This window comes from Phragmitibacter flavus, assembly GCF_005780165.1.
In the GTDB taxonomy this organism is placed as follows: Bacteria; Verrucomicrobiota; Verrucomicrobiia; order Verrucomicrobiales; family Verrucomicrobiaceae; genus Phragmitibacter; species Phragmitibacter flavus.
Genome location: NZ_VAUV01000010.1, coordinates 115,343 through 173,013, shown reverse-complemented (window position 1 = coordinate 173,013; position 57,671 = coordinate 115,343). Strand labels below are relative to the sequence as shown.

Annotated in this window: 48 protein-coding genes, 1 tRNA gene and 1 pseudogene (2 of these 50 running past the window's edge); 29 read left to right on the top strand and 21 right to left on the bottom strand. The window is 56.5% G+C overall.

Annotated elements, in window-relative coordinates:
- On the bottom strand, positions 1–1,136 hold the 5' portion of the coding sequence (locus FEM03_RS14940; protein ID WP_138087083.1) for an RsmB/NOP family class I SAM-dependent RNA methyltransferase. The gene continues 109 nt to the left of window position 1, outside the view; only the first 1,136 of its 1,245 coding nucleotides appear in the window; its start codon is at positions 1,134–1,136; the stop codon falls past the left edge of the window.
- 118 nt (positions 1,137–1,254) lie between these two features.
- Between FEM03_RS14940 and serS the strand changes: the two genes are divergently transcribed.
- Complete coding sequence (gene serS / locus FEM03_RS14935; RefSeq protein WP_138087082.1) at positions 1,255–2,526, top strand: serine--tRNA ligase; 1,272 nt, start codon at positions 1,255–1,257, stop codon at positions 2,524–2,526.
- Between the two features lies 1 nt (position 2,527).
- Positions 2,528–3,535 carry a tRNA lysidine(34) synthetase TilS gene (tilS, locus tag FEM03_RS14930; RefSeq protein ID WP_166442884.1) on the top strand — a complete coding sequence of 336 codons (1,008 nt, stop codon included), beginning with the start codon at positions 2,528–2,530 and terminating at the stop codon, positions 3,533–3,535.
- On the opposite strand, the gene FEM03_RS14925 is transcribed toward tilS, so the two are convergent.
- On the bottom strand, positions 3,532–4,389 hold the full coding sequence (locus FEM03_RS14925) for a hypothetical protein (RefSeq protein WP_138087080.1): 858 nt from the start codon (positions 4,387–4,389) through the stop codon (positions 3,532–3,534). The two genes, tilS and FEM03_RS14925, sit on opposite strands and share 4 nt — an antisense overlap.
- A 215-nt stretch (positions 4,390–4,604) precedes the next feature.
- Here FEM03_RS14925 and FEM03_RS14920 point away from each other — a divergent pair, with 215 nt between their 5' ends.
- The 4 genes from FEM03_RS14920 to FEM03_RS14905 all read left to right on the top strand — a co-directional run bounded on the left by FEM03_RS14920 (position 4,605) and on the right by FEM03_RS14905 (position 9,981).
- Positions 4,605–6,125, top strand: coding sequence for a glycosyltransferase (locus FEM03_RS14920; protein ID WP_138087079.1), 1,521 nt, complete (start codon positions 4,605–4,607; stop codon positions 6,123–6,125).
- A gap of 199 nt (positions 6,126–6,324) precedes the next feature.
- On the top strand, positions 6,325–7,170 hold the full coding sequence (locus tag FEM03_RS14915; protein WP_166442883.1) for a L,D-transpeptidase: 846 nt from the start codon (positions 6,325–6,327) through the stop codon (positions 7,168–7,170).
- 369 nt (positions 7,171–7,539) lie between these two features.
- Complete coding sequence (locus FEM03_RS14910; RefSeq protein ID WP_138087077.1) at positions 7,540–8,706, top strand: pyridoxal phosphate-dependent aminotransferase; 1,167 nt, start codon at positions 7,540–7,542, stop codon at positions 8,704–8,706.
- A gap of 105 nt (positions 8,707–8,811) precedes the next feature.
- Entirely contained in the window at positions 8,812–9,981 is a 1,170-nt protein-coding gene (locus FEM03_RS14905) for a class I SAM-dependent rRNA methyltransferase (RefSeq protein ID WP_138087076.1), read from the top strand.
- A gap of 135 nt (positions 9,982–10,116) precedes the next feature.
- On the opposite strand, the gene FEM03_RS14900 is transcribed toward FEM03_RS14905, so the two are convergent.
- From FEM03_RS14900 to FEM03_RS14890, 3 genes are all read right to left on the bottom strand, one after another.
- On the bottom strand, positions 10,117–11,124 hold the full coding sequence (locus FEM03_RS14900; protein ID WP_138087075.1) for an AAA family ATPase: 1,008 nt from the start codon (positions 11,122–11,124) through the stop codon (positions 10,117–10,119).
- A gap of 189 nt (positions 11,125–11,313) precedes the next feature.
- Positions 11,314–11,397 (bottom strand) — tRNA-Leu (locus tag FEM03_RS14895).
- Between the two features lie 105 nt (positions 11,398–11,502).
- The gene (locus FEM03_RS14890) at positions 11,503–12,504 is read right to left on the bottom strand and encodes a sugar phosphate isomerase/epimerase family protein (RefSeq protein WP_138087074.1); all 1,002 of its coding nucleotides are present in this window, start codon (positions 12,502–12,504) and stop codon (positions 11,503–11,505) included.
- 213 nt (positions 12,505–12,717) lie between these two features.
- Here FEM03_RS14890 and FEM03_RS14885 point away from each other — a divergent pair, with 213 nt between their 5' ends.
- On the top strand, positions 12,718–13,530 hold the full coding sequence (locus FEM03_RS14885) for an alpha/beta hydrolase (RefSeq protein ID WP_206171021.1): 813 nt from the start codon (positions 12,718–12,720) through the stop codon (positions 13,528–13,530).
- Between the two features lie 90 nt (positions 13,531–13,620).
- Here the strand turns inward: FEM03_RS14885 and FEM03_RS14880 are convergent, their stop codons facing one another.
- From FEM03_RS14880 to FEM03_RS14865, 4 genes are all read right to left on the bottom strand, one after another.
- A complete protein-coding gene (locus FEM03_RS14880; protein ID WP_138087072.1) occupies positions 13,621–14,778 on the bottom strand; it encodes a Gfo/Idh/MocA family protein in 1,158 nt (385 codons plus the stop codon).
- A gap of 174 nt (positions 14,779–14,952) precedes the next feature.
- Positions 14,953–16,446, bottom strand: a complete 1,494-nt coding sequence (locus tag FEM03_RS14875) for an ammonium transporter (RefSeq protein WP_138087071.1) — start codon at positions 16,444–16,446, stop codon at positions 14,953–14,955.
- Between the two features lie 221 nt (positions 16,447–16,667).
- Positions 16,668–17,864 (bottom strand): ammonium transporter, encoded by a 1,197-nt coding sequence (locus tag FEM03_RS14870; RefSeq protein ID WP_206171028.1) that lies wholly within the window; start codon positions 17,862–17,864, stop codon positions 16,668–16,670.
- A 715-nt stretch (positions 17,865–18,579) separates the two neighbouring features.
- Positions 18,580–19,686: a site-2 protease family protein gene (locus FEM03_RS14865; protein WP_138087070.1), complete on the bottom strand. Its 1,107-nt coding sequence runs from the start codon at positions 19,684–19,686 to the stop codon at positions 18,580–18,582.
- A 75-nt stretch (positions 19,687–19,761) separates the two neighbouring features.
- Between FEM03_RS14865 and FEM03_RS14860 the strand changes: the two genes are divergently transcribed.
- The 4 genes from FEM03_RS14860 to FEM03_RS14845 all read left to right on the top strand — a co-directional run bounded on the left by FEM03_RS14860 (position 19,762) and on the right by FEM03_RS14845 (position 23,304).
- Positions 19,762–20,670 (top strand): hypothetical protein, encoded by a 909-nt coding sequence (locus FEM03_RS14860; protein ID WP_138087069.1) that lies wholly within the window; start codon positions 19,762–19,764, stop codon positions 20,668–20,670.
- 65 nt (positions 20,671–20,735) lie between these two features.
- Positions 20,736–21,233 carry a PTS sugar transporter subunit IIA gene (locus FEM03_RS14855; RefSeq protein WP_166442882.1) on the top strand — a complete coding sequence of 166 codons (498 nt, stop codon included), beginning with the start codon at positions 20,736–20,738 and terminating at the stop codon, positions 21,231–21,233.
- Positions 21,234–21,291: 58 nt separating this feature from the next.
- Positions 21,292–23,049, top strand: coding sequence for an arginine--tRNA ligase (argS, locus tag FEM03_RS14850; protein ID WP_138087067.1), 1,758 nt, complete (start codon positions 21,292–21,294; stop codon positions 23,047–23,049).
- Positions 23,050–23,106: 57 nt separating this feature from the next.
- Positions 23,107–23,304 (top strand): hypothetical protein, encoded by a 198-nt coding sequence (locus FEM03_RS14845; protein WP_138087066.1) that lies wholly within the window; start codon positions 23,107–23,109, stop codon positions 23,302–23,304.
- A gap of 19 nt (positions 23,305–23,323) precedes the next feature.
- Here FEM03_RS14845 and FEM03_RS14840 read toward each other — a convergent pair whose 3' ends face one another.
- Positions 23,324–23,638, bottom strand: a complete 315-nt coding sequence (locus FEM03_RS14840; protein ID WP_138087065.1) for a YbaB/EbfC family nucleoid-associated protein — start codon at positions 23,636–23,638, stop codon at positions 23,324–23,326.
- A gap of 39 nt (positions 23,639–23,677) precedes the next feature.
- The gene (gene dnaX, locus FEM03_RS14835; RefSeq protein ID WP_138087064.1) at positions 23,678–25,540 is read right to left on the bottom strand and encodes a DNA polymerase III subunit gamma/tau; all 1,863 of its coding nucleotides are present in this window, start codon (positions 25,538–25,540) and stop codon (positions 23,678–23,680) included.
- Positions 25,541–25,677: 137 nt separating this feature from the next.
- On the opposite strand from dnaX, the gene FEM03_RS24470 reads away from it, so the two are divergent.
- The 5 genes from FEM03_RS24470 (at position 25,678) to FEM03_RS14810 (ending at position 32,083) form a co-directional block, all read left to right on the top strand.
- Positions 25,678–26,220, top strand: a complete 543-nt coding sequence (locus tag FEM03_RS24470; RefSeq protein ID WP_166442881.1) for a hypothetical protein — start codon at positions 25,678–25,680, stop codon at positions 26,218–26,220.
- A gap of 19 nt (positions 26,221–26,239) precedes the next feature.
- Positions 26,240–27,427 (top strand): molybdopterin molybdotransferase MoeA, encoded by a 1,188-nt coding sequence (locus FEM03_RS14825; protein ID WP_166442880.1) that lies wholly within the window; start codon positions 26,240–26,242, stop codon positions 27,425–27,427.
- A 28-nt stretch (positions 27,428–27,455) separates the two neighbouring features.
- Entirely contained in the window at positions 27,456–29,909 is a 2,454-nt protein-coding gene (locus tag FEM03_RS14820) for a DEAD/DEAH box helicase (protein ID WP_138087061.1), read from the top strand.
- Between the two features lie 115 nt (positions 29,910–30,024).
- Positions 30,025–31,269: a beta-ketoacyl-ACP synthase II gene (fabF, locus tag FEM03_RS14815; RefSeq protein ID WP_138087060.1), complete on the top strand. Its 1,245-nt coding sequence runs from the start codon at positions 30,025–30,027 to the stop codon at positions 31,267–31,269.
- Positions 31,270–31,369: 100 nt separating this feature from the next.
- Entirely contained in the window at positions 31,370–32,083 is a 714-nt protein-coding gene (locus tag FEM03_RS14810; RefSeq protein WP_138087059.1) for a DUF1826 domain-containing protein, read from the top strand.
- 59 nt (positions 32,084–32,142) lie between these two features.
- Here FEM03_RS14810 and FEM03_RS14805 read toward each other — a convergent pair whose 3' ends face one another.
- The 5 genes from FEM03_RS14805 to FEM03_RS14785 form a co-directional block, all read right to left on the bottom strand.
- The gene (locus FEM03_RS14805) at positions 32,143–32,808 is read right to left on the bottom strand and encodes a 3-keto-disaccharide hydrolase (RefSeq protein ID WP_138087058.1); all 666 of its coding nucleotides are present in this window, start codon (positions 32,806–32,808) and stop codon (positions 32,143–32,145) included.
- A 103-nt stretch (positions 32,809–32,911) separates the two neighbouring features.
- Complete coding sequence (locus FEM03_RS14800) at positions 32,912–33,406, bottom strand: VOC family protein (RefSeq protein ID WP_138087057.1); 495 nt, start codon at positions 33,404–33,406, stop codon at positions 32,912–32,914.
- Positions 33,407–33,512: 106 nt separating this feature from the next.
- Positions 33,513–34,364 carry a hypothetical protein gene (locus FEM03_RS14795; RefSeq protein WP_138087056.1) on the bottom strand — a complete coding sequence of 284 codons (852 nt, stop codon included), beginning with the start codon at positions 34,362–34,364 and terminating at the stop codon, positions 33,513–33,515.
- 130 nt (positions 34,365–34,494) lie between these two features.
- Positions 34,495–34,965: a 50S ribosomal protein L17 gene (rplQ, locus tag FEM03_RS14790; protein WP_138087055.1), complete on the bottom strand. Its 471-nt coding sequence runs from the start codon at positions 34,963–34,965 to the stop codon at positions 34,495–34,497.
- A 55-nt stretch (positions 34,966–35,020) separates the two neighbouring features.
- The gene (locus tag FEM03_RS14785; protein ID WP_138087054.1) at positions 35,021–36,169 is read right to left on the bottom strand and encodes a DNA-directed RNA polymerase subunit alpha; all 1,149 of its coding nucleotides are present in this window, start codon (positions 36,167–36,169) and stop codon (positions 35,021–35,023) included.
- 270 nt (positions 36,170–36,439) lie between these two features.
- On the opposite strand from FEM03_RS14785, the gene FEM03_RS14780 reads away from it, so the two are divergent.
- Entirely contained in the window at positions 36,440–39,190 is a 2,751-nt protein-coding gene (locus FEM03_RS14780; protein ID WP_166442879.1) for a CHASE domain-containing protein, read from the top strand.
- Positions 39,191–39,251: 61 nt separating this feature from the next.
- Positions 39,252–40,772 carry a sigma-54-dependent transcriptional regulator gene (locus FEM03_RS14775; protein ID WP_138087052.1) on the top strand — a complete coding sequence of 507 codons (1,521 nt, stop codon included), beginning with the start codon at positions 39,252–39,254 and terminating at the stop codon, positions 40,770–40,772.
- A gap of 92 nt (positions 40,773–40,864) precedes the next feature.
- Here the strand turns inward: FEM03_RS14775 and FEM03_RS24775 are convergent, their stop codons facing one another.
- Positions 40,865–41,356 (bottom strand): hypothetical protein, encoded by a 492-nt coding sequence (locus FEM03_RS24775; protein ID WP_138087051.1) that lies wholly within the window; start codon positions 41,354–41,356, stop codon positions 40,865–40,867.
- A 135-nt stretch (positions 41,357–41,491) separates the two neighbouring features.
- Here FEM03_RS24775 and FEM03_RS14765 point away from each other — a divergent pair, with 135 nt between their 5' ends.
- The 6 genes from FEM03_RS14765 to FEM03_RS24460 all read left to right on the top strand — a co-directional run bounded on the left by FEM03_RS14765 (position 41,492) and on the right by FEM03_RS24460 (position 46,437).
- Positions 41,492–42,160 carry a cysteine hydrolase family protein gene (locus FEM03_RS14765; protein WP_138087050.1) on the top strand — a complete coding sequence of 223 codons (669 nt, stop codon included), beginning with the start codon at positions 41,492–41,494 and terminating at the stop codon, positions 42,158–42,160.
- Positions 42,161–42,207: 47 nt separating this feature from the next.
- Positions 42,208–43,800, top strand: a complete 1,593-nt coding sequence (locus FEM03_RS14760) for a regulator (protein WP_138087049.1) — start codon at positions 42,208–42,210, stop codon at positions 43,798–43,800.
- A gap of 97 nt (positions 43,801–43,897) precedes the next feature.
- Positions 43,898–44,992, top strand: a complete 1,095-nt coding sequence (locus FEM03_RS14755; RefSeq protein WP_138087048.1) for a hypothetical protein — start codon at positions 43,898–43,900, stop codon at positions 44,990–44,992.
- A 59-nt stretch (positions 44,993–45,051) separates the two neighbouring features.
- Positions 45,052–45,732, top strand: coding sequence for a biuret amidohydrolase (biuH, locus tag FEM03_RS14750; protein ID WP_138087047.1), 681 nt, complete (start codon positions 45,052–45,054; stop codon positions 45,730–45,732).
- A gap of 31 nt (positions 45,733–45,763) precedes the next feature.
- Positions 45,764–46,129: a cupin domain-containing protein gene (locus FEM03_RS14745; protein ID WP_138087046.1), complete on the top strand. Its 366-nt coding sequence runs from the start codon at positions 45,764–45,766 to the stop codon at positions 46,127–46,129.
- Between the two features lie 161 nt (positions 46,130–46,290).
- Entirely contained in the window at positions 46,291–46,437 is a 147-nt protein-coding gene (locus FEM03_RS24460; RefSeq protein ID WP_166442877.1) for a hypothetical protein, read from the top strand.
- Here FEM03_RS24460 and FEM03_RS14740 read toward each other — a convergent pair.
- Entirely contained in the window at positions 46,434–48,071 is a 1,638-nt protein-coding gene (locus tag FEM03_RS14740; RefSeq protein WP_138087045.1) for a hybrid sensor histidine kinase/response regulator, read from the bottom strand. The genes FEM03_RS24460 and FEM03_RS14740 overlap by 4 nt on opposite strands.
- 38 nt (positions 48,072–48,109) lie before the next feature.
- Between FEM03_RS14740 and FEM03_RS25930 the strand changes: the two are divergent.
- Positions 48,110–48,919 (top strand): annotated as a pseudogene (locus FEM03_RS25930) (chemotaxis protein CheB); the annotation flags it as partial.
- 19 nt (positions 48,920–48,938) lie between these two features.
- Positions 48,939–49,331, top strand: coding sequence for a hypothetical protein (locus FEM03_RS25235; RefSeq protein WP_240772790.1), 393 nt, complete (start codon positions 48,939–48,941; stop codon positions 49,329–49,331).
- 50 nt (positions 49,332–49,381) lie between these two features.
- On the opposite strand, the gene FEM03_RS14730 is transcribed toward FEM03_RS25235, so the two are convergent.
- The 3 genes from FEM03_RS14730 to hisC form a co-directional block, all read right to left on the bottom strand.
- Positions 49,382–50,626 carry a hypothetical protein gene (locus tag FEM03_RS14730; protein ID WP_206171019.1) on the bottom strand — a complete coding sequence of 415 codons (1,245 nt, stop codon included), beginning with the start codon at positions 50,624–50,626 and terminating at the stop codon, positions 49,382–49,384.
- A gap of 148 nt (positions 50,627–50,774) precedes the next feature.
- Complete coding sequence (locus tag FEM03_RS14725) at positions 50,775–52,109, bottom strand: hypothetical protein (RefSeq protein WP_138087042.1); 1,335 nt, start codon at positions 52,107–52,109, stop codon at positions 50,775–50,777.
- A gap of 77 nt (positions 52,110–52,186) precedes the next feature.
- On the bottom strand, positions 52,187–53,275 hold the full coding sequence (gene hisC, locus FEM03_RS14720) for a histidinol-phosphate transaminase (protein ID WP_138087041.1): 1,089 nt from the start codon (positions 53,273–53,275) through the stop codon (positions 52,187–52,189).
- A 246-nt stretch (positions 53,276–53,521) separates the two neighbouring features.
- On the opposite strand from hisC, the gene FEM03_RS14715 reads away from it, so the two are divergent.
- The 3 genes from FEM03_RS14715 to FEM03_RS14705 form a co-directional block, all read left to right on the top strand.
- Positions 53,522–55,762: a DUF1549 domain-containing protein gene (locus FEM03_RS14715; protein ID WP_138087040.1), complete on the top strand. Its 2,241-nt coding sequence runs from the start codon at positions 53,522–53,524 to the stop codon at positions 55,760–55,762.
- Between the two features lie 63 nt (positions 55,763–55,825).
- The gene (locus FEM03_RS14710; protein WP_138087039.1) at positions 55,826–57,103 is read left to right on the top strand and encodes a DUF1501 domain-containing protein; all 1,278 of its coding nucleotides are present in this window, start codon (positions 55,826–55,828) and stop codon (positions 57,101–57,103) included.
- A gap of 150 nt (positions 57,104–57,253) precedes the next feature.
- On the top strand, positions 57,254–57,671 hold the 5' portion of the coding sequence (locus FEM03_RS14705; RefSeq protein WP_138087038.1) for a hypothetical protein. 35 nt of this gene lie beyond the right edge of the window; the window shows 418 of its 453 coding nt (coding positions 1–418); the start codon lies at positions 57,254–57,256; the stop codon falls past the right edge of the window.

The window sequence follows — 57,671 nt, the reverse complement described above, 5'->3', positions numbered from 1 at the left end:
TCAGCGAGGAAGGACTTGATCTGCTTCTCGTTTTCGCTGGGGAGGATGCTGCAGGTGGCGTAGACGAGTTTTCCGCCGGGTTTGACCATGCGGCTGTGGCTGCGGAGGATTTCGGCCTGGAGAAGGATGAGTCGCTCGATTTCTTCATCGGAGAGTTTCCATTTCGCATCGGGGTTGCGACGCAAGACGCCGGTGCCGCTGCACGGGACGTCGAGCAGGACGCGGTCGGCACTGGCGATGAGACGCTTGATGGTCTGGGAGCCTTCGATGACGCGTTCTTCGATGTTGTCGACGCCATTGCGGGTGGCGCGTTTGCGCAGTTCCTTGAGTTTGTATTCGTGGACGTCGAGGGCGATGATGCGGCCCTTGTTTTTCATGAGGGTGCCGAGATGCAAGGTTTTGCCACCGGCTCCTGCGCAGGCGTCGATGACGCGCATGCCGGGCTCGACCTGAACGAACGGAGCGATAATTTGCGAGGCGGCGTCCTGGACTTCAAAATAACCGGCTTTGAAGAGAGGGGAGGTGAAGACGTTGCGACGTTCGATCAGTCGAATGGCATCAGGAACGTCGGGAACTGTCTGGGTGTCGCAGTCTTCAGCACCGAGTTTGATCTGAAGGTCGCGCAGTTTGTATTTGAGGGTGTTGACACGCAAAAAGACGTCGGCGGGTTTGTTGAGGGCTTCGAGGATCGAGGGCCAGTCTTTTTTGAGTTCGCGTTCGGCGCGTTCGTAGAGCCAGTCGGGCACGGAGGCTTCGATGGCAGGGGTGCTCTGGGGATTTTTGAGCATCCGAATGCCCCGGCAGACGTCCCAGTCAGGCAAGGCTTTGCCCCGGCTGAGCCAATAAACGCCCCAAACGCGCCAAAGCGCCGTGTCGGAGAGCGCGGTGGGTTTGAGATAATCTTTTTCGGGAAGGGCGGCAAGGTGCCAGAGCATGCGCCACCAGCGCACGATGTCGTAGGTGGATTCAGCGAACAGGCGGCGGTCACGTGAGCCCCATTTGGGGTGAAATTTGAAGGCTTGTTCGATGGCTTTGTCGGCATACACGCCTTCCCCCATGATGCGTCTGAGGGTGAACAGGATTTGCTCGATGAGGTGCTGATGGAGCCGGTTGGAGCCGGTTGGTGGAGTGGGCATGATGGAAGGTGACGAAACGAATGGAAACGGTGCGGGAGTAGATACACCGGGTTGAACCTTCTGCCACATGCAAGTTTGTGCTTTGCAGGATTGGCTTTGACGTTATTCTGCGCGTCCTATGTTAGACATTCGCCTCCTCCGAGATCAGCCTGATTTGGTAAAACAACGCCTCGCCACGCGCGGAGAGGGCTTGTCTGAGCTGGTGGACGAAGTGCTGTCGATTGATACGCAGCTTCGCACGGCGGAAACCGAGCGCCAGATCTTGCAAAGCGATCGCAATCGTCTGAGCAAGGAAATCGGCATGGGGCGCAAAAAGGGCGAGGACACCTCAGCGAAAGAGGCGGAGGTGCGCGCCATCGGCGAGCGCATTGACCAGATCGGAGCGGAGGCGGACGCCTGGGACATCAAGCGGAATGATTTGTTGATGGGGATTCCCAATCTACCCCATGAGGCATGTCCGGTGGGAACCAGCGCGGATCAGAATCCGGAAATCCGTGCCTGGGGCCTGAAACCTAATTTCGATTTTGAGCCGAAAGACCATGTGGCCCTTGGAACGGCATTGGGAATGCTGGATTTCGAAGCGGGGGTGAAGATCGCCGGCAGTGCGTTTGTGGTTTATCGTGGTAAAGGTGCCAAACTCGAGCGGGCATTGATCAACTTTTTGCTGGATCTGCACACGGTGGATCACGGGTATGAGGAGATCGCGCCGCCGTTGTTGGTGAAGGCAGAGGCGTTGGTCGGCACGGGTCAGTTGCCGAAGTTTGCGGACCAGGTTTACCACTGTGGGCATGATGATCTTTATCTGCTGCCAACGGCGGAGGTTCCGGTGACCAATTTGCATCGTGAGCAGATTTTGAAGCTGGAGCAGTTGCCGGTGAACTATGCGGCTTACACGCCATGTTTTCGTCGTGAAGCGGGTTCGGCCGGATTGGGCACAAGGGGACTGATTCGCATGCACCAGTTCGACAAGGTTGAATTGGTGAAGATCACCACGCCGGAGCAAAGCATGGCAGAGTTGGAAACGCTCACCGGGCATGCGGAGCGGGTGTTGCAATTGTTGGGTCTGCACTATCGGGTGATCGAGCTTTGCACGGGCGACATCGGATTTGGTTCGGCGAAGACCTATGACATTGAGGTGTGGGCACCGGGTCAGAACAGCTACCTTGAGGTGTCGAGCTGCAGCAACTTCGGCGACTATCAGGCGCGTCGCATGATGATGCGCTACAAGGATGAAGACGGGAAAAACAAATTTTGCCACACCTTGAATGGTTCGGGCACGGCGCTGGCGCGTCTGTTCGTGGCTTTGGTGGAGAGTGGTCAGCAAGCGGACGGGAGCATTCTGCTTCCTGAAGCCTTGCGCCCTTACTTTGGTGCGGAAAGGATTGGATGAAGTGTCACTGCTTACCGAGCTCCAATCCGCCCTGGAGAAGCTGCGTGCGCAGCATACGGATCTGACGCCAGAAGCTCCGGTGTTGATCGGCGTGTCGGGCGGGCGGGACTCGGTGGTTTTACTGTGCGCGATGGTTTCACTCGGATGGAAAGGTCTGGTGGTGGGGCATCTCAACCATGCTTTGCGCGGTCGTGAGTCGGGGCAGGATGCAGCATTTGTGAAGCGGCTGACGACGAGATTGGGAATGCGATGCGAGACGCGAAAGGTGGAGGTGCAGCGCGTAGCCGCACAGCGCAAGATCTCATTGGAACTCGCGGCGAGAGAAGTGAGGGAGAAATTTTTCGAGTCTTTGGCTTCGATGGTGGAGACGCGGTTTCTTTTCCTGGCGCATCATGCGGACGATCAGGCGGAGACGATCCTGGGCAATCTCTGTCGGGGAACCGCCTTACGAGGCATGCGAGGCATCAATTTGTCGGCGGAGACGGGTAGGGGACTGGTCAAACTGCGGCCGCTGCTGAACGTGACCCGTGTGGAGATTGATGCCTATGTGGAGGAGAACAAATTAATATATCGCGAGGATGGCAGCAATGCCTTGGGTTCGTTTAGGCGTAACCGCCTGAGGAATGAGGTGTTGCCGTTGTTGAATGAGGTGCTCGATCGTGATGTATCGACGATGCTGGTTCGTGCTGGGGCCGCGGCATCGCGGGATGATGAGTTTCTACATGGGCAGGCGATGGAGTTCGCTGAGGAGGAAGGCTTGTTGTTGGCGGATGGAGGGCTGAAAATCACGACCAGATTACAAAAATTGCACGGTGCCCTCCTGTCACGGGTGATTGATATTTGGCTCCGCCATATCGATCAAGCGAGAGGCATTGGAAACCATGAGTTGGAGTCAGCCATGTCCATGATCAAGCCGGATGGTCCGGCAAAAATCAATCTGCCGGGTGATCGCTGGCTGAGACGCAAGGCAAAGCGTCTGTTTGTGGAGCACTTGATCGACCAGCCTTAGCGGGGCAGTTGACCAGTGACCACTCGCGCCAGAAGCTGGGCTTTTTCGCGCAAGTCCTTCACTTCGGCCTCTGTGAAAGCTTTGCCTTCGGGAACATCCAGGAGCGGAAGCATGGCATGAAGGCCTTCGATGAGATCGACAATGTAGGGCAACTGACGCAGTTTGGGGTGCAATCCGTCCAGGGTGGCAATGAAATATTCGACGATGTCGGCCCGACCGAGATTACGGCTCTTTTCTTCGGAGTAGCTTTCCGCAACCGCTTCGGTGCTGATCTCGAACGCACGCAACCAGCCTCCGAGGGCGATCAGGTGGGCAACTTCGACGTCACGTAGGAGCACCATTTCCGCTTCGACATCCACCTGCGTGGCGGCAAGTTCATCGCGAAGTTTGTCCCAGTCGCCCAAAATGCTGTTCTCGAGCAAACTTTGGCTGTGTTTGCCAATCCGAACGCCAGCACCGAGGGCCTTGGCGTAACGAAGAAGCGCACGACCCAATCCTTCCATCTCTTCCACCTTCTCGCACTGGACGATGAGGAATCCGTCTCCGATCAGCATGCCCAAGCCGAGCGCAATGACCACACGATCAGCCGGGGCCTTTTCGCTGATAGGGCGCTTCAGCTTGTCGTAGGGCAACGTGCCCAAGGCATCGAGCTGATCAAACACCTTGCGGATGGATGGTGTGGTGAACTCGTTAACGCCGAATTCCTCCCGCAAATGTTCGTCGCCGATGAGCGACTCAGGAATCTTGGCCGTTTTCGTCTCCTGCTTCTCCTGAGCGCAGAGAATCCCTGGCAATGAAAGGGCGGCAATGACCATTGCTGCGCAAGGAAGACGGAAAAATGACGTGGAACACATGGTGAACAAGAGGTGAATTATAGCGGAGAACGAGTTGAGCGCCAGCAAGACTTGAAGCGGTTGTTGTGCGGAGAACATAAAATTGGAGATTCACAGAGCCAAAAATTCAGCGCCCATTGCGCAGGATCTGAGGGACGGCACATTTGCTGCTTGACGGTTCACCTTATGGGAAACATCGTTCGCGTCCGATTTCTTGTAACTGCTGACCATCTTTTATGACCTCCTGGACCTTGACGCTCTGGCTAATATGCTACGTGATCGTATTTGCCGGATTAAGCGCCTTTGGTGCCCATCGATTACGAATCCTGTGGCTGTATTGGAAACATCGGAAGGAGGAGCCCGAGCCAACATCAAAATTTGCAGAGTTGCCCGTAGTAACAGTGCAGTTGCCGGTTTTTAATGAAGTTCACGTGGTGAGGCGTCTTCTGGAGTCGGTGAGCCAGTTGGATTACCCGAGAGAGAAGCTGCAGATACAGATTTTGGATGACTCCACGGATGAAACCAAGGCGGTTTGTGAAGATGGGGCTGCTGAACTGAGGGCGCAGGGATTTGATGTCGAGCATCTCCATCGCACCAACCGGGTTGGTTTCAAAGCGGGTGCCTTGGACGAGGCGATGAATCGGGTGAAAGGGGAGTTCATCATGATTTTTGACGCGGACTTTCTTCCGGGACCGGATGTGCTGCGCAAGATGATCGATTTTTTCACGGATGAAAAAGTGGGATTGGTGCAGGCTCGTTGGGAACACGGCAATCGGAAGGACAGCCTTTTGACCCGCCTCCAGGCTATGATGCTGGATGGTCACCTAGCCTTGGAGCAGCCGGCCCGCAGTCGCGGTTCGCTTTTCTTCAACTTCAATGGCACTGCGGGCATCTGGAGGAAGAAGGCCATCATCGATGCCGGAGGCTGGGAACATGACACCCTCACCGAGGACATGGACCTCAGCTATCGCGCTCAGATGAAGGGATGGCGCTTTCATTATCTCAAGGATGTGTCGGTCCCGGCGGAACTTCCACCGGACATGGATGGCTTTAAATCGCAACAACATCGCTGGACCAAAGGCAGCGTGCAGGTGTGCAAGAAAATGCTGGGGCGTGTTTGGAAAAGCGACCAATCCTTGCGAGTCAAACTCGAAGCCACGGCTCATCTGACGGTGAACTTTACCTATTTGTTGATGCTGTGCGTGCTGATCATGGTTTATCCATCCAACTTCGTGTTCGAGAGTGGCCCCGTGAAGATGCTGCTCGTTGACCTGCCGGTTTTCTTTTTTGCCACTGTCTCGAGCATCGTTTTTTACACGAGCGCCCAGATGGTGCTGGCTCGTTCAGCTTGGGATTGGATCAAATGTCTGCCGTTGCTTCCATTGCTGCTGGCATTGGGAATTGGCATGAGCATCAACAATGGCATGGCGGTTTTGGAGGCTTTGTTCAACAAGCAGTCGGATTTTGTCCGGACCCCGAAATATGGCCAGCAGGCCGTGGCTCAACGCAAGCGCAGTCGCTACAAGGCGACCCGATCCATCTCGTTCTGGCTGGAATTCGCGCTGGCCATTTATTTTTCCGCCCTTCTCGTGGGTGCCATGCTCGATGAGCGCTGGCTCAACGCAGTTTTTCTCGGGTTGTTTCAATTCGGCTTCACTTACGTCGTCGCATCTTCCGCCATGCGCTGGTTTTCCGGACTGAATTTGTCACCTCCGCCTCCGCCGCAGGAGGCCAGTTCAGATCCAGCGATTGCATGAAGTGAATTGAACGGCACACATCTTGCGGCGTCTAAATCGGGCTCATTCGCCTTTCTGAGCGAAAATCAATCAACCGCTTGCAAAAAAGTTAATGTTTGTTAATTATACAGCCAAACTTATTCTGTCGTTGAAACCATTAGAAATCCATTCTCTGATTTCGTGGAATCCTGGTTCGCTGGGAAGAGGGTTGGCTGTCGGCATGATCTCAATGCTTTGTTGCCAGTGCAGTTCGTTCAAAAAGGAGTCAAAACCCGCTCAAGCGGCGAATGTGGTGGTGAGTGTGGCGCAGCAGAAAATTGCCCTGTATGGCTCGGATGGAAAGACTGCGAAGTCGTTTCCAGTGTCCACTTCGAAATTTGGTCTCGGGGACAAACCCGGCACCTACAGCACTCCTTTGGGTTTGCATGAAGTGGTGGCCAAGGTGGGGCACGGCGCGAGAAGCGGCACCGTTTACAAAGGACGCCAGCCGACGGGAGAGGTGATCAAACCCGGCACTCCAGGGCGAGATCCAATTGTTTCTAGAATCATGTGGCTGCGTGGCATGGAAGCGCAAAACAAAAACGCCTATCGCCGCTGCATTTACATTCATGGCACGGCAGATGAGCTGAATATTGGCAAGCCGGTGAGCTATGGTTGCGTGCGAATGAAGTCGCAAGATGTCATCGACTTGTTCGAGAGGGTTGGCATCGGCACACGCGTTCTCATTGTTCAGGGAAAACTCCCATCGAGAATGTCGCTGCCATCTTCACCTGCTCCGACGCTTCGGCCTGGTCAGCAACCACCAATCTTCCTCGATCCGAAGCCAAATGTGCCTGGACGGGCTCCGGTGCCATCGGTGCTGCCACCGCCGCAGAATTTTCCTGCTCCGGCCCCGTATGAATCGCCGGTGATTCTTGCTCAAAACACGGCGGTTACGCCAAATGGATATCAGTCGAAGACCATGGCTAACGGAACGGTGGTTTACACACCTCCGACCACCAACACGGCGACCAGTTCACGAATCATTTTGAAGTCCCGCCGCAGCGCGAGTGATGGCTTGAGATAGCTATTCAGTTTTCAGTTTGAACAAGGGCGTGGGTGATCCACAAGTGCCCCAATCTTCAGGGATGGCCATTATGGAGAGTGCACGGCTTCTTGTGCCTGTGCCCCGCCTTTTAATGCCTTGTTTGACGTCGAAGCGTTATGATTCCCCTTTTTTGAGGTAGGCGAAGGCGATACCCCCAAGGATGAGAAATGCGATGGCATAGATGGTTCCTAAAAGCATGGAGCTTCCATAGCGAAGAATGGAAGGCATGCCATCAAAAAATTGCGTGGACATCGTTTGCCCCTTCGCGAGCTTTTGTTTCGCTTTCGTTGACAAAGGCATGTTGCTCTCGTTTTATACCCGCCCACCATTTTACCACAGCCCGCACTCATGGACCTTATTGCCAAGCACATCGCCGAACTTTCCCCCTCACTGACGCTCTCAATCACCAGTCAGGCCAAGGAACTGAAAAAACAAGGAGTCGATGTTCTCAGCTTCGGTGCTGGCGAGCCTGATTTCAACACTCCAAAGCACATCACCGAAGCTGCCATCAAGGCACTTCAAGATGGTCACACCCGCTACACTGAGAGCGCCGGTCTGCTTGAGCTGCGTGAAGCCCTTTCTGCCAAACTGAGCATGGACAACGGCATCAGCTATGAGCCTTCCCAGATCAGCGTCAACTGCGGAGCCAAACACTCCTGTTACAACGCCATCCTCGCCGTGTGCAACCCTGGCGACGAAGTGATCATCCCTGCCCCTTACTGGACCAGCTATCCTGAAATGGTGCGCATGGTTGGCGCGGTGCCTGTTTTCGTCGAAACCAAGGCGGAAAACGGCTGGAAGCTGACTCCTGAGGAATTTGAAGAGGCGATGTCGCCGATGACCAAGATGATCATCTTGAACACCCCCGGCAACCCCACTGGATCGGTTTACAGCAAAGATGAACTCGAAAAGCTTGCCGAAATCGCGGTTGGCGAAGACATCGTCATCCTCTCCGATGAGATTTACGAAAAACTTGTCTACAACGACAACGAGCATGTCAGCATCGCTTCGCTCGGCAAAGAAGTTTACGACCTCACCATCACCATCAACGGCTTCTCCAAAGCTTACGCGATGACCGGCTGGCGTCTTGGCTACACGGCTGCTCCGAAAGAAATCGCCAAAGCGATCGACACGATCCAGAGCCACACCACTTCGAACCCCACCACATTTGCCCAATACGGTGGGATCGCCGCCCTCAATGGCGACCAGAACATCGTTTCGGACATGCGTGATGAGTTCAACGTGCGTCGTGAGTTCATGCTCGACCGTTTGCGCAACATCAAAAAATTGCGCGTCGTCGAGCCACAAGGCGCTTTCTACTTCCTGGTCGACATCGAACAGTTCGGCATCAAGTCGGTCAACTTCGCCGAGAAACTTCTCAGCAAGCAGAAGGTGGCTGCCGTTCCAGGCATCGCTTTTGGTTCCGACTACACCATCCGTTTCAGCTATGCGACCAGCCTTGATGTGATCAACGCCGGCATGGACCGCTTCGAAGAGTTTTGCAACCAGCACTAAAAATGCTGTCGATTTTGGGGCAGGTGCTGTCGCATCTGTCCTGAGGTTTGCACGACCGCCGCGTGGTTTCACAAAAATAACGGTGGATGGCAAGAAAAGTTCCCTATGTTTGCGCTCACCGTTCAGCCTCGTTCCCGTTTGTTTCATGGCCACGAATGGGTCTATGCGAGCGATGTTAAAAATGTCCTGGGAAATCCTGCTCCTGGCGATGTCATCTCTCTTCGCGACACGAAAGGTCGCACTTTAGGAAGCGCCATTTACAATCCGAACTCGCAGATCGTTGCGCGGCGGTTTTCGTATCGCAAACAGGATCTGGATGCGGAGTTTTTCCTGCGTCGGATCGAACGCGCCATTGAACACCGCGCCTCGTTGCCCATCGATCAAAAACTGTGCCGTTTGGTGTGGAGTGAATCCGATGGCCTTCCCGGCTTGATTGTAGATCGTTACGGCGATCATATCGTCTATCAAACGCTGACCATGGCCATGGCACAGCGCGAGGATTTGATCATCGCCGCGCTGGTCGAATTGCTCAAACCCACGTCGATTGTTGCCCGCAACGACGCTCCCGTGCGTCGCGCGGAAGGCCTTGAACTGGAAAAGAAAGCCGTCTACGGCGAAGCACCTGAGCTTTTCGAAATAGAAACCGCCGGATTGCAATTCCAGGTCGACATGCTTGAAGGTCAGAAGACCGGCCTTTATCTCGATCAGATCGACAACTACGCGGCGGTCGCCAAACTCGCCAAAGGTCGACGGGTTCTTGATTGTTTTACCAACCAGGGTGGCTTCGCGCAGGCCTGTGCGCTTGCTGGTGCAACGGAAGTCATTGCGGTGGATGTCAGCGAACCAGCCATCAATCTGGTGCTGCAGAACGCCCGCAAAGCCGGCGTTTCAATTGGTGCCCGTGCTGAGAACTGTTTTGATTTCCTTAAGGCGGCCGAGAAAGCTGGCGATAGTTATGATCTGATCATCTTGGATCCCCCGAGTTTCACCAAAACCAAGATGTCGCTCAACGATGCGATGCGTGGTTACAAGGAGATCCATCTGCGTTCGATGAAGATGCTGCAACCGGGTGGCATTTTGGCGACGTTCAGCTGTTCCCATCACGTAAGTGCGGGCGATTTCCGACGAATGATCAACGAAGCGGCGGTTGATTCGAAACGGCACATGCGTCAGCTCGCGGTTTATTCCCAGCGCACTGATCATCCGATTGTTTCGGGCATTCCTGAAACCGAATATTTGCGTGGTTATGCCCTCGAAGTGATGGGTGGCTGGTGATTTTTCGCTTGGGTTCGTGGTTGAGATTTAGTTCTTAACCACAGATGGACACCGATAAACACAGATAGCTGCTTCAAATCAGACCAGTGAAAATCTGTGTTGATTTGCGTCCATCTGTGATTGAAAAAAGCAGCTTTAGAGGACTTTCGAAACCTGCGGTTTTTTAACCGTCTTCAAAAGGTGATCGACGATGTGGTCCACGGTGATGCCCTCGGCTTCGGCGTGGAATGTGGGGACGATACGATGCCGCATGACGGGGCGCGCCAGGGCTTCGATGTCGTCCAAAGTCACATGCGTGCGCCCCTGCAGCAGAGCGCGGACCTTGCTGGATAGGATCAGATGCTGAGACGCGCGAGGACCTGCGCCCCAGCCGACCATTTGTTTCACGAAGGAACTGACATCGGGCTCGGTGGTTCTAGTCGCGCGGACCAGATCAAGCACAAAATCGGTGACGTGGTCAGGAACCGGAACGCGGCGGGCGAGCGCTTGGGCGTCCTGAAGATCGGCGGCGCTCAATACGGGCTTGATGTCCTCGGTGGGGGCACCGGTGGTGCGGGCGAGGATTTCCCTCTCGGCATCGCGACTGGGATAGCCTACCTTGATAAGAAACAAGAATCGGTCTTTTTGCGCTTCAGGGAGGGGATAGGTGCCTTCCTGCTCAATGGGGTTCTGCGTTGCAAGCACGAAAAACGGTTGCGGCAGCATGCAGGTTTCCTGACCAATGGTCACACTGCGTTCCTGCATGGCCTCCAGCAGGGCGGCCTGGGTTTTGGGTGGAGTGCGGTTGATTTCGTCGGCGAGGATGATCTGCGAAAAGATGGGGCCGCGCATGAAAACCAGTTTGCGTCGACCGGTTTGTTCGTCCTCCTGGATGATTTCCGTGCCGGTAATGTCCGCAGGCATGAGATCAGGGGTGAACTGGATGCGGCGATAGCTGAGATCAAGGGCATCGGCGAATGATTTGACGAGCAATGTTTTGGCAAGTCCTGGAACCCCTTCAAGCAGCGCATGACCACCAGCGGCCATGGCGATGAAGACTTGCTCGACGGTGTCCTCCTGGCCGACGATCCGTTTGGCGAGTTCGGTGCGCAGTTTTTGATAGCTGTGGCGGAATTGTTCGGCTGCCTGGGTGTCGGTGGACATGATAGGAATGATAAAATTAAGTAGTCTGGAGGCGGTAGCAAAGGTTTCCCGCTCGGTGACCATGACAGTAACGCATTCGGCCAATTCAATCTTCAAAACAAGCCGTGAACTGGACAAGATTTTTGCGAGTATGGCATAAAAAAGCCCGGGAATGTAATCCCGGGCGATCTGAAGATTGGAAATTTAAAATACCGGCGGTCGGACTCGAACCGACACATGATCACTCATACAAGATTTTGAGTCTAGCGCGTCTACCAATTTCGCCACGCCGGCTTCCTGCTGTGTTGGACAGGGGAGGAGAAGGTATCGAACTCCAGCCTGCCCGCAACTAGATTTTACAAATGATTTGATTGCGGGCAGGGGTCTGACACTTGGAACTCAGGCTTGTTTGCTTTTGTCGAACTGGGCGTCGAACACGATGTTGCTCGGCGGAAAGTCCTTGGATTTCACATAAGCGGCGGATTCGGTGGCACCGAACTCGCGGTCCATGCCGCCATCTTCCCATTCGACGCTCAACGGACCAGTGTAACCAATGTCATTGAGGGCGCGGATGATTTTTTCAAAGTTGATGTTACCGCGACCGACCGATTTGAAATCCCAATAACGCTCGGGTTTGTGGAAGTCGACGTTGCCGCCAAAAACCCCGGCGTCGTGTCCAAGATCCCATGCCGCATCTTTCATGTGCGCATGGAAAATGCGGTCGGAGAATTTGTAGATGAACTTGACGTAGTCGACGCCTTGGTAGCCAAAGTGGCTAGGGTCGTAGTTGAAACCGAAAGCCGGATGGTAATCGACGGCTTTGAGGGCGCGCTCGGCGGAGGAAATGTCGAAAGCGATTTCGGTGGGGTGAACCTCCAGCGCGAACTTCACGCCAATTTTCTGGAACTCGTCAAAGATCGGGGTCCAGCGCTTGGCGAAGTCTTCATAGCCCGCATCGATCTGGCCGGGAAGGGTGGGAGGGAAGCTGTAGAGCAGATGCCAGATGCTGCTGCCGGTGAACCCGTTGACCACATTGACACCAAAACGCTTGGCGGCATGGCCGGTTTTAATGACTTCTTCGGCAGCGCGTTGACGGACACCTTCCGGGTCTCCATCGCCCCAGATGTAATCGGGGAGGATGGTTTTGTGGCGCTCATCAATGCGATCGCAAACTGCCTGGCCGACCAGGTGGGTGGAGATGGCGAAAGCTTTTAGACCGGCAGCGTCGAGTGCGGAACGCTTGGCATCGCAGTAGGCCTGATCGGCCTTGGCGACTTCGAAGTGATCGCCCCAGCAGGCGAGTTCAAGGCCGTCGTAACCAAAAGTTTTGGCTTTCTCCAACATGGTGTTGAAGGGAATGTCGGCCCATTGGCCGGTGAAAAGGGTAACTGGACGTGGCATGGTGTCTGTTGATTGGTGATTTGAGATTCAGTTCAGAATTTGGAGACCTGCATGCTGTCATGAGGCCGCCTTGATGGCAATGGAAAATCTCCTGAGGGCCACGATCAAAAAATCATGAAATTGGGCTTTTTTGAATCTGAACATTCGTTCTGCTCGGATCACCTCTCGTCCTCAATGCTTAAATTCTTATCCGCCATTTTATTGCTTTCCATGATGTCGTGCTCTTCGCATTTGAAGAGTGCTGGGGACTCGAGTCCGGGCAAGGTGGTGACGGCTCCTGGGTTCAAGGTGTGGCGTAATGCCGTTTACACGCCGGAAGGCTGGCCCGAGGCTTTGAGGGCTGATATCTATGAACCGAAAGGCGATGGGCCATGGCCCGGGGTGTTGTTGATTCATGGTGGTGGTTGGGCCAAGACCGATCGGCGCAGTGACATGGAATCCATCGCGGGTCGTCTGGCACGTCGCGGTTATGTGGTGATGAATGCCACCTACCGGCTGGCCCCGAAATATCATTATCCGGCACCGGTTCAAGATTTGCAGGAGGCCATGCGCTGGTTCCGCGCACGAGGGGACACCTTCAATCTCGATCCACGTCCCATGGCGGTGTTTGGCTACTCGGCGGGGGGGCATCTGGCGGCGTTGCTCGGTTCTATGGATGATCCGAACACTCCACCAATCAAGGCGGTGGTCGCCGGTGGGGCGCCAGTCGATTTGCGGAAGTATCCCGGCCCGGGGTTGATTGCTGATTTCATCGGTGGAGTGATGACCGAATATCCGGATGCGTATGTTGAGGCTTCGCCGGTCACTCATATTTCGCCGGATGATCCGCCAGTATTTCTCTATCACGGTGGCTTTGATCTTCTGGTGCGCAGTGATCAACCGGTGGATTATCGCAAGGCTCTCACTGCGGCGGGAGTTCCCAATGAATTATTCTGGATACGAGGACGGGGCCATGTGATCGGGTTCTTGTCTGATGGAGCCGCCGTCCGCGCGGCCATCAAGTTCCTCGACAGACAATTTCGGTGAACGTGGGGGTTTGCCGAAAAAAAGCGAAGCGCCGATGGTCTATAGCCATCGGCGCTTCGTGATTTTAGGAGGTAATCCGCGCCGGATTTTCTAGGCGTTGAGTTTGGTCCAGGCAGCGTTCTCGGCGGAGGATTGAACCACGGCTTCGATGAACGCCATGCCGCGCACTCCGTCTTCAATCTTGGGATAGTCGAGAACATTGGCATCGGGAGCGGTGCCGTCGATTTCGCTGCGAACATGCGCGGCGAAATTGCGATAGATGTTGGCAAACGCTTCAAGGTAACCCTCGGGATGGCCCCCAGGAATTCGGCCGGCAGCCGCTGCAGCCTGACAAAGATAACCGCTGGCGGTGCGGTAAATTTGAGTGGGTTGATCGTTCCATTTGGCAAGCAGGGTGTTGGGCTCCTGCTGCCGCCATTCGAGTCCACCTTTTTCGCCGTAGATGCGGATGTTCAGATTGTTCTCTTCTCCAACGCTGATTTGGGAAGCGTGAAGGATGCCCTTGGCCCCGTTGTCGAAACGGAGCAGAACGTTGCCATCGTCATCCAATTGACGACCTTCAACAAATGAAGTGATGTCGGCGGCGAGTTCGGAAATTTTCAATCCGGTGATGTATTCGGCGAGGTTTTCAGCATGGGTGCCGATGTCGCCGATGCAACCAGCGGCTCCGGAGCGTTTGGGATCGGTGCGCCACTCGGCCTGTTTTTGTCCACTTGCTTCAATGCGTGTGGCGAGCCATCCCTGCGGATACTCCACCACGACCTTGCGGATTTTGCCCAGTTGGCCGCTCGACACCATCTCGCGGGCTTGTTTCACCATCGGATAGCCAGTGTAGTTGTGGGTGAGTCCGTAGAGTTTGCCGCTTTTTTCCACGATCTCCGCCAGGGCCTTGGCTTCTTCAAGATTTAAGGTGGCAGGTTTGTCGCTGAGCACGTGAAAGCCTCCTTCGAGTGCGGCTTTGGCAGCAGGGAAGTGGACGTGATTGGGCGTGACGATGGACACAAAATCCATGCGTTGATCAGCAGGCAGCGCGGCTTCTTTGGTGATCATTTCCTCAAAGCTTCCGTAGCAACGGTCGGCTGACAGAAAGAAATCCGCACCGCTGTCTTTCGAACGCTGGGGATCGGATGAAAATGCGCCACAGACCAGTTCAATCTGACCATCAATGTTTGCTGCAATGCGATGCACGCCGCCAATGAAGGCACCGCGACCGCCGCCGATCATGCCGTAACGAATTTTTCTGCTCATGCGATAGGTATTGAAGAAGGGTTGAGAATGATAAGGAAATGAACGCAAATACTCGCGCAGTCCAAGGCAGGAGGGCAAGCGGAAAAATGCGGGGTAACGGGGGAGGGACACAAAAAAACTGGGGCGCATCGCTGCACCCCAGTTCACTAAGTTTTAACTAAAACGGCTGGCCGCTTAGTGTTCGTAACCTGCTTCGCCGTGTTCAGGAAGGTCAAGGCCGGCTTCTTCCACGTCATCGCTGCAACGCAGACCGACGGTGAATTTCACGATCAGAGCGATCACGGTGGTGGCGACCACGCTCCACACGATGGTAAGGAGAACGGATTTGATTTGCTCCATCAGAAGGCCGTCTTTGAGTGGCTCAACCACGCTGTTCACCGCAGGATCAGCAAACACACCGGTGAGGATGGCGCCGATGGTGCCGCCCACGCCGTGGATGCCAAAGGTGTCGAGGGAGTCGTCATAACCGAGCATTTTCTTGATGCCCATGACGGCGATGAACGGAACGATACCAGCAATCACACCCATGATGACGGCCGAATTGGCGGTGACGAAACCAGCAGCAGGGGTAATGACCACCAAACCTGCCACCACACCGGAGCAGAAACCAAGAACGCTAGGTTTACCACGGAAGATCCATTCGGTGATGCCCCAGACAAAGGAGGCAACGGCGGCGCAAAGCGTCGTGGTCATGAAGGCGTTGGCTGCAAGGGCGTCGGCACCAAGTGCGGAACCGGCGTTAAAACCATACCATCCGACCCAAAGCATGCCGGTGCCGACCATACAAAGCACCATGCTGTGTGGGGTGAGGGGCTCTTTGCCGTAGCCTTTGCGTTTACCAAGGATGATGCAGAGAACCAGGGCGCTCCAACCAGAGGTCATGTGAACGACGGTGCCGCCTGCAAAATCGATGGCTTTGATGCCCGCGTCCGCGTTGAGAGGACCGCACATGAAACCGGTGCCGCCCCAGACCATGTGGGCAAAAGGGAAATACACAGCGAACATCCAGATGGCGGAGAATACCAGCACGGAGATGAACTTCATGCGCTCAGCAATGGCTCCAACGATCAGTGCCGGAGTGATGATGGCGAAGGTCAATTGAAACACCACCCACATGCTGTCGGAGATCCAGTAATAGCCTGCACCTGAGGCACCGGGTTCAACGCCTTTGAGGAAGGCCATGGCCGTGTCACCAAGAAACGGACCGCCGCCGCTGAATGAAAGGCTGTATCCCACTGCCCACCACAGGATGGTCACCAATCCGGCAAGTCCAAGGCATTGAGCAAGAACGCTCAACACGTTTTTCTTGCGAACCAGACCGCCGTAGAAAAGGGCGAGACCGGGCAGGGTCATGAACAGCACCAAAGCGCTGCTGGTCATCTGCCATGCACTGTGACCGGGACCGGGGCCAGCAATATTCGAGGTCCACTCGACATCACCATCTTTCCCAGGAGCGCCGTTCTTGATGTAGGCTTCCAAATCGTAAAGTCGTTGTTCGACGGTTGGGCCGTCGGCGGGGGCTTCTGCGGCTGGTGCCTCTGCTTCGACCACGGGAGCCGGAGCTGGGACTGGAGCGGGGGCAGTTTCCTGAGCATGGATGGCTCCGGTGACAAAAAACGCAGCTCCTAGAGCTGCGGCGAGGACGCGCTGGCGAATGGTTTGGATCATAGAATGGCGTGTTTAGCTTGGCGCTTGAGCGAACCAATCGCGACCTTTAGGGGTCGCAATGAGATTTGTGCGATCGAGCGTTATCGCTGCTCATAGCAAACCTTGTGCCAGCCTGAGTAATCTCGAGTCAGGAATATAAAAAAACTCCCCGACTTTCGCCGGGGAGTTTTATCGTGATTAAAAGCGCTGTCAGGAAATCATCGTCCCCGACAGGCAGTAAATCATTTGGCAGGGGGGATGTCGTAAGCAACACCACCGTGTTCGCCAATGTCGAGTCCTTCGGACTCTTCTTCAGGAGAAACACGCAGTCCCATGACCAGTTTGATCACCGAGAACAGGATCAGGGTCACCACGAAGGTGAATGCACCGTAAACGGCGACGCCTTTGATCTGGCTCATGAGCTGTTCGCCACCGGCTTTGGCACCGAAGAGGCCAACGGCGAGGGTGCCGAAAATACCGCAAACCAAGTGAACGGAAATGGCACCAACTGGATCATCAATTTTGATTTTGTCGAAGAACAGCACCGAGAAGAACACCAGGGCGCCACTGATGAGGCCGATGTAGGTGGCGGTCATCGGGGACATCTGATCCGCACCTGCGGTGATGCCGACGAGACCGGCAAGGATGCCGTTGAGGGTCATGGATAAATCGGGCTTCTTGAAGAAGATCCAGGAAACGATGCTCGCGGCAAAACCGCCAGCAGCAGCAGACATGGAGGTGGTGACCAAGGTCAGAGAAACCAAACCAGGATCAGCGGACAGAACGGAACCGCCGTTGAAGCCGAACCAGCCGAGCCAGAGGATGAACACGCCAAGAGTGGCGAGTGGCATGCTGTGACCAAGGATAGGCTTGATTTTGCCGTCGACATATTTGCCGCGACGAGCTCCAAGGATGATGGCACCTGCAAGCGCGCCCCAACCGCCCACGGAGTGAACCAAGGTGGAACCTGCAAAGTCATAGAACGGAGTGGCCATTTGGTTGGCCCAACCGTTGCCCCATTTCCAGCTGCCTGCGAGTGGGTAGACAATGGCGACGAAGATCACGGTGAACACCATGAAGGAGGAGAGTTTGACGCGTTCTGCGACAGCACCGGAAACGATGGTGGCGGTGGTGGCGGCGAACATGGCCTGGAACAGGAAGTCAGTCCAGTAGGTGTAACCCGCATTGTAGGCGGAGGTGATACCGGCTTCGTCCGTGGTAATGCCAAATCCGGCAAACTTGAACCATAAATTATCTCCTTCGCCGAATCCCGGATACATCAAGTTAAAGCCGATCAAAGCATAGGTAAGGATACCGATGCAGGGAATGATGGCGTTCTTGAAGAGGATGTTGACCGTGTTTTTGGCCTGGGTGAGACCGGTTTCAACGCAGGCAAAGCCGAGGTTCATGAAGAACACCAGCGCGGCGCAAACCATCATCCACACGTTGTTGACGGTGAACAATTCGACGGAAGGACCCGCGTCTTCTTCAGCGGGGGCCTCTGCTGTTGCTTCGGCGGGGGCCTCTGCAGGAGCTTCGGGTGCTGGTGCTTCGGCCGCCGGGGCTGGAGCAGGTGTTACTTCCGCTGGAGCGGGAGCCGGTGCTACAGCCTCGGGGGCGGGCGCTGCGGGAGCTTCAGCGACCGGTGCAGGCGGAGGTGTTTCTTGTGCGTAGGATAGCGGAGACACGAAGGTCCCGACCAGGAGCGCGGCAACAAGTGCCGCGATAGGTGTTTTACGAATCAAGTGGGTTGGCGTCATCATCAGGTTGTTAGTAGGTTGTCTTCTTTTTATGGCGAGCCCGGCTCCCAACGAGTTGGGAGCAAGGCATTCCAACTGAGGGGTAAGCAAAGGACGTGCCAGATTTTCTAGCGCGGCTGTTTGGTGGACAAACAGGGACAGCCAGACAAGGTCGTCATCAGCAACGCCTTAGGGCGTCCTCAAATCTCTGGTCCTACTGACAGCCGCGTAGGAAAACAATTTTCATCGATAGGCAAAGGCCCAAACGGATGAAGCGGGCAATACGACGAACCAATAAAACTTTCTTATGGTCGATTTATACCCCACCTTAAGTCAGGCTTTATAACATTAAACAATACATGTAATGCAAAGCGGGTTGGGGCCCGGCACAAAGACCTTTGGGGGCTCGTCTGGATCATCCAAGCCGGTCATCCCGATTCATCATGGCACTGCGCACCATAATCATTTCGCCGATATTTTCGGCAGTAAGCAATCCTCGTAACCCGCCACCCAGTGGGTCCATCACTGGCAAGGCCGGACATTCACTTTGCCGCAGCTTGTCCATCGCTTCGGTCAAGGCCTGCTGCGGTTCCAGTAAAATGTCGCAGGACTCCATCACCTCTGCTACCGGATGTTGAGGACCGTGCTCCGACAAGGCGCTGATGAGGTTCTTGCGCCGCAACAATCCAACAAAACCCCCTCCCCGATCCACCACCGGAAAATCATGCTGCGAACCGGCCAGTAATAACGTCACCGCGTCCTGCAGCCGTGAATGATCACCCAGCGTCTGAAAATTGGTCATCATGGCATCCCTCACCTTCATCCCATCCATGCTTTCCTGTTCGTTCACATATGCCGCCTCCTGGCCGGCACTTAAAAAGATGAAGATGGCGATGATGATAAGAAAAGGGTTCTTGAAAAAGAACATCGCAGCCACTGCTCCGATCACCGCAAAACCCTGGCCGATCGTCGCAGCCCACTGGGTGGACTTCGCGTAGTTCCCCGTCAACATCGCCAATACGGCACGCAACACCCTGCCGCCATCCATCGGAAACGCCGGAATCATGTTGAACAGCACCATGATGATGTTCCACTGCGCCAGTTGCACAAAAAAGCTCCGTCCATGCGGATCAATATCGAACGATACCGGTGGCATCACCTGGATCGATCCGATGATCAACCCGGCAATCACCACGTTCACCGCTGGGCCTGCCAAAGCGACCACCAATTCCTGAACAGGTTCTTTAGGCATGCGTTCCAGCCTCGCCAGCCCACCAATGGGCAGCAGCGTGATGTCAGGAGTCAAAATCCCGTATCTGCGAGCGGCAAACACGTGCCCAAATTCATGCAGCAGCACGCAGGCAAACATCGCCACGATAAAAAGCACGGCATTGCGCGCCGCTTCAAGCCCCCCAACCTGGGACGCCTGCCAGCCAATAAATGCAAGCAGCAGAAGAAAGGTCGCATGAATGCGAACCTCGGTGCCAGCGACCGTGGCGATAGAAAATGACCAGCGTTTCATAAGAGATAAATGGGGGCTTTGATGCAACTACCGGGACTGTGACAGCCCCGGTCGTCAATCATCATAACGTTGTCTGTGAAAAATGGACGCATCGGATACGAAATTCCCATCGCACGAAGCGCCACGAAGCAATTTCATGGGACATCAGTTGCATGGTGTGTTATCGAAATCGCGACCATGGCCTTAGTGATTTTATTAAACAATGCCGACACCCCACTGCCGCAGGTTCTGCGCGGATTGGAAACACTTCTGGAGCCGCTTTCTCCCCTGGCCTTGGGAATCCTCTCGCTGCTGGCTTTGATAGCGGTCGCAGGTGCCGTCAATATGCTCGCACAGGGCTTTCGAATTCGCGAAAGGGAGCATGCGGACGCTGAATTCTTCGATGGCTACCAGCTTTCCGAGCAGCCATTGGAGATGTATCTCGCCCGGCGCATCCAGGCCAAATCACCGTGCTACCGGACCTATGAGAATGCCTGCCGCGAGCTCTGCCAGCATCTCACCGGGTCGTTCACCATCAATACTGAACTCATCACGCGACTTCGTTCCGCCGGTCGGATCAGCCCCTCGCAAATGGATGCCGTGCGACACACGCTTCTGCATGCCTGCGAGAGCGAGGCCGTCGGCCTGAATGCCAACATTGGCAAGTTGCCGATGAAGATCCTTGCCATCATCGGTCTCGCCGGCACGCTGCTGCTGTTCATGGAGCAAAGTTTCATGGCTCTTCCCCCCAACCTCTACCCGGCATTGTTGCCTGCAACAACTGCCCTGCTCCTCACCCTTCCCTTAGTTCTATGGCGCTCTGTTCAAGCCTCGAACATCGAAAAAGCAGCATCTCGTCTGGGCCAGTTGGCCGCCGATTGGACACGACAGGTTGAGCGCCGGCTCGTTGACCATCGTAAACCACTTGAGAACCTTCCCAGTCTTGAAACCATGAGCATGCAGGAGGGCCCGACCTTCAGCCAGTCACCCGCAGAGATGAAATGAAGCACCGCAATGCGCCGCATTTGTCCATTGCCACCCACAATCTCCCGTCTACAATCATCTTTGCCTTGGCCCAGCCGATCACCGCTCCTCAATTCGACATCAATCTTGCCAACACCCTGTCGGCAGATCGAGTGATCGCGGACATGGTTGCGCTGGAACGCCCGGGAGTCATTGCCGAGCTTCTCGAACGCCTCGACGCCCTTAACGCGATTCCACGCGAAGCCCGCCCCACGCTACTGAACGCTCTCATTGAGAAGGAAAACATCCACACCACTGGCATCGGTTCTGGAGTCGCCATCCCTCATTGCTATTCCAACGCGGTATCCGAAACCGTGTTCATCTTCGGACGTTCCCTTCAAGGCATCGATTTCAATGCGCCCGATGGAGAGCCGGTTCACTACATTCTCCTCTACATCGTGCCACAGGACCGTCACCTGCTGCATTTGCAAACCCTGCGGGCGGTCGCCAAGAACTTCCTCAGCAGCAAGTTGCGACGACAATTGCTCGAGGCACCTGATGCCACTGCCATCCTTGAAGTTTTCCGCAAACACGCGGACAAGTGACCCCGGCCCCTTCATCGGCCGAAAATTTTCCCTTCCTCCCCTCAATTATTTCTTCTCAATGTCTACCTGTCGCCAGCTTCTCACCCAACGCCTCCTGCTCGCTTTCGAAAAAGCACGCATCACCCCTCCTGAAGGCATTCCCATCACCGTTGCCCAGGCCTCCGATACCCGCTTCGGAGACTACCAGAGCAACGCGGCCATGGTGGCAGCGAAAGCCTTGAAAACCAATCCCCGTCAACTTGCCGCGACTTTGGTCGAAAACCTCGACGTCAGCGACCTTTGCGACACGCCAGAGATTGCCGGACCCGGCTTCCTCAACTTCCGACTCAGCAAACCTGCGCTCGCAAAAACCATCGGATTGCTTCTCGAAGATGACCGCAACGGCGTTTCCGAGGTGGACCAGGCTCGTCGCATTGTCATCGATTTCAGCGCCCCCAACGTCGCCAAACCCATGCATGTCGGCCATATCCGCAGCACATTCATTGGCGACAGCCTCGCGCGCATCGCCCGTTTCGTCGGCCACCAGGTCATCACCGACAACCACGTCGGTGACTGGGGCACCCAATTCGGTATGATCCTGCACGGTTTCAAAACGCTGCTCGATCACGACGCCCTCGCCAAAGATCCGATTCATGAACTCGTGCGCGTTTACCGTGCCGTCAACGCTCTGACCAAGGCCGATGAATCAATCCTGGAAACCTGCAAACTCGAGCTCGTTAAACTCCAGAAAGGCGACGCCGAAAACCTCGAAATCTGGAAACGCTGCGTCAAGCTCACGCTGGATCAGTTGAACGAAGTTTATGATCGACTCGGCATCCATTTCGACCATTACCTCGGCGAAAGCTTTTACAACGAAGCCCTCGCTCCGCTGGTCGACGATCTTCTAGAGAAAGGCATCGCCCGCATCAGCGACGGCGCCGCTTGCATTTTCTCCGACGAAACCCAATCTCCCAACCACGATCCCTTCAAAACCCAACGCGATGGCGAGTGGACCGATGCTCCATGCATCGTGCGTAAATCCGACGGCGGATTTCTCTACGCCACCACCGATCTCGCCACCATCGACTTCAGGGTTCGCGAATGGAAGGCTGATGAGATCTGGTATGTAGTTGGCGCTCCCCAACAACTTCATTTCCGTCAACTCTTCGCCGCGTCCACGCGTCGCGGTCAAGCCACGCGCATGGAACACATCGCCTTTGGCAGCATCCTCGGACCTGATGGAAAAATGTTCAAAACCCGCTCCGGCGAATCGGTCGGCCTGATCGAAGTCATCGACGAAGCCGTCGAACGCGCACGTGTAATCGTTGACGAACGCGACCTGGAAGAATCCGCCAAGGACCAGATCGCCGAGATCATCGGCATCGCCGCCGTCAAGTATGCCGAGCTCAGCCAGCATCGCATGACCGACTACAAATTCTCCTGGGAGAAAATGCTGTCGTTTCAAGGCAACACCGCCCCCTATCTTATCAACGCTTATGTCCGCATTCGCGGCATCTTCCGCAAACTCGGCGACGCTGCTCCGACGCTCGATGCCGAATGCGAAATCACCGAAGAAGCCGAACGCGCTCTCGCCGTCAAACTTCGTCAGTTCGGCGAAGTTGTGCATGATGTTCTTGAACAGGACTTCCGTCCCAGCCTGCTCGCCCAATACCTCTACGAACTCGCCGACACCTTCCACGGATTCTACGAATCCTGTCCCGTCCTGCGCTCCGAAGGCACCGTGCGCAACACCCGCCTCGTCCTCTGCGAAGTCACCTCGAAAATCCTTAAACAGGGTCTCGATCTCCTCGGCATCAAGACCACCGAGCGCATGTGATGTAACTGCCCTCTTTGTCCATTATCCTTTATCCCTTATCCTTTAGCCTTTCCCGATATGGCCTCCCCCGCTCAATCTCGCACCGCCATCAGTTACTACGAAGAATACCTCGCTGAACTGGACGAGATCCGCCGTTATAAGTGGATCGAAAGCCAGAAGGCCAAAGAGGACATCGGCTTCGAACGTGCCCTCGTCGAATGGGTCACCGAACATCGCGATGCCTGGCGCATCGAACGTTCTGAAGCGGCCGAATAAGGCCTAAGCAAGCTATGATTTACAGTCCCAACCCTGGCGGCAATCCAAGTCCACCGGTCAGCTTGCCCATTTCCCCTGCCGCGAGTTCTTTGCTCTTCGCCAGCGCCTGCTGAACTGCGTTCAACACCAAGTCCTCCAACACCTCCACATCTTCGGGATCAACCACCTCCTTGCTGATCTTGATCGCTGTGATTTCCTGCGAACCATTGGCCGTCACCGTCACCCGTCCACCACCGGACGAAGCTTGCACGGTCTGAGCAGCGAGATCAGCCTGGGTCTCTGCCATCTTCGACTGCATCTGCTGCATTTGCTTGAGCATTTTTTGTATATTCATAGAAAGATTTGGTTGGGATAAAGGGTTGCTGCCGATCGGTCATTTCACCAAGGTCGCCTTGAACTTTTCAATCGCGGCTTTCACCAGCGGGTCTTTGTAAAAATCGGGGTCCGTTCCGATTTTGGGCGTTTCTTCTTTGGGCGCAGCTTCCGGCTCTTTTCCACCGGCCTTCTGCGGAGAGGGAGAATCCATCTCCAACAACCCCAATGACATCTCACTCACCGGAGGCGGCGCCAGGGTCGCATCGAGCACGATGTCTAAATTCACCGGTTTGCCCGTCAAATCGGCCAGCATCTCTTCCAAAAACTTGCGGGCCATTGGTCGCATCAAGTTGTCCCGTGCTGAGTCCTCGGTCGTCGGCAATCCCAATACCAGCACCTTGCCTTCCTGCCGAAGAAATGCGCCAAACTCCACCCAATTGGCAAACAACGGACGTTCCACCGTCACTCGCTCAAGAAACAGCGTCCAGAGGGCTTCGAGGCTCAACGGTTCCGCCTTGGCAGGGATGGCAGCAGGCTCGATATCCAAATCAAAAGACAGATCTGCACCCGGTTCAGGAAGCTTCGCTGGCGGTTCAGGTGGAGCCACCAAAGGCTGAAGTTTTGGTTGCGGCGCAGGCTCGGTCTGGGGCTCGGGCTGAACTTTAACCGCCTCAGATGCGGGCACCGGAATCGGAGCAACCGGAGTTGGAACCGTAGCCACCACCGGCACAGGCACCGCCGCCACCGGTGCGATTGCCCGCCGCGTGATCGTCCTCGGAGCCCCCCCGCTACCACCGCCACCAATCGCCTGAATGACTTCGGTCAATGTCACTTCGCCCAAGGTCTGCACGGCCTGGATGATGCCAATCTCCAGATGCAGCAGCTTGTTGCTCGCCCAACGCATCCTCGCATCCACTTCGGCAAGACCATCCATCACCCGCAACACCGATTCGGCTTCGACCATGGCCGACTGACCACGCACCAACGCCGTCATCTCCGGCGAAAGATCCTCCTCCGCCGCTCCCGCATCCACCTGATGCACCAGCAAATTGCGGAAATGTTGGATCAAATCTGCCAGCAACCTCGAAAGATCCTTCCCGCCATCCGCCTGAGTGTGCAAATGTTTCAAGGCCCCCACCGTGTCCTGCTGCAAAATCTCCTGCGCCAGATGCGCCACGGTTTCCCCTCGCGTGAACCCGAAAATGTCCAGCACGTCCTGCTCCTCAATCCTCTCCCCGCAGAACGCCACCAACTGATCCAGCATCGACTGCGCATCACGCATGCCGCCCTCCGCTCCCTTGGCAATCGCATAAGCCGCCTTTTGATCCAGCGCCACGTTCTCCAAGGTCGCAATGTGCAGAAGATGATTCGCAATCACCCCCGCCGGAATGCGCCGCAAATCGAAACGCTGACAACGACTGATGATCGTCGGCAGCACTTTGTGCGCCTCCGTCGTCGCGAAGATGAACTTCACATGTTCCGGCGGTTCCTCCAACGTCTTCAACAGCGCGTTGAACGCCGCCGTGCTCAGCATGTGAACCTCATCAATGTAATAAATCTTAAACCGGCACCGAGTCGGCGCAAACTTCACTTCCTCACGCAGTTCACGCACCTGCTCCACCCCGTTGTTGCTCGCGCCGTCAATCTCCCGCACATCTAGGCAGATGCCCTTTTCAATTTCCACACAAAGCTCATTGTCCGGATCGAAATCCACCATCGGACCACCCGGACAATTCAATGCCTTGGCAAAGATCCTCGCCGTGCTGGTTTTCCCGGTGCCACGCGGACCCACAAACAGGTAGGCATGGGCCAGCCTTTTCTGGGCAATGGCATTGCGCAACGTGCGCACAACATGCTCCTGACCAAGCACATCATCAAAAGTGCGGGGACGATATTTACGGGCGAAGACCTGATAGCTCACGCGGGCATCCTAGCGGTCCGTCGCGAGGTTTCCACCGCGCATTTCGGCTTTTTTGATTTCCTCAAGAAACGCATTTTTTTCGGGTTGGGCTTGCGCTTCCCCACCCGCTCATTCAATCCTAGTGACTGTTTCTTACCGTGCGACCTCAAGCCCTGTTTCCCCTCACCGTCCTGTTGCTGTTGGCCATTTTGACCACCAGCTGCGGACTGCTGCGCAAAAAACGTGCTCAGCAAACCGACGAATCCACTGGTGACCTCGCCATCGGAGCCATCGAGATGGTTAATCCCGAGCAAAAATTCGTCCTCATCAGCGCCCATCGGGGATATGCCATCGTCGCTGGCACCGCACTTTATACCTTTTCCCCCAGCGGACTCAAAGCCGAACTCAAAGTCACTCCCGAACGCAAGCACACATTCCTCTCCGCCGACATCATCGAAGGTTACCCACAAAAAGGCAATCCCGTGTTCGCCACCCGTGAAGCCGTCAGCGCCTCCATGGCCGCCGCCAAAGCCAATGGAACCGGAACCGGCAGCGAACCACCTCCGCTGGACAACCAGCTCAACTGGGGCGGTGTTCCCGGTGCCCCAACTCCGAATCCCGTCAACACCGAGTCAAATCTACCTCCTCTGCAAAATCCGTTCATCAATCCCGCCTCCGAAGTTCCGCCAACCGTTCCGTGACGATCGCACCAGCCCAGCCATGCTTGAAATCGAAACCGCGCTCGCCCGCATCCTCGACAGCGTCTCACCCCTCGATCCGATCCGCGTCCCGCTGACCTCCGCTCTTCATCACTTCGCCGCACGCGCCCTTCACGCCACCGTCGCCCTCCCCGGCTTCGACAATTCCGCCATGGACGGCTATGCCGTGTTCGCCGCCGATACCACCACCACGAGTCCCCTCCCCATCATCGCCGAGCAACCCGCTGGCACCTCAAAAAATCTCACCCTCAACTCCGGGACCGCCATCCGCATTTTCACCGGTGCCCCTATGCCCGAGGGAGCCGATGCCGTCATCATGCAGGAAGACGTCGACCTCTCGCCCGATAAAACTCATATTCAATGCCGCGAACCCGTCGTCTCCGGAGAAAACCTCCGCCGCACCGGCACCGACATCTGCCTCGGCCAGCAGCTCCTCAAACCCGGTGACGCCCTCACCCCCACCCGCCTCGCCCTTCTCGCCTCACAAGGCCTCAACGAAATCTCCGTCATCCGGCCTCCACGCGTCGCCATCATCACCACCGGCGATGAACTGATCCCCGCCGGCCAACCCCTCCTTCCCGGCCAGCTCTACAACAGCAACGGCATCCTTCTCCAATCCCTCGTCGCCCAACTCGGCATCTCCGCAATCAGCACCCATCATCTCCCCGACGACCTCGACCAAACCATCTCTGCCCTGCGCGAACTCACCGGCACCCACGATTTCCTCATTCTCAGCGGCGGAGTCTCCGTGGGCGATCACGACCACATCAAACCCGCCCTCCAATCCCTCGGCATCCTCCCCAATCTCTGGCGCGTCAAAATCAAACCCGGCAAACCCCTTCTCCACGCCCGCACCGAGACCAACCCCTGCCAGATCTTCGGACTCCCCGGCAACCCCGTCTCCTCTTACGTCACCTATCAAATCTTCGTCCGTCCCGCCCTCTTGAAATCGATGGGATCGTTTCAATTTGAGCTACCCACCGTTCCCGCCACCCTCAATCAAGCCGTCGACAACCCCGGCGATCGTCCTCATTATCTCCGCGGCACCCTTCAGCAAAACACCTTCATACCCACCGGCGTCCAACAATCCCACGCCCTCTTCGGCCTCAGCCAGGCCAATGCGATGCTTCGACTCGAAGCCAACCAGTCCCTCGCCGCTGGCACGAACGTAATCCTCTTGGTCCCCTGATCTCCTGCATTCGACTCCCGGCCATGCCATGTTTTCCGGTCTCACCCAAACCCTGAAACTCCCCGACCCCTGGCAGCACAGCGCCGTCAGTCACCTGCGCGCGGGCAGCGACGTCATCGTCAGCGCCCCTACCGGTGCCGGCAAGACCTTCATCTTCGAACTCATCGCCAAAGCCGGTCATCACAAACGCCAACTCGTCTACACCGTCCCCACCCGCGCCTTGGCCAACGACAAACAAGCCGAATGGACCGAAGCCGGCTGGAATGTTGGCCTCGCCACCGGCGATCTTGCGCTCAACGTCCACGCACCTGTCCTCGTCGCCACCCTCGAAACCCAGATCGAACGCCTCATCAGCGGCGATGGTCCCGCGCTTCTCGTCATCGACGAATACCAGATGATCGCCGACTCCTCACGCGGCAGTCACTATGAAGGCGCCATCATCCTCACGCCGCCCAACACCCAACTCCTCCTCCTCAGCGGCAGCGTCGAAAACCCCAACGATCTCGCTGAATGGATGCGCCGTCTTGGACGTCAAGTCGAAGTCATCAGCACCCATAACCGTCCCGTTCCCCTCGAAGACTTCCCTCTCGATTACCACCAGCCCCGCTTCAAAAACATTGAAAATCGCTGGGCCAAACTCGCCACCGCCGCCCTCCTTGCCGACCTAGCCCCGCTGCTCATTTTCGCTCCCCGACGCAAAGACGCCGAGTCCATCGCCGCCAAAATCGCCACGCATCTTCCTCCCGGCGAACCCCTATCGCTCACCCACGAACAACGCATCCTCGCGGGCAAAGACATCGCGTCGATGCTCGAAAAACGTGTCGCCTTCCATCACAGCGGCATCAGCTATCCGCTGCGCGCCGGACTCATCGAACCCCTCGCCAAAGCCGGACAACTGCGCGTCATCGTCTCCACGATGGGCCTTGCCGCCGGGATCAATTTCTCCGTGCGCAGCGTCCACGTCTCCGGCACCACCTTCCACGACGGCGTCTCGGAGCAACAACTCAGCGCCGACGAACTCCTGCAAATGTTCGGTCGCGCTGGCCGACGCGGACTCGACGAACGTGGTTACGTCCTCACCACCCGCGACAGCCCCACGCTCAACGACTCCCGTCCCGTCCGACTCCGTCGCGGCAACAAACTTAGCTGGCCTCTTTTCCTCCGCATCATGTATCGCGCCGCCCAGGACGGACGCGACCCCTTCATCGCCGCCACCGAATTCACCACCAAACTGTTCGCCAAAACCCCGCCCGACCTCGGCCTCACACCTCAACAAACCGCCACCCCCCAAACTACCACCGCCCTCTTTGGCCTCAAAGCCACCCAGCGCGAACTCCTCAACAGCCAGGGCCATTGGGAACCCATCACCAAACCCGTCACCCAGACCGTCCCTCTCAGCCAGACCCACCTTGCCAACGACACCTTTCAGGGCCCCACCCTTTCCAGCACCCGCTACCTCAGCACCCTTTTCCCCACGCTCGGCCGCATCACCAAACTCCCGGGCGATCAAAAAATCTACGGGCGCGAGATCGCCCTAGGCAGACCCAGCGTCCCCGATCCCACCGGCGAAATCGGCCTGCAAACCATCGCTTTATCCCTCCGCAAACTCCTGCAAATCCCCCGTCACATCGAATCCCTCACCCCGGAAAAACTCCATCTCGTCGCCCTTCCCAAACTCGACGCCCAACTTCCAAACGCCACCTTCTTCGGCATGACCACCCGTGGTGACACCTTGTGGGCCACCTACGACTTTTCCAACCTCCCCGTCGAAGCCACCCAGGACAGCCACGGCCACTGGCTCGTTACTCCGCAATTTCGCACCCTGGAACGTCAGGTCGACACCGAGATCCATCAACCATCAACCTCCCACCATAAACCCTCCAGCGGCAGCGCCATTTACGCCTGGCGCACGCTCGGTCTGATCGAAAGCGACGGCACTCCGACTCAACGCGGCATCATCTTCAGCTTCTTCCAACAAGGCGAAGGCCTCGCCATTGCCGCCGCCCTCGAAGACGAATCCTATCCCATCGACGAACTCCTTCCCCATCTGGCAAACCTGCGCGGCAACACCCACATCGACCTCCCCATCGCCAACCCCAGCGAAAGACTCTCCGCCATCTGCCGCGCCACCTACGGATTCGTCAACCACACCGGCTACCTCGAAGCCGGCCTTCCCCTCGCCTACGGCGAAGCCACCGCCGAACTCCTCGGTTTGTCTTCATCCCTCATCCTTTCGCCTTCATCCTTTCAGAACGGCGACCTCGCCCGCGCCTACACCGAATGGCTCAGCCTTCTGCGGCATCTCAGCCATTCGCCGGACCACCCTTGGACGCGATGGACCCAGCTAAAATCCCAATCCGCTGCTCTTCTCCAAAGCCACCTTGCAAACTCTTCCCACACCCTCCACCCCAAACTTCCCCCTCTCACCCCCAAACAAAAACACGAGCGACCCCTGCATTACCTGCTGCGCAAACACGCTTAAAATTGAACATATCCCCCACCGGCCCCGGCTCGCCGACTTTCCTTTTCTCTTGCCCCCCACTCAAATCCGTGTCTTATCCTTCCCCCCACCTAATTTCATCATCGACCCTTTCCTCATGAGCGACCGACGCGTAGTCATCACCGGCCTTGGCATTGTTTCCCCTCTCGGCAACAACAAAGAAGATTTCTGGAAAAACCTCATCGCTGGCAAAAGCGGCATCCGCACCATCCAGTCCATCGATACGACCGAATACACCACCAAGTTCGCCGGTGAAGTGGTCGATTACGATCCCAAAGTTTATTTCAACGACTTCAAAGACGGTCGCCGCGCCGACCGTTTCACCCAGCTCGCCATGGGCGGAGCCAAACAGGCCATCATCGACAGCGGACTCGACACCGCCGACGTCAACAAAGAGCGCATCGGCGTCATGGTCGGCTCTGGCATCGGCGGCCTCACCGTGCTGGAAAACAACCACACCCAGCTCATCACCAAACACCCCTCCCGCGTCTCTCCGTTCACCATTCCGATGATGATCGCGAACATCGCCAGCGGCATGATCTCCATGGAATACGGTTTCCTCGGACCCAACATGTGCATCGTCACCGCCTGCGCCACCTCCAACCACTCCATCGGCGAGGCCTGGCGCATCATCAAATTCGGCGACGCCGACGCCATCGTCGCTGGTGGATCCGAAGCCTCCATCGCCCCCATGGGCATGGCCGGATTCGGCAACATGCGCGCCCTTTCCACCCGCAACGACTCTCCTGAAAAAGCCTCCCGTCCCTTCGACAAAGACCGCGACGGTTTCGTCATGGGCGAAGGCTCCGGCTGCTGCGTGATCGAAGAATACGAACACGCCAAAGCTCGCGGTGCCCACATCTACTGCGAACTCGTCGGCTACGGACTCAGCGCCGACGCCTATCACCTCAGCGCCCCCCTCCCCGACGGTTCCGGTGCCGCCCGCTGCATGCGCATGGCCCTTAAACATGCCAAACTCAATCCCGAAGACGTCCAATACGTCAACGCCCACGCCACCAGCACCCCACTTGGCGACATCGGCGAAACCCTCGCCATCAAAGCCACCTTCGGCGCCCACGCCAAAGACGGACTCGTCGTCAGCGCCACCAAATCCATGACCGGCCACCTTCTCGGAGCCGCCGGTGGCATCGAACTCGCCGCCTGTGTCCTCGCCCTGCGCGATCAGATCGTCCCCCCAACGATCAACATCGAAAATCAGGACCCCGAGTGCGATCTCGACGTCGTTCCCAACGTCGCCCGGGAAGTCAAACTTGACGCCGCCCTCAGCAACTCCTTCGGTTTCGGCGGCCACAACGCGGCCCTCCTCGTGAAGAAAATCTAGCAGGGAATTGGGGAGCACACGCATCTTGCGTGTCGTTCTCGGCATCTTGCCGGGAACCCGGACGCGCAGCGCCTCATTGATGTCCTAATCCGACAACCCCATGCCTCCCCCCCTCCCCGCCGACTACCCGCGCATCAAACGGGTCGCCAGCTTTCACGAACTTATCACCACCCCCTTCTCCAACGGCATCAATGCCGTCTGCTGGCCGCGCACCCTCCCCGGCGATTTCGCCGAAGTCGTCGACCATCTCAACGCCCCCCTCGGCATCACCACCATCGACGAAGACCAGCTTCAAAACCTCTCCGCCAATCTCACTCCCGCAGGCCAGCTCGCCGTCTCGACCCTCCTCAACGACCAGCGCCTCCTCCGCGAACACGGACTCGATCCCGTTCTCGACACCGTCAATGGCTACCTCCCTCCCGACGAACCCGAACCCCTGCGCACCGACGTTTGTTCCTTCCACGTCGACAGCGCCACCGCCGAAGCCGACACCTGGCTCTGCACCTATTTCGGAGCCTCCAGCGAACTCCTTCGCAACGATCAAGCCCAGCGTCACATCGACATCCCTGCCACTCGCGAGCACCTCCTCGCCCAGCATGGCGGCAAGGACGACGCCGACTTCCTCGAATACTTGAGCGACTACTGCTACGACCTCCACTACGTTCCCTTGCCCAACGCCGAACCCGTGATCTTTGGCCTCCACAACCTCTGGCGCATTGCCGTCCAATACCCCGGCAGCCCCGTCCCCCCCTGTATCCATCGCGCCCCCGATCCCATTCCAGGTCAACCACCCCGCCTGCTTCTCATCAGCTAAACAAAAAAAACGGACGAGGAACTGAACCCTCGTCCGTAAAACATTCTCACACGTGGACCTTATTCCAGTTCCTTCAGTGTGATGTTCTTCCATGCCACCGAGTAAGGCCCCGTGCCCTTCTTGATGCCATGCACCTGCAAGCCGATGAAACCCTTCGGATGCGAGGCAAACACCTTCTCATCTGTCAGATCTTCCACCTCTTCACCATTGATCCACACCTGAATCCGCGGCCCCTTTGCAACGATCTTGTAATGATTCCACTCACCGTCCTTGAACTTCTTGTGAGGAATCAGCTTCTCCGGTTTGGTCATCCAGCCTCCAATCGCCTCACCATAAATATAACCTGACTCCGCGCCCTTCTCTCCACTCGCTTCGATCTCCACCTGTGGACCATTCACACGACCTTCCGACGTGCCATCCTTCGTTTGCGAGCGAATCATCACTCCCGAGTTCAATTGATTGTCCACCTTCACATCGAACTCCAACTGAAAATCACCATACAGTTTCTCCGTGCACAAAAATGAGTTCGGGCTCCCCTCTGCCGTTGTCCCCACAATCGTGCCATCCACCACCGCGAAAGTCGCCGTCCCATTGTTCTGTTTCCAACCGGTCAACGTCTTGCCATCAAAAATCGCAACGGCCTCGCCAGCCAAAGCCGAACTCGACACCATCCCAGCACCACAAGCCAAAAAGCCCGCCAACAACCATTTCAAAGAAGCATGCATTTTCATAAAAAGATCTAACTGAGAGAACACAGCATACGCCCCCGATGCTCTCTCACTTTCAACGAACTCGAACTCAATTCATTCACCTATAATCCAAAATGAGTTACTTCCCATTGAACGCCTTCTCCAATTCGCCGATATCGAGCTTTTTCATCTGCATCATGGCCTCAAAAGCACGTTGAAACTTGGCCTTGTCAGGATCATTCAGCATCTCAATCATCCTCTTTGGCACCACCTGCCAGGAAAGGCCAAACTTGTCCTTCACCCAGCCACATTGCTGCGCCTCCACCGGTCCGCCTTCGCCAAGTTTTTCCCAATAATAGTCTACCTCTTCCTGGTTTTCGCATTCGATCTGAAAGGAGATGGCCTCGGTGAACTTGAAATGTGGACCCCCATTGAGTGCCGTGAAACTTTGTCCTTCAAGCTCAAACACCACCATCAGCACCTTTCCCTCCCGTCCACGATGAATCTCATGTCCGGACTCCGGGTAGTAGGAAACGTCGGTGATCTTCGAATCTTTGAAGATGGAGACATAAAAATTGGCAGCAGCTTCGCCTTGATCGTCAAACCAAAGGCAGGGTGTAATTTTGGAGAGCATAACAAGTAAGGTTCGTGGGTGAATCGTTCAATGGATGGTTAGTAGGATGCAACGATGCGGGGTTGTGATTACTGATTCCAACCCAACGACGAACGGGTTTTGATTTTCAGGACATGCCTGTGGAACTTTTAGTTTCCCCGTCTCTCCCGGCTGGATATTCGATAAATTCCCCCTTAAACTTCCAGTTCAACAAATCATCATCCCGTTCCGCCGGTGAATCCCACGGTTTTTCCACAAATGCCTTGTCCTGGTATTCAATGCGCTGCACATCGTCTCGAAGCATGTGTCCTATAAACATGGAATAACAACGCTCCACCTGCCGACTCGCCAAAAACGCGGACTCAGTGAACGACGAGTAAGACATTACCAGTGTCCGCGCAGATGCAACCTTGCCGAAATCGGCCTCCACCCCCTGGTGAAAAAACTCCGCCTCTGGATATCGTTTTAACAGTGCAGGAATGACCGGATTCGAATGATCTGACGAAACCACGACGATGCGCTTCGGCTGCTCCCTTTCGATAATTCCCGCATAATAACTCAACGGTGGCGGGCAAAAATATTTCCCTGCCACCCCAGACCAACCCTGCTTGAAAAATGACGGATTCGTGAAGATGTCGCCACTCCTGATGTTCAACACAAATTCTTCGGCAGCAAAACTCGGCATGGTAAGATGCGGAACCACATAAGTCTGCATGATGCGACCGGCATCACCCTCCGGCGGCCATGGTCTCTGATAGCCCGGAAACTTCTGCCACTCCACCTTCATGCTTTGAAGAGGTCGCTGGTTCGTGTTGAAATCGAAGACCGCAGGCACATTGGCGATCAGCGGATGCCCCGCAACCAATTGACCGACCTGCACCCTTCCCTGGTATCTCTCCGCCATCCATATGCCCGTTAGCAACAAGGCGATTCGATTGCCCAGTCTTCCCAACGGCTTCACTGTCATGTCGTAGGCCATGCGATGCTTCAATCTGATGTCGCCTTCCGCTCATTGCAATCCAATCCACATTCCGCACGGAAGCACGACACAAAAAAAGCGTGGAGGATGGCCTCCACGCTTTTTTAAAAGGTTGATCGAATGATCGAGCTTAAGCCTCAGCTTCGGCTTTCGCCTCTTCTTTGGCAGGTGCGTCTTCCACCACGGCGGCACCGACAGGAGCAGCGAGGTCAACCCACTCGATGAATGCCATCGGAGCGGAGTCGCTCTGGCGCTGGCCGAGCTTGGTGATGCGGGTGTAACCACCTTTGCGATCTTTGGAAGCCACGGCGATTTCGCTGAAAAGCTTTTTCACCAAGGACTTGTCGCGCAACTGGGCGAAAGCCTGACGGGCAAAGTGAACGCGTTTGGCTGCGATTTCCTTCTCGTTGGCACCTTCAGCGGCAAGCGCCTTCTTGCCAAGGGTGACAAGCTTCTCGACCACCGGACGCACAGCCTTGGCCTTGGCCACGGTGGTGCGGATGCGGCGATGCTCGATGAGGCTCTTGCAAAGATTTTTCAGCAAGGCATCGCGATGGCTCTGCGAGCGCTGAAGTTTGACCGTTTTACGTTTATGTCTCATGACTGGTTAGTGATTCAGGTGGTGTGCCGGAAATGGGGATAACAAATAATAAATATTAAGCTTCTTCTTCCTCTTCGACTTCGACTTCATCGTCTTCATCATCGTCGTCGTCACCAAGGTTGGCGGAGATCAAACGGGAGAAGCTGTCAGCGTCGCCTTCATCGTCGTCTTCACGACGGAAGCCGGAACGCAGCATGGAGACGCCACCAGGAAGGGGCTCAAGCAACGAGGCATCGAGTTTCATGCCAAGATTGAGGCCAAGCTCCTGAAGCTTTTCCTTGATCTCGGTGAGGGACTTCTTGCCGAAGTTGCGGTAACGCAGCATTTCGGCCTCGCTCTTGAGGGCGAGTTGACCCACGGAAGTGATGTTGGCGTTGTTGAGGCAGTTGGCCGCACGCACGCTGAGTTCGATCTCGTTGACGGACATGTTGAGCAACTTGCGGAGCTCAAGGTTTTCTTCGCTTTGCGCTTCTGGAGCGGCGTCGAATTCCACCTGGCTGTCGTCGTAGTTGACGAACACATCAAGGTGGCGGCGAAGGATGGCGGAAGCCTGAAGCAACGCGTCCTGGGGGGCAATGCGTCCGTCTGTCCACACGTCGAGCACCAGTTTGTCGTAATCGGTGTTCTGACCCACACGAGTGGCTTCCACGGCGTATTTCACACGGGTCACCGGGGAGAAAATGGCATCAATGGGAATCACACCAATCGGCATGTCGGGGCGCTTGTTCTCTTCGCCAGTGGCGAAACCGCGGCCCACGCGAACTTCGATGTCCGCTTCAAATTTGCCTTTGCGATCAAGGGTGCAGATGATCTGATCCTTGTTGATGACCTGATAATGCTGGTCGTCACGAATGTCACCGGCAGTCACCACGCCTTCTTTGTCGGCGTTGATGGAAAGAACGTGAATGTCCTTATTGTCGAAATGCTGGAACTTCACCTTTTTGAGGTTGAGGACGATCTGGGTCACGTCTTCAAGCACGCCAGGAAGGGTGCTGAACTCATGCTCGGCACCCTTGATGCGAACGCTGGTGATGGAAGCGCCTTCCAACGAGGAAAGCAGCACGCGACGAAGGCTGTTGCCAATCGTGTGGCCATAACCGCGATCAAACGGTTCAGCGACGAACTGCGCGTAGTTATCATTGGCCGTCACCTCGTTTTTCACGAGACGATTGGGCATTTCAAATCGGGCTAATCTGATGGACATGTAGGGTATTGATGGGCTGGGTTGCCTTCGGCGCGAGCTGTCTCCACATCGTGAAAATGCAGAAACCCGAAGACCAACAGCGAATAATGCTGGCTCGCAAGGGGCCATGAAGATGCACGATCCACCCTGTTGTGCAAGATGTTTTTGACAAATTCGTCGCAAAATTGCGAACTCTCAAGTGCCTCGCATTTCCCTGCCGGACCCAAAATATCACCCTCGTTTGGCATGGAGTTAGCCATATACAGCTCTTTTCCCCGTCCCGCTTTCGGCATGAGCGCCCTTCCCCCTCCTCCTTCACTTCATCCGCATCCCCATCTGCGCAAGGCGTCCGACTACGCCCGGATGAAACTGGACAACCTGCGCAGCCGCACCCTCGGTCTGATGGAGGTTCTTTATTCCCTGCAATCCCTTCACGGACTTCTCGCCATGTCGCGCCAATCCATGGACGCCGATGTGTTCCAGCGTTTTGTCAAAGATCCCATGGAGCGACATCAGGAGCTGCAAGGTCTCGCTTGGAGCCCCGTGGTCCAGCACGCCGAGCGGCCTCAATATGAATCCGCCATGCGCAAGATGCTCCATGACGACCGCTACGAAGTGCGCGATCTCAATCACCACAACCAGCTCGAAACCGCTGCCGCGCGCCCGAGCTACGTGCCGCTCACTTTTCTCGCCCCTCTCGCCGAAAACGCCATCGCCCACGGCTTCGATCTTGCCTCCGAACCCCGACGCCGACTCGCACTCGAACGCGCCCGCGACACCGGCGCCCCTTTCACCACCACCCCACTGCGCCTCGTCCAGGAAACCCAGGACCAGCTCGGCTGCCTCGTCGTCCTCCCCGTGTATTTCGGCAACGTCAACTCCGAGGAAGAACGCCGCCAACAACTCGCCGGATTCGTCACCGCCGCCTTCCGCATCACCAACATGGTCGATGCCTTCCTCGGCGAAGAAAGCGACCCCCTGTTCCAGGTCGAAGTCGCCGTGTTCGACAAAACCGAACCCGGTCAACAAATCTGCCGACGTGGCACCCTGCTCCCCGAAGACGCCATCGACACCGCCACCGAATGGCTCGAGTTCGCCGGTGCCCGCTGGCGCGTTCGCGTTCCCCTCACCGATCACAGCGCGCCCCTCACGCCCTCGTCTCCCTACGCCGACCACCCCTTTCGCAGCCTGTTTGAAAACGCCATGGTCGGCATGTTTCAAACCAGTCCGTCTGGACGTTACCTCGCCGCCAACACCGCCATGGCGCACCTCTACGGCTACGCCTCGCCCGGGGAACTCATGGTCGCTTTTTCCGACATCGGTGCCCAACTTTACGTCGATCCCTCCAGGCGCAGCGAGTTTGTGCAACTGCTCCAGCAACACGACACCATCTCCGCTTTCGAATCCCAGATCCGCCGCCGCGATGGCACCCTCATTTGGATATCCGAAAAAGCCCGTTGTGTTCGCGATGCCCATGGCCGCCTTCTTTATTATGAGGGCGTCGTTGAGGACATCACCGAGCAACAACATGCCCGGGAATCCCTCAATCGCGCCTGTCAGGAACTTCAACAACGTCTCGAAGAGCGCAGCACCCAGCTCGCCCGCACCAATGCCGCCCTTTCCATCGAAATTGAGGATCGCAAGCGCGCCGAAAAAAGCGCCGCCACCGCCAACGAAGCCAAGTCCGTGTTCCTCTCGCACATGAGCCACGAGATCCGCACCCCCCTCAATGCGGTCATCGGCTACGCCCAAATCCTGCAACGCGACCAAACCCTCACGCCCGACCAGCAGTCGATCCTCAACTCCCTCTCCTCCGGCAGCCATCACCTCATGAGCCTCGTCGAGCACCTCCTCGACCTCTCCAAAATCGAAGCCGGCAGCATGGACATCCATCCCGCCGCCTTCGACCTCCAGAGCATGGTCCAGCTTTTGGAAAGCATGTTCCGCCATCGTTGCCAGCAGAAAAAACTCCGACTCCGCGTCGACGCCACCTCCGGCCCCAGCATGCTCACCGGCGACGAGGCCATGCTCAGGCAAGTCCTCATCAACCTGCTCAGCAACGCCGTCAAATTCACCGACACCGGCTATGTCAGTCTCCGCGTCGTTCCTGAAGATGCCGACCGCTGGCGCTTCGAAGTCGCCGACACCGGCATCGGCATCGAACCCGATCTGCAAAATCAAATCTTCGAGCCCTTTCATCAGGCCCAAGCCGGACGCCATCGCGGCGGCACCGGTCTCGGGCTGACCATTTTGAAACGCCAAATCGAACTGATGGGCGGCACCCTCACGCTCGACTCCGCCCCTGGTCGAGGTTCCCTCTTCAGCTTCGTCCTCCCCCTCCCCTCCGCCAGCCAACCCGCCAGCCAGCTCCAATCCGAAAATCCCGTCAACCTCCGCGTCCGACCTGAAACCATCGTCAGAGCCCTCGTCGTTGACGACATTTCCGCCAACCGCGACCTCCTCGCCCGCATGCTGCGCCTCACCGGTTGCGAAGTCGAAACCGTCGGCGACGGAGCCTCCGCCATCGAAATGGTCCGCCAGACCCAGCCGCACATCGTCTTCATGGACATCTGGATGCCCGACATGAATGGCATCGAAGCCACCCAACATCTCCTTCGGGAATTCCGCAAAACTCCGCTCAAAATCGTCGCCCACTCCGCCACCGCCTTCACCCACGAAGCCAGCAAATATCTCGAAACCGGTTTTGAAGATTTTTTCCCAAAACCCTTCCGCTTCGAGCGCCTCTGCGCCTGCCTGCAATCGCTCCTCCCCGATCATTTCATCACCATCGAATCCCCAACCATTTTCGCAGCCCTCCCCTCCCTTCTTGCCGACCTCCCGGCCCCTCTCGCCCAGCGCCTTCGCCAGAGCGCAGGAGACTACAACATCACCGACCTCAAACAATGCCTTGAAGAACTCAAAGGCAGCGATTCCCCCCACTCCGCCCTCACCCTTCAGCTCCATCAGATGATCGCCGGTTACGACATGCAAGGCATCATCGACTTCGTCCAACACCACCTTCCACCCGCCGACGCCTCTTGATGACCCCACTGGGACTGCCGACGTATCGTCGGCCAACCAACAGACATAAGTCACACTCCTCATGAAAAAGCCACTCGTCGAAACTATCCTCATCGTCGACGACCACCCGGCCAACCTCGACGTCCTCACCCAAACCCTCGAACCCGTCGGATTCCACGTGCTCGCCGTTCCCAACGGCGAGATCGCCCTGCGCGTCGCTGAACGCGCCAAACCCGACCTCATCATGCTCGACGTCGTCATGCCCGAATTCAACGGCTTCGACGTCTGCGAAATGCTCAAGAAGAACCCCGCCACCCGCGACATTCCCGTCATTTTCCTTAGCGCCCGCAACGAAACCCGCACCTTGGTAAAAGGCTTCCAGGCCGGAGGCGTCGACTACATCACCAAACCCTTCCAGGCCGAGGAAGTTCTCGCCCGCATCGAAACCCACCTCAAAAACCGCCGCCTTACCGCCGCGCTCAAACAAAAAAACCGCCAACTCATCGAACAAGCCGACGCCCTTAAACAAACCAACGAAAAACTCGCGGCTGAAATCAAACTCCGCACCAAAGCCGAAGAACAACTGCAGGTCGCCGATCAAAAACTCGACGTCATCGGTGCCCGCGAAGCCGAACACTGGAACGTCTCCGGTCTTATCGGTCAAAGCCCCTCCATGGCCCGAATTCTTGAAGACGTCGACAAACTCAAATCGTTCGGCAATACCACGGTCCTGATCCTTGGCGAAAGCGGCACCGGCAAGGAACTCCTCGCCCGTGCCATCCACTCCCGCGGCCCCCATGCCAAAGGCCCCTTCATTCCCGTCAACTGTGTCGCCATCCCCGCCGAACTTGCCGAATCCATGCTTTTCGGCCACATCCGCGGCTCTTTCACCGGCGCCATCGAAGACCGCAAAGGTTACTTCGAACTCGCCCATCAGGGCACCCTCTTCCTCGACGAAATTGGCGACATGCCCCTCCCCCTCCAGGCCAAACTCCTCCGTGTTCTCGAAGACGGCATGGTCTATCCCATCGGCTCCAGCAAAGGCAAAAAAATCACCTGTCGCGTCGTCGCCGCCACTAACGCCCAGCTCGAAACCCACATCGCCAACGGCACCTTCCGCCAGGACCTCTACTTCCGCCTCGCCCGTTTCACCGTCACCCCACCCCCCCTGCGTGAACGCACCGAAGACATCCCCGCCCTTGCCCGTCATTTCATCGACCTCTTCGTCAAAGAAATGGGCCGCAAAGCCCCACCCCTCACCACCAGCGCCCTTGCACGTCTCAAAACTCATCCCTATCCCGGAAACATCCGCGAGTTAAAAAACATCATCGAACGCGCCCTCATCCGCAGCGGCGGCGACGCCATCTCCCCCGAGCATCTCGACCTCCCTGGCAACAGCACAATTTCATCACTCCCCCATCCCAAGCCACCCCAACTCGCGCTAACGCCCGATTCCTCCCTTCCCCTCAACCTTGAAGAAGCCGAAACCCTCCTCATCCGCCGCGCCCTCAATCAAACCCAAGGCAACATCGCCCAAGCCGCCCGCCTCCTCGGCATCCACCGCACCAGAATCTACCGCATGATGGCCAGCAAAGACGCTTGAGGTATGGTGCCTTCGATCAGCCCAGACCGTTAACTTATCTCCGATGCGCCACCGGGGTTAGATATCGTGGGATCAAGACTGCTCGCACTGACTTAGTCGCCGCCCCAACAGTCAATACAACTTTCACCGTCGAACTCAATATGCAAACCATAGTCCGGAGCTTCGACGCTACCGATGACGAACGCCCAATGAGTGCCGCCCTCAATAAACTCACTATTAATCCAAACATGGGGGTCGCGAATGCTCCTAACAGCATCCTGATCGTGGCCAGCGTAGTAGGCTCTGAACTGGTTCTCGGCCTCGCGTAAAAGTTGGGGGAGATCTTTGAGAACTTGCATCGCGAGTGCGATATCGACGGGATTGGGATGTCGAGGAAGCACTCCGTTTGGTGCGTTGGAAGTGTCAATCCTGAGAGACACTGAATGACCTAAAAACGAACCCCGATGACAAGGCAACTCTGCAACCCATCCGTGAGTGCTCGGCTGCAGTTGAACGTCGGGAGGAAATTGTTCGAGCATGACTTCTATCAGACACAAACACTGACCCTCCTTGAGCGGCAACCGATTTGCAGATGAAAGCTTCATTTAACTGTCCCAACTGTCCCCCACGCGACACTTTCCGTCGTCCACCTCCCTTACTCTGTTCCATAACCCCCTCACTTTCAACAGCTTTACTCCACAGTCCGCCATGGCACGGCATACGCTCGATCAAACTCAGCCATGCCCACTGTCTCCATAGAAGCTGAACCCTACCCGTTTGAACTGATTCCCTCCAGGTGCGCCCTGCTGATCATCGACATGCAGCGCGACTTTCTCGAGCCCGGAGGATTCGGCGAAATGCTCGGCAACGACGTCTCCCAACTGCGTCGCACCATTGAACCCAACAAGGTCCTCCTCGAAACCTTCCGCGCCAAAGGCCTCGCCGTGATGCACACCCGCGAAGGCCATCGACCCGACCTCAGTGATTTACCGCCCGCCAAAAAGGTTCGCGGCAAAGGCAAAACCACCATCGGCGATCCGGGTCCCATGGGCCGCATCCTCATCCGCGGCGAAGCCGGACACGACATCATCCCCGAACTCTACCCGCTCCCGAATGAGCCCGTCATCGACAAACCCGGCAAAGGAGCCTTCTTCGCCACCGACCTCCACGCCATCCTGCAAAACCTCGGCATCACGCAACTCATCGTAACCGGAGTCACCACCGAAGTGTGCGTCAACACGACCGTCCGCGAAGCCAATGACCGCGGTTACGAATGCCTCGTCCCCGCTGACTGCGTCGGCTCCTACTTCCCCGAATTCCAGGACTTCGGGCTCCGCATGATCAAGGCCCAGTCCGGCATCTTCGGCTGGGTCTGCGACTCCCCATCCATCATCGCCGCCCTCGCCTAGCCCAACCCCTCCCCATCAACCACCAGCAACCTCGTCATCACAATAAAATGAACACATTCAAACCTAAACTGTGGGTTCCAGGCGACTGGAACGCGTTCTTCGGCTTCGGCACGAACATCATCGTCAACATGCTGGTTCTCACCGGACTGCTGCGCTTCGTGCTCGGCCTGCCCGACGAACTGGTCTTTGGCCGCATCCTGCCCGCCACCGGCCTCATGCTATTCATGAGCACCGTCTACTACGCCTGGCTGGCCTACCGACTCGCCAAAAAGGAGGGCCGCGACACCGTCTGCGCCCTGCCCTCCGGCGTCAGCGTGCCGCACATGTTTGTCGTCGTGTTCGTCATCATGCTGCCCATCTCGCTGATGACCGGCGACCCCATCAAAGGCTGGGAAGCCGGACTCGCCTGGGTGTTCATCCAGGGGTTTCTCCTTATGATCGGCGGTTTCATCGCTCCCATCATTCGCAAAATCACCCCCCGCGCCGCCCTGCTCGGCACCCTCGCCGGGGTCTCGGTGACCTTCATCTCCATGCGCCCCGCCCTTGAGATGTTCATGACCCCGCTCATTGGCATCGTCTGCTTCGCCATCATCCTCCTCAGCTGGTTCGGCGGCGTGCGTTACTTCAAAGGCATCCCCGCAGGCCTCATCGCCATCGCCGCCGGCTGCCTCATCGCCTGGGGCTCCAACCTCTTCGGTGCCAACATCGGCGGCATGTCAGCCACCGCTCTCACCGCCTCCTTCACCAACTTCGGCTTCTCCCTGCCGATGCCCGCCTTCGACCACGTCTTTTCCGGATTCGAATTCCTCGGCATCATCCTCGTCACCGCCATTCCCTTCGGCATCTATGACCTCGTCGAAGCCATGGACAACGTCGAAAGCGCCGAGGTCGCTGGCGACAGCTTCCCCACCACCCAGGTCCTCACCGCCGACGGTGTCATCAGCACCATCGGCTGCCTCATGGGCAACCCCTTCAACCTCGCCGTCTACATCGGCCATCCGGGTTGGAAATCCATGGGCGGCCGCATCGGCTACTCCGCCGCCACCGGCGTGATGATCATCCTCTTCGCCACCTTCGGCATCATCTCCGTGATGAGCGCCCTCATCCCGCTCGTCGCCATCTCCCCGATCCTCCTCTACATCGGTATGCTCATCGGTGCGCAGGCCTTTCAAGAATGCCCAAAACGCCACGCCCCGGCCATCATTCTCGCCCTCGCCCCCCACGTTGCTCATTGGGGTAAAACGCAAATTGACAACGCCCTCGGCGCTGCCGGCACCAATGCCGCCACGGTTGGCCTTGATAAACTCGGACAAGTCGGCGTCCTCTACGAAGGCCTCGGCATTCTAGGCGGCGGCGCCATCATCGGCGGCCTCATGCTCGGTGCCATCGGGGTGTTTGTCATCGACCGAAAATTCTACAAGGCCGCGATGTTCACCCTGGCCTCCGCGCTGCTTACCTTCTTCGGTTTCATGCATGGCGAAGCGATCGGTATCAATCACTCCCCCATGGTCGCCGCCGGCTATCTGGTGGTCACCGGCATCCTGGTCGCCTGCGCCAAGTTCGCCACCGCCTCCGAACCCGCACCTGAACACGCGGAAGAACCCGAATCACTCCCCGACGAATCCCCCCAAACGGCATAACTCTCCCATCCCTTTAAAAGCCCCACTTTCATTGGTTGGTTGTCTTAAGTAGTTAGATAAATCAAACGGCGTCAGCTCATCACTGACGCCGTTTTTCATGCCCCCATTTCCCCACCCTCAAACCGACACTGTTCCAGCTGTTCCCACCGCGACATCCAGCACACCCGGTCAACTTCACCAACTGCCCCAAAAACTCAGCAACCTCCTCATCATCAACGCCTTAACAACCTGCCCCCACGCAGGCCCGCAGAATGCTAAAAAGAAACCTGCCATGTATAACTTCATCAACCACTCTCCCATGAACATCCGTCTACCCCGCCTCATCGGCACTGCCCTCGCCGTGCTGCTCACCCTCAGCCCATGCGTCCTCACTGCTGGCGATCCCAAGTCCAGCGACCCCACCGCCATCGAGCCCGCCCCCGCGAAATCGCGCATCGGCGGCCTTTTCCAAATCGACATCTCCGACCACTACATCACCCCACGCGGCCTCACCGTCGAAAACCAGGGCGTCATCTTCCAACCCCTCTTCCTGCTGTTCTTCGACCTCTACGACGGCGACGGATTTATCAACGACGTCAGCCTCACCCTCGGTGTTTGGAACAGCATCCACACTGAAAAAAGCGGAGCCGATCCCGGCTATTGGAACGAGATCGACCCCATCGCCGGTCTCAGCTTCGGATTCCAGGGCGGATTCAAACTCGACACTACCTGGACCGCCTTCGAAAGCATGACCGACTCCTACGACACCCCGCACAATCTTGAAGTCAAACTCAGCTACTCCGACAACCTCACCGACACCTTCAGCATCAACCCCTTCGTCTCCTACTGGCTCGAAATCACCAACAAAACCACCTTCGCCACCACCGACTCCAGTTACTACTTCACTGTCGGCATCAACCCCACCTACAGTCCGAAAAGCATCCCCGTGCGCTTCGAGTTGCCCATCACCGTGCTCTTCCCCGCAGACGACTTCTACGGCGAAAGCTCCACCGTCGGCCTATGGTCCATCGCCCTCAAAGCCAGCACCCCGCTCACCTTCATCTCGCCATCTTTCGGCAAGTGGTTCCTTTACGGCAAAGCCACCTACCACGCCTTCGAAAACGATGCCCTCGTTCAGTTCGGATCCTTCGCCACCGGCCAACCCGATGACGACGAATTCCAGTTCTCCACCGGCATCACCATCATTTTCTAACACCTCCAACTAATTGCGGCTGGAATGTCCCCCCATTCCAGCCTTTATTTTTTCCAGCCATGCCCACCGTCGATTCCAATCCCTACCCCTGGCCTTACAACGGCGACCTCCGCCCACAAAACACCGTCATCCTCGTCATCGACATGCAGATTGATTTCTGCGGCCCAGGCGGCTATGTCGACCAAATGGGTTACGACCTCAGCCTCACCCGCGCCCCCATCGAGCCCATCAAACAGGTCCTCGAAGCCGCCCGCGCCCAAGGCTATCACATCATGCACACCCGCGAAGGTCACCGACCCGACCTCGCCGATCTCCCGCCCAACAAACGCTGGCGCAGCCAACGCATCGGCGCCGGCATCGGCGACACCGGCCCCTGCGGCCGCATTCTCGTGCGCGGCGAACCCGGCTGGGACATCATCCCCGAATTGTATCCGCTCCCCGGCGAACCGATCATCGAAAAACCCGGCAAAGGCAGCTTCTACGCCACCGACCTCAACCTCCTCCTCGCCCAGCGCAACATCCAAAACATCGTCCTCTGCGGCATCACCACCGACGTCTGCGTCCACACCACCATGCGCGACGCCAACGACCGCGGCTACGAATGCCTCATTCTCTCCGACTGCGTCGGCGCCACCGACCACGGCAACCACCTCGCCGCCCTAAAAATGGTCACCATGCAAGGCGGCGTCTTCGGTGCCGTCAGCGACTCCAAAAACTTCATTGCCACCATCACCCAATAGCCCATCCTATCCGACCTACTAACACTCTCGCATGATCGACGACCAAAACCTTCAAACCGTCCAAATCCTTCGCGACCTTGTCCATGTCGATCAATGGCAAAACACTCTCCCCTGGCAACCCTTCCAGGAAGGTGTTGAAATCCACCGTCTCTACGGCGACGGACAAAACGGCCCCTGTGCCGCCCTGTTAAAATTCCGCCCCGGCGGCAAAGTCCCCCGCCACGAACACACCGGCTTCGAGCACATTTTTATTCTTTCCGGCACCCAAACCGACGACCAGGCCAAATCCGAAGCCGGCACCCTCATCATCAATCCCCCCGGAACTTCCCACGCCATCATCAGCGAATCCGGCTGCATCGTCCTCGCCATCTACGAGCGACCTGTCAAATTTATCTGATAACAAACGAACTTTGTGAGACGCGCCTCGTCATCGATTCATCCTCCTCCAATTTTCTCCGCGTCGTTCAATCTCTCAAGCCCCAAAGGGGCGATCCGTGTCTGGATACACTTCCCAACTCTTGCATGGCCTTCGTGTATTTTAAACACTAACATCCCGTCATGCCTCACAGCTGCGAGCATTCTCGCGCCGCACTAACCGTCGACGCCATCGTCTTCGGCTTTTTTGATACCGAGGCCCTCAAAATTATTCTCATCAAACGCGCCCTCCAGGTCACCAGGGATGGCCGCCAAGGTCTGGGTGCCTAGCGGCGGCGCAACAAGCGAGAGACCACCACCACCACCTCACCGAGATCCACTGGCTTGGAAAGATAGTTGTCAAACCCTGCAACCAGCGCACCTTTACGATCTTCAACGGCTGCAAAAGCGGTGAGGGCGACAGCAGGTATGTCCGAATTTTGGCCGTCAGTTTGGCCACGAAGAAGGGTGATCATTTCCAAGCCATCCATGCCGGGCATTCCAATGTCGCTGATTAAAACATCAAACTTCTCTGCCTTCGCCAAAGCCAGCGCCTCTTCGGCCGAGCCTGCTACGATGACTTCCGCGCCGTATTGTCCCAGGCCCCATCTCAGCAACTCCCGTGCATCTTGATCGTCGTCAACGGCAAGAAGTTTGAGCCCGCTTAACGATGGCAAATCAGCCTCTCCTTTTGAGGAGGGCCGCGCATGCGGATGCCTCCTATGACTTTCACCGGACTCAGTGTCCAATGCAGGAAGAGGAAGTGCGACTCGGAATGTCGACCCTTTCCCGACGCCCGGACTTTTGGCCACAACCGAGCCTCCGTGCAGCTCCACCAAAGTTTTGGCAATCGCGAGGCCCAATCCCAAGCCACCATGGCGGCGGGTAGATGATGAGTCGACCTGGGTGAATCGATCAAAAATACTTGTCAGGTCGTCTTCAGGAATGCCGATTCCTGTGTCCTCAATGGTGATCTCCACATGGGAATTCACCCGTTCAAGGCGGACATCAATCCGCCCGCCAGAAGGGGTGAACTTGATCGCGTTGCTAACCAGGTTCCAGACCACCTGCTGCATTCGAACAGGATCCCCACGCAGTGACACTGTGCAGCCGTCAGTGACTTTGCCAAGACGCACGCCTTTCGCCATTGCCTGGGGTCGAAGAGTGTCCAAAGCACTTTCCACTACCATTCCCAGGTCCATCGATTGGACATCCAGGCGCATCTTCCCCGCGATGATGCGGTTTGTATCCAGCAGGTCTTCAATAAGCCGCTTTTGAGACAGCGCGTTACGTTCGATGACTTCCAAATGTTGCGACAACGCATGGTCCGCTGACGTCTGTTCGCGCAGCAAGGTGGTGTAGCCCAGAATTGCGCTGAGCGGTGTCCGTAGCTCATGAGACAACACTGCCACAAACTCTTCTTTCATGCGGCTTGCATGCTCAGCTTTTTCTCTGGCAGTGCGCTCCAAGGTCAGCAAGTTCTCACGCTCTTCCTCAGCTTCCCGGCGTTGCGAAATTTCGGCCTGCAGGCGCTTGTTCATTTCCTCCATCCCAGGAAGGGCCAGAGCCCTGGGCATCACCCGGAACAACGCGATCACAGTGGTCCAGGAGACCAGCGCCGTGATCAGTTTTACGAGTCCTGAGAGCCGATACCAGGGCTGCCAGAACAAAGTGGCATCGATGAGATGAGTCACGCCGCAGAAAAAAATAAAGGCTCCAAAAAGGAAAAAGAGAAGTGTAAAAGGCACCTGGTGTTTCTTGAGGGCGATGAAATACCAGAGCGTCAGCGGAATGGCAAAATAAGCGGCAAACACCATCAAGTCTGACACCACGTGCAACCACCCATGCCCCTCGGACCAGTCTCCACAATTCCAGCGGGGCACGAAGCCGTCCGTGTTAAAAAGGTTGCTGAAGAAATGGAGCATTACGACCTTTTGCACCAAAAAAACTACTTGCAAACGTCATGCCCCCAAAAAGGCAGACACGCGTCCCCTTAGGTCATTTTATCGGGTCAGTTGCCGCAAAAATAGCCACTCCCATTGGCAGATTGACAACTGCTCGTTCACCACTTCCATCTAGGTTTATCTGCAGCGGCCCGCAGCCCAGGACATTCCCTGATGCTCCTTGCGGTCCTTCACGCGGCAGCCAAAGGGCGGATGCGCGAGCTTGCGGGACTCAGCAGCAGGCAAACACGCTAAGAAGGAAAACTCCTCTTGCGCTGGGATGTGTCTTGCAGCTAAAAAATCACACCGCTCATCCCAAAGCCCCTGTGAATGACTCCAATTCCATGTCCCAAGCAGATGCCGGCTCTGCAGTTCCTGGATCAGCCTTTCCCATAGTGGGGCTGGGTGCTTCAGCGGGCGGGCTGGAGGCGCTGTCGCAACTGCAGCGGGCCATGCCGACGGATACCGGAATGGGCTTCATCATCGTGCAGCACCTCTCACCCACTCATCCGAGCAGCCTGGCGGAAATCCTGCTGGTGCACAAGGCCACGGGGCTGGACGTCAACTACTACAAACCCAGCACGCTGCATCGCCGCATCAAGCGGCGCATGCTGCTTCACAAGACCAGCGTGCTGCAGGACGACGAGGCCAGGCTGCGCGACGACCCGGCGGAGGCGCAGGCACTTTACCAGGACATCCTCATCAGCGTGACCAGCTTTTTCTGCGACCCGAAGCCCTTCGCGGCACTCTCGGCCAACGTCTTCCCCAGCCTACTGTCCAAGCGCTCGGTCAATGAGCCACTGCGCATCTGGACGCTTGCCTGCTCCAGCGGCGAGGAGGAAAAATCCCATGAACGCCACCATCCGGCCCCACGGCTTCCGCTTCTCCAAACTCGATGCCATCATCCTCATCATTACCACCATCCTTGCCACATGGCTATTCAACCTCGAAATCGAACTCTGGTGGATCCTGCCGATGGTCGTCGGCCACTTCTTCCTGTTCTGCAATGTGTTCCTCGTCTGGCAAAGATACGAACTGATTTGGGCAGTCGTGTTTGTCATCAACATCGCCATCCATTTCCTTCTTGGCAAAACCCATTGGCTTACGATTTGCGCCATTCAAATCCCTTTCACCATCCTGTTCATCACCCTGCAAATCCGCTCTCCCAAATACCACGGCATCGCCGCCGCCAGACTCAATCCCCAGCTTGCGAAGCATCTGGCCAAAACTCCCGATGAATGATCTATGGTAGTTAGTGAACTTGACGGAAAATGCCCGCCTCTCTTCGCGAGCTATTGCGTGGATTTCATCCATTCAACCACTTTGGAAGTCAGCATGGTCCCGCCCGCTGCATTCAGATGGTCCACATCAAAAAACATCTCTGCCGGAATGTCATGGCCTCCGTTGAGATTCATGTCCTTGAACCACATGAGAGGAAGTCCGGCATCAAAAGCTTCCAGGTCGGCCACGGTTTTGTGCAGGTCAGCGTGGGCACTGCCATCGGGATCGGAGGCCGGCGTGTCCTTGCTCTGCGGATGAATGGGCGAAATGATCACATAAACGCGAATCCCCTTTGCCGTGAGATCCTTCACCGACCGCTGAAACAGCTCCCAAGCCTCCTGATCGAATTGGTAGTTGAGCTGACTGAGGTCCTCTCTCAGGCGCTCCTTGTTCTCCGCTTTCATGCCGCGCTCCCGGGCCGACCACCCCCAGACATCCATCTTTTGCACATTGAGTTCAGCATTCTTAAGCTCCGCCACCGTCACCAATGGTTCCCCTGTCTTGACCGGCCAAAGTTCAGCGTGATGCTCGCGGTCAAAATCATATCCTGGGCTGCCAATGAATGCTTCGCAGCGCCTTTCAGCGCCTCTGAGTGACCGGTTGAAAAGCCTGGAATTCACCACCCACAGAACGGTCTTGATCTTGGGCAACGGCAACACATACTCCCGCGCCAGCAGGCATTGCAGATCAGTATTTGCGGCTCCGGCCCCCAAGTTAAGTGCTTTGGGAGTTAGTTTGTTCTCCTCATCAAGTAGCCTGTCCGGCCGAATCCCTTTGGCGGCATGAGAGTTGCCCAGCACCACCAGCTCAAGCTGCGGCCGCAACTTCCAATAGAGTTTCATCTGCGCCGAGAAGATGGTGTCATAATCATAACGGACCGCCTCGGGGGTCAGCCCCTCAGCCATGATCGCCTGCATGTCCATGAAGCGCGGCGGCTCGTCAGCCACAATGTCCAGATCATCGCTGATCACCACGTCCGTCAGGTTCACCTGATCATCCTCGTCAAACGGACGCACACGCAGCTCCACCTCTTTGCCTATCTCACCGTCAACCACGACATTCTTGCCGCGAATCACCGCCCAATGCCCGACGCGGATTCGCTGAACCTCCAGCTTGCCCTCCAACACCTTCTTCACGTCATATTCCTGCCAGATCAAAGCCTCGTCATACGGCGAAATGTCGCCGGAATCCTTGTTCTCCGAAGCCGCCACCCGCACCAATCGAACCACGGCACCGCCATCGGGAAGCGCTTCCATCTTCTGCTTGCAAGAGGGTTGCAGAAGACCGGCGGCAATTGCGACGACGACGTGGGAGAGAGACCGAATCACAGAGACAGCAGGTGTTGATGATCGCCGGTGAAAGTAATCATAATGGACGTTTTGTCCACTCTGCTGCTGCTGGGAACTAATTGGGCTTGGCCGCCACCGCATCCGCTGACTTCATCCACTCGATCACCCGTTCGGTCAGCCATGTTCCGCCTGACATATTAAGATGATCCGCATCAAAGAACTGCTCCGGCTTGATGCCGTGCCTGCCGTTTTTGTTCATGTCCCGAAACCACACCAGCGGTTGCTCCTGATCGAACCCCTCCAGCCGCTGCACCACCTCCCTCATTCCCTCGTGTGAGCTGCCATCGGGATCGGCTGCCGGTGCGTCCATGCTGTAGGGATGGATCGGCGAGGTCAAAACGAATACGCTGACGCCTTTGCCCGTTGCTACTTTAATCGTGCTTTTGAACAACTCCCATGCCTTCTCATCGAACTCGAAGTTCACCTTGCTAAAGTCCTTCTCCAACGACGCCTGATCTTCCGCCTTCAACGTCCGCTCCCGAGCCGACCAGCCCCAGGGGTCCAACCGGGCACCTTTTACGTCAATATTCTTCACCTCCTCCACCGTCAGCGGTGCGAGCCCTTCCTTCACCGGCCAATGCTCCGCATGGTGTTCTCTATCAAAATCGTAGCCAGGGCTTTCCAAAAAGATCTTGTGACGTCGCTCCTGCCCCTTGAGCGCGCGATTGAACAAACGCGCGTTCACGACCCAGATGATGGTTTTTACCTTGGGCAGAGGCAACACATATTCATTCGCAATAAAACACTGCAAATCCATGTTCCCTCCTCCGATCCCCATGTTGAAAGCTTTGGGGATACGCTTGTTCTCTTCGTCCAGCAACAGGTCGGGACGAATGGCTTTCTCGGCATGAGAATTTCCTAGCACCACCAACTCCATTTGTTGCCTCAGGTGCCAGTAAAGCGTCATCTGGCTGGAGAAACCGGTGTCGTAGTCGTATCGCACCGCTCTGGGCGTGAGTCCCAATTCTGTAATCGCCCGCATGTCCATGAAGCGCGGTGGCTCATTCTCCACAATTTCGAGATCGTCACTGCTCACCACATCCGTCAAATTGGCTTGATCATCTTCGTCGAAAGGGCGCACCTTCAATTCCGTCACTGCTCCGATCTCCCGATCGAGTGGTATGTCATCGCCTCTGATCACCGACCATTGTCCCACCCGGATCAAAGAAGCCTCAAGCTGCCCTTCCAGCACTTTTTCCACGCGATACTCCTGCCAGACCATCGCCTCATCATAAGGAGCGATATCCTCCGCGCTTCTGATCTCCGAAGTCGCTACCCTCACCGCCCGCAAGACCGCCCCTCCATCCGCCAGCGGTTCAGGCTCACGCTTGCACGACGACAAAATAATGCTCGTGAAGAGAACGGAGGTGGCAAAATGGCGGTGAATCACAAATTCAAGCAAAGTTTGGTGAACTGGTCCGAGACTAGTCGAAACTCACCGGCTGTCCATAATTGCAAAACCGCGCGTCAAAGCACCTGCTCCAGCGTCGCGATACAACGCCGGTTCTGCTCCATTGTTCCGACCGAAATTCGCACCCATTCCGGTAGTTTGTATTCAGCCATCGCGCGAACAATGACGCCTTTGTCCAGCATCTTTTGGAAAATGGCGTCGCCGTCACCAACGTGGACCAGCACAAAATTTGCGAAACTCGGCACATACTTCAGTCCCAGACGCTCGAACTCGGTCTGAAAATAGGTGCGGCCTTCATCAGTGATTCGACGCGTCGTTTCCTGATGATCGTTGTCGAGCAATCCGGCCACTGCTCCGGCTTGGGCGATCGAGTTGGCGTTGAATGGCTGGCGGGTCTTGTGGAGAACCCCAATCAACTCTTCCGGCCCGATCCCGTAGCCGATGCGCAATCCGGCAAGCCCTTGAATTTTCGAAAAGGTGCGCAGCAAGATCACATTGCGCCCCTCGCGAACAAATTTCATCGTGTCCGGCGGTTCCGGCACAAACTCATAATAGGCCTCATCAATCACCACCACGACATGATCAGGCACCTGATCCATGAATCGCTCAAGGGCCTCCATGCTCACCATCGTTCCCGTCGGATTGTTTGGATTAGCAATGAACAACTCTTTCGTCTCGGGCGTGATGGCCGCCAGCATTGCATCAAGATCATGAACAAACCCCGGGTCAGGCACCTCAATGGTTTCCGCTCCAAAAAGCGTCGCCATCAGTTTGTAGACCACAAAGGCATGCTCCGCCGTCACAATGTTGTCCCCGGGCTTCAAAAAGGCATGCCCGATAAATTCGATGATCTCGTTGGAACCATTGCCCAAAACCACCTGCCCGATGCCAACATCAAATTTCTTCGCGATCGCATCTCGCAGTTTGAATCCGAATCCGTCCGGGTAAATATGCGCCTGGCTCAATGCCTCAGTCATCGCCGCCACCGCTTTGGGGGACGGCCCCAAAGGATTTTCATTGGAAGCCATCTTGATGATGTCCCCCGGTTGCATGCCCCGTTCGCGGGCAAGTTCCTCAATGGGTTTTCCCGGTTTATACGTGACAAGGTCCTTCAACTGTGGATTGGCGTGATTCCAGACATTCATGAGGAGAAAAGCGTGAACTCGTTTCATCCTACGACTTTCCCGGCTTTGCAATCGCGAATTCGCGGAGACGGACGACAACTCCCTTCAAAATTTCCCTTCGTGGCACCGATATAAACTTGGCGAATAGAAATTTTTTGGTAAAATTAAATCAAATCTAACAAAACCTCCCGCCAGCCGTTTTACCTACATACAACGAGCTTCGCATCGGAAATTCACTCACCCAAACTTGCTCCCCTAAGACACTTCATGAAAACCAAGCATCTGCCTTTATTGATGGCTGTCGCCCTTTTGGGCACTTCCACGGCATCCGCCGAAACCCGCGTGTGGACCGACAGTTCGGGCCGCAAGGTGGAAGCCACCTTCATCAAGCTTGAGGGTGAGAATTTGACCATCCAGGTGGCCAACGGAGCCATCTACACTCTGCCGATTAGCCGCTTTTCCGCCGACGATCAGGCCGCTGCCAAAACCATGAAGCCTGCGGCCAATGCCAATGCATTGTTGTCCGTTCCCACCAATGCCTCAGCTGCACAAGCCGCCGCGAAAATTGACCAGTTGGTCGAAATGGGCATCCAGAAAGCCAATCCCAAACTGGCCGAAAATCATCGCAAAAATGCCGAGACCATGGTCAAGGCAGGCAAACAGCCCACCGCTTTTGTTCCACTGAAGCCCAACGCTCCGATGTCCGACGAGCAATTCGTCCGACGCGTTTATCTCGACGTGGTGGGCCGCATTCCCAGCTACGAAGAAACCAACGAGTTTCTTAAGAACGCCAGCCGCGACAACACCGCACGCGCCAAGCTGATCGACACCCTGCTGGCTTCTGATGGCTACACCAGCCACATGTATAACTATTTTGCCGGCATGCTGCGTTTGACCGACAACTTCCAGGCCGATTTCGTGCGTGGTCTTCCTTACATCAAATGGATGAAAGAGAAAGTCGCCACCAACGAGTCCTGGGACAAAATCGTCTATGAAATGCTCACTGCCAAGGGCAAACTCTGGCACAATGGTGCTGCCGGTTACCTGCTTCGCGACTCTGGCATGCCTCTGGACAACCTGGCCAACACCCTCACCGTGTTTCTCGGCACCGATGTCTCATGCGCCCAGTGCCATGACCATCCCTTTGCCGACTGGACCCAGCGTCAATTTTATGAAATGGCAGCATTTTTCGGTGCCACCAGCACCCAGATGGGACGCAGTGACTACGAAGGCGGCAAAAACGGCCCCAATCCCAGCCAAAAGCTGCTCGGTGAAGCCGTCGCTATCATGGAGAAAAATGAGATCGATCCCCAACGTTACCGCAACTTGGTTCAGAACGTCCTCGGAGCGAACCGCTATGTCGTTAATGACGTCGGCGTGAACCGTCTGAAATTGCCCCACGATTACCAATACAAAGACGGCACCCCTGGTGAAGCCGTCTCCCCAAAACTCATCATGTGGAGCGAGGCTGACAAGAAAAATCCAGCCTACTCCGTCATTGGCGACACCGTTCGCAAAAGCAGCCGTGAAGAGGGCGGTGTAAAAAATGCCGAGAACCTTCGTGAAGCTTTCGCCAAATGGGCAACCCATGAAGCCAACCCTCGCTTTGCAATGACCATCGCCAACCGTCTGTGGGAGCGTGCTTTCGGCGTCGGTCTCACTCCAACTGTCCGCAACATCGACAATCCTGATGAGGCCTACAACCCAGAGCTCATCAGACACCTCGCCAGCGAGATGGTGCGCGTGAAATTCAACATAAAGGAGTTCCTCCGCATCGTTTACAACACCAAGGCCTACCAACGCGAAGCCACCACCGCTGAACTCGCCATGGGTGAACCCTACTACTTCCAAGGACCAGTTCTGCGTCGCATGAGCGCAGAACAAGCTTGGGATTCCTACATGACCCTGGTTCTGGGCAGCGAGCTTGATAAGCTCAAAAACACCGACTCAGAACAGTATGGTCGTGCCATCGACATGGACATCAACAGCGTCGACGCCCAGACCCTGCTGCAAAAAGTCAGTGCAGTTCAGAAACTCGGTGAACGCCAGCGCGAACAAATGCGCAATGCCGGCTCCCTTGCCATGGCTGGTGGAGACGAGATGATGGCCAGCAGCAGTCCACTCAGCTATGGCGGAATGGTGCTGATGCGCGCTTCTGAACTCCCCCAACCTGCTCCCGGCGGCCATTTCCTCCGCGAATTCGGCCAGTCGGACCGCATGCTGATCGACGGCGATTCGAAAGAAGGCAGCGTCCCGCAGGTTCTCATGATGATGAACGGCAAAGCCCAGGAGATGTTGACCAGCACTGACTCACTCATTTTCCGCAATATGAACAAAGTCACTTCACCGCCCGAGCGTGTGGAAGCCATGTTCCTCAGCATCCTCAACCGCCGCCCCACCTTGCGTGAAAAAGACATCGCCAAACGCGCCCTTGCCGAAGGTGATGAAGGTTACGCCAGCATGATCTGGGCTCTGGTCAACACCCGCGAATTCAGTTTCGTCCAATAGAACTTGCCCTCCTTTCCTTAACCACCAGCCATCATCCCACTCACCCACCCCTTCCCAGCACCCATGAAAAATACCTACCTTAAACTCGATCCCGCTTCACGCCGCGAATTCATGCTGCGCACGGCCAAAGCTGCCCTCGGTGTCAGTGTCCTTTCCGGACTCGACAACGAAGCTTTCGGTGCCTCCGTCGCACCTCCTGCGGGAGTCGGCGGCAAAGCCAAAGCGGTCATCTACCTCTACATGGCTGGCGGCATGAGCCACATTGATACCTTCGATCCAAAGACTGGCGAAACGAAAGGTTACAAGGACCCGATCAGCACCAACGCCGCAGGCATTCAGCTCGGTGGTTACATGCCAAAAATGGCCAAACAGGCTGACAAAATCACCATCGTTCGTTCCACCACCTCAAAAACCGGTGTTCACGAAGATGGCACTTATGTGATGCACACCGGCTACGATCCTCGTGGCACCGTGATGCACCCCACCATGGGTTCATGGGCACAGCATTTCAAAGGCCGCTCCCACAAAACGCTGCCCTCCAGCGTCGTCATCGGTGCCGGCACCGCCAACGCAGGATTCTTCCCCCCCGCCCTCGCTCCCGTGCCCATCACCAATGCTGAGTCCGGTTTGCAAAACTCCAAATCCAGCCTCGGTCAGGCGGCGTTCAATAAACGGATCGCACTCATGAATGAGTTCGATACCGCATTCCGCGACAAATTCAAAAGTCCTGAAGTCCGCGCGTATACCGAGTTCTACGATGAGACCATGAACCTGCTTACCAGTTCTGATCTGGATGCGTTTGACCTCACCAAAGAAGATTCCGCAACCCGTCAGCTCTACGGCAACGGATTTGGTCAAGGCTGTCTCCTTGCCCGCCGTCTCGTCCAGGCAGGCGTCCGTTTCATCGAAGTTCGCTCCGGCGGCTGGGACATGCACAACTACATCGACGAAGGCATGGAACGCACCGGCACCGGCATGGACAACGCCTTCGCGGCCCTGCTCTCCGATCTTGACCGCCTTGGCATGCTCGATTCCACCATGGTGGTGCTCGGCTCCGAATTCGGCCGCACGCCGAACATCAACGAAAACAGCGGTCGTGACCACTATCCAAAAGTGTTCTCCACCGTATTTGCTGGTGGCGGTGTCAAACGTGGCTTCGTCTACGGCTCCTCTGACAAGGACGGAAAGGAAGTCGCCGACAAACAAGTGACCGTTCAGGATTTCATCGCCACCATCGGTGCCGCCATGGGACTTCCCGTTGCTGAAGTGGTCATGTCGCCATCCGGTCGTCCGTTCACCGTCGGTGATCGTGGCAAAGTGGCCGCCGAGATTTTTGCTTGATCCCTTCTGCCCAATTCTCATTTGAATGAAACGCCCGGTCGAAAGTCCGGGCGTTTTTTTGTCGGTGAATCTAAACTTGAAAAATACGCCGGTAATTTGTCCAAGTCTTTGGCCATTAACTGCGTTTATCTCAGAGCACCCGATTCGCCTATGCCTTCCATCCATCCAGCCTCACCATGGCCGACCTGCCTCGCATCAATCGTCGTCCTCCAGCTCTGCTCCTGCCAGACAGCACCGCCCATCGCTTCTCCACCTCCCCCAAACTACTCCGACGCCGTTCCATTGCCGGCTGGCGATTACACCTACGGCACCGCCATCGTCGAAAGCGTCAATGCTGAGCCTCTGACCGCAGGTCCCACCCGAGCTCAATTGACAATCCGCGGACTGTTAAATGACGGCGCGACCACCATTCATCAAGTCGAGCAAACCAAAACGCCCGACGGCTTCGTCATCACCATCACCACCGCCCGATTGAAGTCAGCGGTCGCCACGCTCGCCCTCGTTCCTTTTGAAAGGATCGTCACCCTGGATCTAAGTGCCGTCCGCTCAGGCCCCTGTCAGATCCGAG

Excerpts from the sequence above, each read along its gene's own strand:
- serS (WP_138087082.1), top strand. The coding sequence starts at position 1,255 with ATGTTAGACATTCGCCTCCTCCGAGATCAGCCTGATTTGGTAAAACAA.
- FEM03_RS14925 (WP_138087080.1), bottom strand. The coding sequence starts at position 4,389 with ATGTGTTCCACGTCATTTTTCCGTCTTCCTTGCGCAGCAATGGTCATT.
- FEM03_RS14920 (WP_138087079.1), top strand. The coding sequence starts at position 4,605 with ATGACCTCCTGGACCTTGACGCTCTGGCTAATATGCTACGTGATCGTA.
- FEM03_RS14915 (WP_166442883.1), top strand. The coding sequence starts at position 6,325 with ATGATCTCAATGCTTTGTTGCCAGTGCAGTTCGTTCAAAAAGGAGTCA.
- FEM03_RS14910 (WP_138087077.1), top strand. The coding sequence starts at position 7,540 with ATGGACCTTATTGCCAAGCACATCGCCGAACTTTCCCCCTCACTGACG.
- FEM03_RS14905 (WP_138087076.1), top strand. The coding sequence starts at position 8,812 with ATGTTTGCGCTCACCGTTCAGCCTCGTTCCCGTTTGTTTCATGGCCAC.
- FEM03_RS14900 (WP_138087075.1), bottom strand. The coding sequence starts at position 11,124 with ATGTCCACCGACACCCAGGCAGCCGAACAATTCCGCCACAGCTATCAA.
- FEM03_RS14890 (WP_138087074.1), bottom strand. The coding sequence starts at position 12,504 with ATGCCACGTCCAGTTACCCTTTTCACCGGCCAATGGGCCGACATTCCC.
- FEM03_RS14885 (WP_206171021.1), top strand. The coding sequence starts at position 12,718 with ATGTCGTGCTCTTCGCATTTGAAGAGTGCTGGGGACTCGAGTCCGGGC.
- FEM03_RS14880 (WP_138087072.1), bottom strand. The coding sequence starts at position 14,778 with ATGAGCAGAAAAATTCGTTACGGCATGATCGGCGGCGGTCGCGGTGCC.
- FEM03_RS14875 (WP_138087071.1), bottom strand. The coding sequence starts at position 16,446 with ATGATCCAAACCATTCGCCAGCGCGTCCTCGCCGCAGCTCTAGGAGCT.
- FEM03_RS14870 (WP_206171028.1), bottom strand. The coding sequence starts at position 17,864 with ATGATGGTTTGCGCCGCGCTGGTGTTCTTCATGAACCTCGGCTTTGCC.
- FEM03_RS14865 (WP_138087070.1), bottom strand. The coding sequence starts at position 19,686 with ATGAAACGCTGGTCATTTTCTATCGCCACGGTCGCTGGCACCGAGGTT.
- argS (WP_138087067.1), top strand. The coding sequence starts at position 21,292 with ATGTCTACCTGTCGCCAGCTTCTCACCCAACGCCTCCTGCTCGCTTTC.
- FEM03_RS14845 (WP_138087066.1), top strand. The coding sequence starts at position 23,107 with ATGGCCTCCCCCGCTCAATCTCGCACCGCCATCAGTTACTACGAAGAA.
- FEM03_RS14840 (WP_138087065.1), bottom strand. The coding sequence starts at position 23,638 with ATGAATATACAAAAAATGCTCAAGCAAATGCAGCAGATGCAGTCGAAG.
- FEM03_RS14825 (WP_166442880.1), top strand. The coding sequence starts at position 26,240 with ATGCTTGAAATCGAAACCGCGCTCGCCCGCATCCTCGACAGCGTCTCA.
- FEM03_RS14820 (WP_138087061.1), top strand. The coding sequence starts at position 27,456 with ATGTTTTCCGGTCTCACCCAAACCCTGAAACTCCCCGACCCCTGGCAG.
- fabF (WP_138087060.1), top strand. The coding sequence starts at position 30,025 with ATGAGCGACCGACGCGTAGTCATCACCGGCCTTGGCATTGTTTCCCCT.
- FEM03_RS14810 (WP_138087059.1), top strand. The coding sequence starts at position 31,370 with ATGCCTCCCCCCCTCCCCGCCGACTACCCGCGCATCAAACGGGTCGCC.
- FEM03_RS14805 (WP_138087058.1), bottom strand. The coding sequence starts at position 32,808 with ATGCATGCTTCTTTGAAATGGTTGTTGGCGGGCTTTTTGGCTTGTGGT.
- FEM03_RS14800 (WP_138087057.1), bottom strand. The coding sequence starts at position 33,406 with ATGCTCTCCAAAATTACACCCTGCCTTTGGTTTGACGATCAAGGCGAA.
- FEM03_RS14795 (WP_138087056.1), bottom strand. The coding sequence starts at position 34,364 with ATGGCCTACGACATGACAGTGAAGCCGTTGGGAAGACTGGGCAATCGA.
- rplQ (WP_138087055.1), bottom strand. The coding sequence starts at position 34,965 with ATGAGACATAAACGTAAAACGGTCAAACTTCAGCGCTCGCAGAGCCAT.
- FEM03_RS14785 (WP_138087054.1), bottom strand. The coding sequence starts at position 36,169 with ATGTCCATCAGATTAGCCCGATTTGAAATGCCCAATCGTCTCGTGAAA.
- FEM03_RS14780 (WP_166442879.1), top strand. The coding sequence starts at position 36,440 with ATGAGCGCCCTTCCCCCTCCTCCTTCACTTCATCCGCATCCCCATCTG.
- FEM03_RS14775 (WP_138087052.1), top strand. The coding sequence starts at position 39,252 with ATGAAAAAGCCACTCGTCGAAACTATCCTCATCGTCGACGACCACCCG.
- FEM03_RS24775 (WP_138087051.1), bottom strand. The coding sequence starts at position 41,356 with ATGAAGCTTTCATCTGCAAATCGGTTGCCGCTCAAGGAGGGTCAGTGT.
- FEM03_RS14765 (WP_138087050.1), top strand. The coding sequence starts at position 41,492 with ATGCCCACTGTCTCCATAGAAGCTGAACCCTACCCGTTTGAACTGATT.
- FEM03_RS14760 (WP_138087049.1), top strand. The coding sequence starts at position 42,208 with ATGAACACATTCAAACCTAAACTGTGGGTTCCAGGCGACTGGAACGCG.
- FEM03_RS14755 (WP_138087048.1), top strand. The coding sequence starts at position 43,898 with ATGCCCCCATTTCCCCACCCTCAAACCGACACTGTTCCAGCTGTTCCC.
- biuH (WP_138087047.1), top strand. The coding sequence starts at position 45,052 with ATGCCCACCGTCGATTCCAATCCCTACCCCTGGCCTTACAACGGCGAC.
- FEM03_RS14745 (WP_138087046.1), top strand. The coding sequence starts at position 45,764 with ATGATCGACGACCAAAACCTTCAAACCGTCCAAATCCTTCGCGACCTT.
- FEM03_RS24460 (WP_166442877.1), top strand. The coding sequence starts at position 46,291 with ATGCCTCACAGCTGCGAGCATTCTCGCGCCGCACTAACCGTCGACGCC.
- FEM03_RS14740 (WP_138087045.1), bottom strand. The coding sequence starts at position 48,071 with ATGCTCCATTTCTTCAGCAACCTTTTTAACACGGACGGCTTCGTGCCC.
- FEM03_RS25235 (WP_240772790.1), top strand. The coding sequence starts at position 48,939 with ATGAACGCCACCATCCGGCCCCACGGCTTCCGCTTCTCCAAACTCGAT.
- FEM03_RS14730 (WP_206171019.1), bottom strand. The coding sequence starts at position 50,626 with ATGGAAGCGCTTCCCGATGGCGGTGCCGTGGTTCGATTGGTGCGGGTG.
- hisC (WP_138087041.1), bottom strand. The coding sequence starts at position 53,275 with ATGAATGTCTGGAATCACGCCAATCCACAGTTGAAGGACCTTGTCACG.
- FEM03_RS14715 (WP_138087040.1), top strand. The coding sequence starts at position 53,522 with ATGAAAACCAAGCATCTGCCTTTATTGATGGCTGTCGCCCTTTTGGGC.
- FEM03_RS14710 (WP_138087039.1), top strand. The coding sequence starts at position 55,826 with ATGAAAAATACCTACCTTAAACTCGATCCCGCTTCACGCCGCGAATTC.